Annotated in this window: 51 protein-coding genes, 1 tRNA gene and 1 pseudogene (1 of these 53 only partly in view); 20 read left to right on the top strand and 33 right to left on the bottom strand. The window is 67.5% G+C overall.

Annotated elements, in window-relative coordinates:
* Positions 1–3: 3 nt before the first annotated feature.
* The 13 genes from TBIF_RS19020 to TBIF_RS19080 all read right to left on the bottom strand — a co-directional run bounded on the left by TBIF_RS19020 (position 4) and on the right by TBIF_RS19080 (position 15,326).
* Entirely contained in the window at positions 4–1,041 is a 1,038-nt protein-coding gene (locus tag TBIF_RS19020; protein WP_024796334.1) for a DUF4333 domain-containing protein, read from the bottom strand.
* A 128-nt stretch (positions 1,042–1,169) separates the two neighbouring features.
* Positions 1,170–3,932 carry a DEAD/DEAH box helicase gene (locus TBIF_RS19025; RefSeq protein ID WP_024796335.1) on the bottom strand — a complete coding sequence of 921 codons (2,763 nt, stop codon included), beginning with the start codon at positions 3,930–3,932 and terminating at the stop codon, positions 1,170–1,172.
* Between the two features lie 10 nt (positions 3,933–3,942).
* On the bottom strand, positions 3,943–4,914 hold the full coding sequence (tatC, locus tag TBIF_RS19030; RefSeq protein ID WP_024796336.1) for a twin-arginine translocase subunit TatC: 972 nt from the start codon (positions 4,912–4,914) through the stop codon (positions 3,943–3,945).
* A gap of 76 nt (positions 4,915–4,990) precedes the next feature.
* A complete protein-coding gene (gene tatA / locus TBIF_RS19035; RefSeq protein WP_024796337.1) occupies positions 4,991–5,308 on the bottom strand; it encodes a Sec-independent protein translocase subunit TatA in 318 nt (105 codons plus the stop codon).
* A gap of 90 nt (positions 5,309–5,398) precedes the next feature.
* Entirely contained in the window at positions 5,399–6,388 is a 990-nt protein-coding gene (locus TBIF_RS19040) for a helix-turn-helix transcriptional regulator (protein WP_024796338.1), read from the bottom strand.
* A complete protein-coding gene (locus TBIF_RS19045) occupies positions 6,385–7,386 on the bottom strand; it encodes a helix-turn-helix transcriptional regulator (RefSeq protein WP_024796339.1) in 1,002 nt (333 codons plus the stop codon). The genes TBIF_RS19040 and TBIF_RS19045 overlap by 4 nt, the downstream gene beginning before the upstream one ends.
* 71 nt (positions 7,387–7,457) lie before the next feature.
* Entirely contained in the window at positions 7,458–8,816 is a 1,359-nt protein-coding gene (gene pafA, locus TBIF_RS19050; RefSeq protein ID WP_148302334.1) for a Pup--protein ligase, read from the bottom strand.
* A gap of 80 nt (positions 8,817–8,896) precedes the next feature.
* The gene (gene prcA, locus TBIF_RS19055) at positions 8,897–9,652 is read right to left on the bottom strand and encodes a proteasome subunit alpha (RefSeq protein ID WP_024796341.1); all 756 of its coding nucleotides are present in this window, start codon (positions 9,650–9,652) and stop codon (positions 8,897–8,899) included.
* 6 nt (positions 9,653–9,658) lie between these two features.
* Entirely contained in the window at positions 9,659–10,564 is a 906-nt protein-coding gene (gene prcB / locus TBIF_RS19060; RefSeq protein WP_051461651.1) for a proteasome subunit beta, read from the bottom strand.
* On the bottom strand, positions 10,561–10,755 hold the full coding sequence (locus TBIF_RS19065; RefSeq protein WP_024796343.1) for a ubiquitin-like protein Pup: 195 nt from the start codon (positions 10,753–10,755) through the stop codon (positions 10,561–10,563). Before TBIF_RS19065 ends, prcB begins: the two co-directional genes overlap by 4 nt.
* Before the next feature lie 55 nt (positions 10,756–10,810).
* Positions 10,811–12,310 carry a depupylase/deamidase Dop gene (gene dop / locus TBIF_RS19070; protein ID WP_024796344.1) on the bottom strand — a complete coding sequence of 500 codons (1,500 nt, stop codon included), beginning with the start codon at positions 12,308–12,310 and terminating at the stop codon, positions 10,811–10,813.
* 159 nt (positions 12,311–12,469) lie between these two features.
* Complete coding sequence (gene arc, locus TBIF_RS19075) at positions 12,470–14,245, bottom strand: proteasome ATPase (RefSeq protein WP_051461652.1); 1,776 nt, start codon at positions 14,243–14,245, stop codon at positions 12,470–12,472.
* A gap of 106 nt (positions 14,246–14,351) precedes the next feature.
* On the bottom strand, positions 14,352–15,326 hold the full coding sequence (locus TBIF_RS19080) for a tRNA (adenine-N1)-methyltransferase (protein WP_024796346.1): 975 nt from the start codon (positions 15,324–15,326) through the stop codon (positions 14,352–14,354).
* Between the two features lie 81 nt (positions 15,327–15,407).
* Here TBIF_RS19080 and TBIF_RS23995 point away from each other — a divergent pair, with 81 nt between their 5' ends.
* Both TBIF_RS23995 and TBIF_RS19090 read left to right on the top strand, forming a co-directional pair.
* Complete coding sequence (locus TBIF_RS23995) at positions 15,408–16,241, top strand: RecB family exonuclease (protein ID WP_235174876.1); 834 nt, start codon at positions 15,408–15,410, stop codon at positions 16,239–16,241.
* 49 nt (positions 16,242–16,290) lie between these two features.
* Positions 16,291–17,115 carry a thioesterase family protein gene (locus TBIF_RS19090; protein WP_024796347.1) on the top strand — a complete coding sequence of 275 codons (825 nt, stop codon included), beginning with the start codon at positions 16,291–16,293 and terminating at the stop codon, positions 17,113–17,115.
* 98 nt (positions 17,116–17,213) lie between these two features.
* Here the strand turns inward: TBIF_RS19090 and hisG are convergent, their stop codons facing one another.
* Both hisG and TBIF_RS19100 read right to left on the bottom strand, forming a co-directional pair.
* The gene (gene hisG / locus TBIF_RS19095) at positions 17,214–18,065 is read right to left on the bottom strand and encodes an ATP phosphoribosyltransferase (RefSeq protein ID WP_024796348.1); all 852 of its coding nucleotides are present in this window, start codon (positions 18,063–18,065) and stop codon (positions 17,214–17,216) included.
* A 79-nt stretch (positions 18,066–18,144) separates the two neighbouring features.
* Positions 18,145–18,408 carry a phosphoribosyl-ATP diphosphatase gene (locus TBIF_RS19100; RefSeq protein WP_024796349.1) on the bottom strand — a complete coding sequence of 88 codons (264 nt, stop codon included), beginning with the start codon at positions 18,406–18,408 and terminating at the stop codon, positions 18,145–18,147.
* A gap of 82 nt (positions 18,409–18,490) precedes the next feature.
* Between TBIF_RS19100 and TBIF_RS19105 the strand changes: the two genes are divergently transcribed.
* Entirely contained in the window at positions 18,491–19,171 is a 681-nt protein-coding gene (locus TBIF_RS19105) for a GNAT family N-acetyltransferase (RefSeq protein ID WP_051461654.1), read from the top strand.
* A 103-nt stretch (positions 19,172–19,274) separates the two neighbouring features.
* On the opposite strand, the gene metH is transcribed toward TBIF_RS19105, so the two are convergent.
* Positions 19,275–22,844, bottom strand: coding sequence for a methionine synthase (gene metH / locus TBIF_RS19110; protein ID WP_024796351.1), 3,570 nt, complete (start codon positions 22,842–22,844; stop codon positions 19,275–19,277).
* Positions 22,845–22,943: 99 nt separating this feature from the next.
* Between metH and TBIF_RS19115 the strand changes: the two genes are divergently transcribed.
* Positions 22,944–23,777, top strand: a complete 834-nt coding sequence (locus TBIF_RS19115) for a PAC2 family protein (RefSeq protein ID WP_084611795.1) — start codon at positions 22,944–22,946, stop codon at positions 23,775–23,777.
* On the opposite strand, the gene mshC is transcribed toward TBIF_RS19115, so the two are convergent.
* The 4 genes from mshC to TBIF_RS19135 form a co-directional block, all read right to left on the bottom strand.
* Positions 23,774–25,012, bottom strand: coding sequence for a cysteine--1-D-myo-inosityl 2-amino-2-deoxy-alpha-D-glucopyranoside ligase (gene mshC, locus TBIF_RS19120; RefSeq protein ID WP_024796353.1), 1,239 nt, complete (start codon positions 25,010–25,012; stop codon positions 23,774–23,776). The genes TBIF_RS19115 and mshC overlap by 4 nt on opposite strands.
* 24 nt (positions 25,013–25,036) lie before the next feature.
* On the bottom strand, positions 25,037–25,843 hold the full coding sequence (locus TBIF_RS19125) for an SCO1664 family protein (protein WP_024796354.1): 807 nt from the start codon (positions 25,841–25,843) through the stop codon (positions 25,037–25,039).
* Positions 25,836–26,429: a DUF3090 domain-containing protein gene (locus tag TBIF_RS19130; RefSeq protein WP_024796355.1), complete on the bottom strand. Its 594-nt coding sequence runs from the start codon at positions 26,427–26,429 to the stop codon at positions 25,836–25,838. Before TBIF_RS19130 ends, TBIF_RS19125 begins: the two co-directional genes overlap by 8 nt.
* A gap of 66 nt (positions 26,430–26,495) precedes the next feature.
* The gene (locus TBIF_RS19135; protein WP_024796356.1) at positions 26,496–27,179 is read right to left on the bottom strand and encodes a histidine phosphatase family protein; all 684 of its coding nucleotides are present in this window, start codon (positions 27,177–27,179) and stop codon (positions 26,496–26,498) included.
* Between the two features lie 114 nt (positions 27,180–27,293).
* Between TBIF_RS19135 and TBIF_RS19140 the strand changes: the two genes are divergently transcribed.
* A complete protein-coding gene (locus TBIF_RS19140) occupies positions 27,294–28,250 on the top strand; it encodes an aldo/keto reductase (protein WP_024796357.1) in 957 nt (318 codons plus the stop codon).
* Positions 28,251–28,356: 106 nt separating this feature from the next.
* Here TBIF_RS19140 and TBIF_RS24630 read toward each other — a convergent pair whose 3' ends face one another.
* The gene (locus tag TBIF_RS24630; protein ID WP_024796358.1) at positions 28,357–29,007 is read right to left on the bottom strand and encodes a neocarzinostatin apoprotein domain-containing protein; all 651 of its coding nucleotides are present in this window, start codon (positions 29,005–29,007) and stop codon (positions 28,357–28,359) included.
* Positions 29,008–29,136: 129 nt separating this feature from the next.
* Between TBIF_RS24630 and TBIF_RS19150 the strand changes: the two genes are divergently transcribed.
* Genes TBIF_RS19150 through TBIF_RS19165 form a run of 4 tightly spaced genes read left to right on the top strand, consistent with a single transcriptional unit; the run spans position 29,137 to position 32,781 of the window.
* Positions 29,137–29,802 (top strand): biliverdin-producing heme oxygenase, encoded by a 666-nt coding sequence (locus TBIF_RS19150; protein ID WP_024796359.1) that lies wholly within the window; start codon positions 29,137–29,139, stop codon positions 29,800–29,802.
* The gene (locus TBIF_RS19155) at positions 29,799–30,836 is read left to right on the top strand and encodes a heme/hemin ABC transporter substrate-binding protein (RefSeq protein ID WP_024796360.1); all 1,038 of its coding nucleotides are present in this window, start codon (positions 29,799–29,801) and stop codon (positions 30,834–30,836) included. The genes TBIF_RS19150 and TBIF_RS19155 overlap by 4 nt, the downstream gene beginning before the upstream one ends.
* A gap of 14 nt (positions 30,837–30,850) precedes the next feature.
* Complete coding sequence (locus tag TBIF_RS19160) at positions 30,851–31,942, top strand: FecCD family ABC transporter permease (protein ID WP_051461665.1); 1,092 nt, start codon at positions 30,851–30,853, stop codon at positions 31,940–31,942.
* Positions 31,939–32,781 carry a heme ABC transporter ATP-binding protein gene (locus TBIF_RS19165; protein WP_024796362.1) on the top strand — a complete coding sequence of 281 codons (843 nt, stop codon included), beginning with the start codon at positions 31,939–31,941 and terminating at the stop codon, positions 32,779–32,781. The genes TBIF_RS19160 and TBIF_RS19165 overlap by 4 nt, the downstream gene beginning before the upstream one ends.
* 60 nt (positions 32,782–32,841) lie before the next feature.
* On the opposite strand, the gene TBIF_RS25070 is transcribed toward TBIF_RS19165, so the two are convergent.
* Positions 32,842–33,690 (bottom strand): HNH endonuclease signature motif containing protein, encoded by an 849-nt coding sequence (locus tag TBIF_RS25070; RefSeq protein WP_369385468.1) that lies wholly within the window; start codon positions 33,688–33,690, stop codon positions 32,842–32,844.
* A gap of 237 nt (positions 33,691–33,927) precedes the next feature.
* On the opposite strand from TBIF_RS25070, the gene TBIF_RS25795 reads away from it, so the two are divergent.
* Both TBIF_RS25795 and TBIF_RS19180 read left to right on the top strand, forming a co-directional pair.
* Positions 33,928–34,068: a hypothetical protein gene (locus TBIF_RS25795; protein ID WP_158506370.1), complete on the top strand. Its 141-nt coding sequence runs from the start codon at positions 33,928–33,930 to the stop codon at positions 34,066–34,068.
* A gap of 46 nt (positions 34,069–34,114) precedes the next feature.
* Positions 34,115–34,366: pseudogene (locus tag TBIF_RS19180) on the top strand (ATP-binding protein); the annotation flags it as partial.
* 39 nt (positions 34,367–34,405) lie between these two features.
* On the opposite strand, the gene TBIF_RS19185 reads toward TBIF_RS19180, so the two are convergent.
* The 4 genes from TBIF_RS19185 to TBIF_RS19200 form a co-directional block, all read right to left on the bottom strand.
* Positions 34,406–35,044 carry a hypothetical protein gene (locus TBIF_RS19185; RefSeq protein WP_148302335.1) on the bottom strand — a complete coding sequence of 213 codons (639 nt, stop codon included), beginning with the start codon at positions 35,042–35,044 and terminating at the stop codon, positions 34,406–34,408.
* 154 nt (positions 35,045–35,198) lie between these two features.
* Positions 35,199–37,124, bottom strand: a complete 1,926-nt coding sequence (locus tag TBIF_RS19190; protein ID WP_024796366.1) for an ABC transporter ATP-binding protein — start codon at positions 37,122–37,124, stop codon at positions 35,199–35,201.
* Positions 37,121–38,794, bottom strand: a complete 1,674-nt coding sequence (locus tag TBIF_RS19195; protein WP_051461666.1) for an ABC transporter ATP-binding protein — start codon at positions 38,792–38,794, stop codon at positions 37,121–37,123. The genes TBIF_RS19190 and TBIF_RS19195 overlap by 4 nt, the downstream gene beginning before the upstream one ends.
* Positions 38,795–38,906: 112 nt before the next feature.
* A complete protein-coding gene (locus TBIF_RS19200; protein WP_024796368.1) occupies positions 38,907–39,293 on the bottom strand; it encodes a hypothetical protein in 387 nt (128 codons plus the stop codon).
* A 299-nt stretch (positions 39,294–39,592) separates the two neighbouring features.
* Between TBIF_RS19200 and TBIF_RS19205 the strand changes: the two genes are divergently transcribed.
* From TBIF_RS19205 to TBIF_RS19220, 4 genes are all read left to right on the top strand, one after another.
* The gene (locus TBIF_RS19205; RefSeq protein ID WP_024796369.1) at positions 39,593–40,600 is read left to right on the top strand and encodes a YncE family protein; all 1,008 of its coding nucleotides are present in this window, start codon (positions 39,593–39,595) and stop codon (positions 40,598–40,600) included.
* Complete coding sequence (locus TBIF_RS19210) at positions 40,600–41,685, top strand: quinone-dependent dihydroorotate dehydrogenase (RefSeq protein ID WP_024796370.1); 1,086 nt, start codon at positions 40,600–40,602, stop codon at positions 41,683–41,685. Before TBIF_RS19205 ends, TBIF_RS19210 begins: the two co-directional genes overlap by 1 nt.
* Positions 41,686–41,690: 5 nt before the next feature.
* Positions 41,691–42,077: a DUF8021 domain-containing protein gene (locus tag TBIF_RS19215; protein WP_024796371.1), complete on the top strand. Its 387-nt coding sequence runs from the start codon at positions 41,691–41,693 to the stop codon at positions 42,075–42,077.
* Positions 42,078–42,199: 122 nt separating this feature from the next.
* Positions 42,200–43,819 carry a transposase gene (locus tag TBIF_RS19220; protein ID WP_084611798.1) on the top strand — a complete coding sequence of 540 codons (1,620 nt, stop codon included), beginning with the start codon at positions 42,200–42,202 and terminating at the stop codon, positions 43,817–43,819.
* A 218-nt stretch (positions 43,820–44,037) separates the two neighbouring features.
* Here TBIF_RS19220 and TBIF_RS19225 read toward each other — a convergent pair whose 3' ends face one another.
* On the bottom strand, positions 44,038–44,568 hold the full coding sequence (locus TBIF_RS19225; protein ID WP_024796373.1) for a YbhB/YbcL family Raf kinase inhibitor-like protein: 531 nt from the start codon (positions 44,566–44,568) through the stop codon (positions 44,038–44,040).
* 17 nt (positions 44,569–44,585) lie between these two features.
* Positions 44,586–45,938 (bottom strand): M20/M25/M40 family metallo-hydrolase, encoded by a 1,353-nt coding sequence (locus TBIF_RS19230; protein ID WP_024796374.1) that lies wholly within the window; start codon positions 45,936–45,938, stop codon positions 44,586–44,588.
* A gap of 143 nt (positions 45,939–46,081) precedes the next feature.
* On the opposite strand from TBIF_RS19230, the gene TBIF_RS19235 reads away from it, so the two are divergent.
* From TBIF_RS19235 to TBIF_RS25800, 3 genes are all read left to right on the top strand, one after another.
* A tRNA-Leu gene (locus TBIF_RS19235) sits at positions 46,082–46,164 on the top strand.
* A 166-nt stretch (positions 46,165–46,330) separates the two neighbouring features.
* A complete protein-coding gene (locus TBIF_RS19240) occupies positions 46,331–47,779 on the top strand; it encodes an SDR family oxidoreductase (protein WP_235174880.1) in 1,449 nt (482 codons plus the stop codon).
* Positions 47,780–47,919: 140 nt separating this feature from the next.
* Positions 47,920–48,084 (top strand): hypothetical protein, encoded by a 165-nt coding sequence (locus TBIF_RS25800; protein WP_158506371.1) that lies wholly within the window; start codon positions 47,920–47,922, stop codon positions 48,082–48,084.
* 117 nt (positions 48,085–48,201) lie between these two features.
* On the opposite strand, the gene TBIF_RS24010 is transcribed toward TBIF_RS25800, so the two are convergent.
* Positions 48,202–48,627, bottom strand: coding sequence for a MarR family winged helix-turn-helix transcriptional regulator (locus tag TBIF_RS24010; protein WP_051461655.1), 426 nt, complete (start codon positions 48,625–48,627; stop codon positions 48,202–48,204).
* An 842-nt stretch (positions 48,628–49,469) separates the two neighbouring features.
* On the opposite strand from TBIF_RS24010, the gene TBIF_RS24015 reads away from it, so the two are divergent.
* Positions 49,470–50,276, top strand: a complete 807-nt coding sequence (locus tag TBIF_RS24015; RefSeq protein WP_158506372.1) for a transglycosylase domain-containing protein — start codon at positions 49,470–49,472, stop codon at positions 50,274–50,276.
* Positions 50,277–50,298: 22 nt separating this feature from the next.
* Here the strand turns inward: TBIF_RS24015 and TBIF_RS19265 are convergent, their stop codons facing one another.
* Positions 50,299–50,721 (bottom strand): hypothetical protein, encoded by a 423-nt coding sequence (locus TBIF_RS19265; RefSeq protein ID WP_024796378.1) that lies wholly within the window; start codon positions 50,719–50,721, stop codon positions 50,299–50,301.
* A 361-nt stretch (positions 50,722–51,082) separates the two neighbouring features.
* Here TBIF_RS19265 and TBIF_RS24020 point away from each other — a divergent pair, with 361 nt between their 5' ends.
* The gene (locus tag TBIF_RS24020; RefSeq protein WP_038171984.1) at positions 51,083–52,009 is read left to right on the top strand and encodes an aldo/keto reductase; all 927 of its coding nucleotides are present in this window, start codon (positions 51,083–51,085) and stop codon (positions 52,007–52,009) included.
* Positions 52,010–52,058: 49 nt separating this feature from the next.
* Here TBIF_RS24020 and meaB read toward each other — a convergent pair whose 3' ends face one another.
* The 3 genes in view from meaB to mutA are tightly spaced (at most 5 nt apart) and all read right to left on the bottom strand, a layout consistent with a single transcriptional unit that may run on beyond the window.
* A complete protein-coding gene (gene meaB / locus TBIF_RS19275; protein WP_038172035.1) occupies positions 52,059–53,060 on the bottom strand; it encodes a methylmalonyl Co-A mutase-associated GTPase MeaB in 1,002 nt (333 codons plus the stop codon).
* Between the two features lie 5 nt (positions 53,061–53,065).
* Entirely contained in the window at positions 53,066–55,333 is a 2,268-nt protein-coding gene (gene scpA, locus TBIF_RS19280; protein WP_024796380.1) for a methylmalonyl-CoA mutase, read from the bottom strand.
* Positions 55,334–55,335: 2 nt separating this feature from the next.
* Positions 55,336–56,397, bottom strand: the 3' portion of a protein-coding gene (gene mutA, locus TBIF_RS19285; protein WP_084611799.1) for a methylmalonyl-CoA mutase small subunit. It continues 855 nt past the right edge of the window; 1,062 of the gene's 1,917 nt are visible here — the last part of the coding sequence; its start codon lies off the right edge, out of view; it ends in the stop codon at positions 55,336–55,338.

The raw sequence follows: 56,397 nt of genomic DNA on the forward strand, positions 1-56,397 counted from the left end.
CGCTTAGCTGCCGCTGGGCAGGGAGACGTCGTAGTTTCCTTCGGCGCTCGTGATTTTCGACTCGATCTGCTTGACCTCGCCGCTTATCGTCGCGTCGCAGGTGAATATGGCGTCCACCTCGACCTTGATGCCGGACGGGCAGGCCACGGTGCTGACATTCACGCCGGCCTTGTCCAACACGCCCATGACACCGTTCTGGACTGACTCTTGGTCCAGCACCGTCGTGGTGAAATACGTCGGGATCAACCACAGCACGATGACCGCGACGATGGCCGCCACCGCGACGACGCCGCCGATGACACTGGCCCACAGCGTCGTCGACGGGGACTTCCTCGAGTCATCCCCGTCGGCCGCGGCGCTGGTCTCGGCCGCGGGGGCCCACTGGCTCTGCCCCTGGTACTGGTCGCCGTACTGCTGCTGGCCGTACTGCGGCTGCTGGCCGTACTGCGGTTGCTGACCGTACTGCTGCTGGCCGTACTGCGCTGCGGCCGGCTGGCTCTCGGGCTGTGCCGGCACATCAGCGACCGCCGGCATCACGGACGTGGCCGGTGTCTGCTCGGCGGGCGCCTGCTCCTGCCCGTAGGACTGTTGCTGATAGTCGGGCTGCCCGTACTGAGGCTGCTGGTAGGGCTGGGCCTGCTGCCCATACTGCGCCTGCTGATACTGCTGATGCTGCGGATCCTGGTACTGGGGCTGCGGTGGCTGCTGGTATTGCGGCTGCTGATACTGCTGCTGATACCGGGGATCCTGGTATTGCGGCTGCTGATACTGCGGATTCTGGTACTGGGGATCCTGGTACTGGGGCTGCTGCGGAGCCTGCTGTCCATACGCGGGCTGCCCGTATTGCGGCTGCCCGTACGGCTGTTGCTGATACTGGGGCTGCTGGTATTGCGGCGCTGCAGGCTGCTGGCTGGCGGCGGGGTCGGCGGGGCCCGGTGCGTCGTCGATCTCTGCCGGGGTCTCCGCGGCCGCGATGGGCTCGCCAGCGGCGGGCGGGATCCACTGCTGCTGCGGATCGTGCGGCTCGTTCGGACTGCCCATTTCTTCTCCCCATCAACTTTGTGCATTGCGGCGCCGACTAATCCTGCGTCACTACGCCTACCTTTGCTGAACAACCTAGCGGGCGGGCCCACCAGCGCCGCGTCGACACCGCCGATACCGGGTCACGATCACACCGCGTCGATGGCGACCACGCCTCGGCGGATCGCGGCGATCGCCGCGCTGGCATTGCGCTTGAGCGTCTTATCTGCGGAGATCGTGTGAATCTGGTCGAGCAGGTCGATCACCTGACGGCACCAGCGGACGAAGTCGCCCGCAGAAAGGGCTTTGCCCTCGTCGCCGGCGGCGTAGAGCACGTCCACCAGCGGCTCGTCTGTGGCCCACCGGTAGATCGCCGAGGCGAATCCCGCGTCGGGCTCCCGGGTGTGCGACAGGCGATGTCGGGTCTCCGCCGAGCGGACCTGCAGCCAGAGCCGGTTGATCTCCCCCAGCCCCCGCCGGATCCCATCGGTGTCCGCCACCGAGGGGGCGCTCGTCGCGCGCCGGGACTCGTAGACCAGCGCGGACACCACCGCGGCCAACTCGGCGGGTGGCAGGCCCTCGAATGCGCCCAGGCGCAGCGACTCCGCCACCACTAGCGCGCTCTCGGAGTACAGCCCACCGAGCATCAGGCCGGCGTCGGTCACCGTCTCTGTGCCCTCGACCACTTCGAGGTATTCGAGCTCGGTGAGCAGCGCCAGGATGCGGTCGAACCCGCGGACCAGGGAATGGGAGGTGGCAGAGCGCTTCTGCCGCAGATTGTCCGTCTCGCGGTAGAGCCGGAAGTAGCGCTCGCCCCACCGACTGTGGTCGTGGAGCTCGGGGCAGCTGTGGCAGGGGTGGGCTGTGAGCTCCCGGCGCAGGCCAGCCAGCTCGGAGTCCTTGCGCGCAGGTGACTTCGTCTTGTGCGGGGCCTTCCGCGGCGGCTTGAGACCGGAACTGCGCAGTGTCTCCGCGAGCTCGCGGCGCGTGTGCGGCGAGCGGTGGTCGAGTCGGCGGGGCAGGCGGATGGAGCCCAAGACCTTGACGGAACCGCGGAAGTCGTCTGCGGCGACCTGGCCGGCCCACCGATCCTCGTTGAGGACCAGTGGCCGGGGATCCGAGCGATCCAGATCGGGTTCCAGCACCACAGCGAGGCCGGACCTGCGCCCGGAGGTGACGGCGATGACATCCCCATGCCGCAACCGCGACAGGGCCTGGACGGTCTCCGCGCGACGCTCCTCGCGAGTCTGGCGCTCCAGTGCCCGCTCCCGGGTCTTGATGCGGTCCCGCAGCTCGGCGTACTCCACAAAATCGCCGAGATGGCAGTCCAGATGCTCCCGATAGCCCTCGAGAGCTTCAGTGTTGCGATCGATCTTCTGGGCCAGCCCCACCACGGAGCGGTCCGACTGGAATTGCGCGAACGACCTCTCGATTAGAGTGCGCGCGGCGTCCGAGCCGAGTCGGCGGACCAGGTTGATACTCATGTTGTAGGCGGGCTGGAACGAGCTGCGCAGCGGATAGGTCCGCGTCGAGGCCAGCCCGGCCACCGCGGTGATATCCATGGCGGGCTGCCACAGCACGACGGCGTGGCCCTCCACGTCGATCCCACGACGTCCAGCCCGCCCGGTGAGCTGGGTGTACTCCCCCGGCGTCAGGTCCGCGTGGGTCTCGCCGTTGTACTTGACCAGGCGCTCCAGCACGACGGTGCGCGCCGGCATATTGATACCCAGCGCGAGCGTCTCGGTGGCGAACACGGCGCGGACGAGGCCCTTGAGGAAAAGCTCCTCGACCGTGTGCCGGAACAGCGGGAGCATGCCGGCGTGGTGCGCCGCGAATCCTCGCTCCAGCGATTCGCGCCAGCTGTCATAGCCCAGCACCGGCCGGTCCGCCTTGGGCAGATCCGCGGTGTGGCGGTGGATGACCTCGCGGATCTCCTCGACCTGCGCAGGCGTCGTCAACCGCAGGCCCGAGCGCAGGCACTGGTTGAGGGCGCCGTCGCAGCCCGCGCGGCTGAAGATGAACGTGATCGCCGGCAGCAGACCCGCGTCGTCGAGGTTGGCGATGACCTGTGGGCGGGGCAGCGGCCGGAAGCTGCCACCGCCGCCGTGATAGCCCCCATGGCTGCCGCCACCGCGACCCCCGCCGCGGCCGCCGCGTTCGAACTCCGACCAGCTCTCGTCGGCCAGCTTCTTCTTCACATAGTGCTGCAGATCTTGGGCGACGACGGCCCCGCGCCCTGACCGCCCCGGGGTGTCGGCGAACATCCCGAAGATGCGGGGGCCCACCATCACGTGTTGGTACAGCGGCACAGGACGATGCTCGTCGACGACAATCGTCGTGTCGCCGCGCACGGTCTGCATCCACGCGCCGAACTCCTCGGCGTTGCTGACCGTCGCGGACAGGCTCGCCACCCGCACCTCCTGGGGGAGGTTGAGGATGACTTCCTCCCACACGGCGCCGCGCGAGCGGTCGGCCAGGTAGTGCACCTCGTCCATCACGACGTGGGACAGACCTCGCAGCGCCGGCGAGTCCGCGTACAGCATGTTGCGCAGGACCTCGGTGGTCATCACGAGGATCGGTGCATGCGAGTTCACGCTCTGATCGCCGGTGAGCAGGCCAACGGCATCCGTCCCGTGCCGATCACACAGGTCCGAGTACTTCTGGTTGCTCAGGGCCTTGATCGGGGTGGTGTAGAAGCACTTCCCCCCGGATTCCAGTGCGAGGTGCACAGCGAACTCCCCCACCACCGTCTTGCCGGATCCGGTGGGCGCGCATACCAACACACCTGATCCCGCGGCCAGGGCGTTGCACGCCCGGATCTGGAAGGGGTCGAGTGTGAAATCCAAGCCCGTTGCGAAGGCCAGCAGCGTGTCCGCCTGCTCCGGTGTGGCTTCAGCGGTCGCATCCACCATGTTTATGGCCTCAGATCGTGTCGGTGTAGTCGGTACCGCGGTTAGGCGCAGCGACTGGGTTGGGGCTCTCCACCTGGGTGACCTGGTGGAACTCGTGCAACGGTTGGGGTGCGGAGATGGGGGCGGCGTGCTCGTCATCGACCTCCGCGGCGGCTTCCTTGCGGACCTTGGCGGCCTTGCGCTTATCGTGCAGCCGGGCCACCTGATTCGCGACCTCGCAGAGCACAGTCAAGGCCAGCGCGAGGGCCAGCATCGAGAACGGGTCCTGGCCTGGCGTCGCGATGGCGGCGAAGACGAACAGCGCGAAGATCATGCCGCGCCGCCAGCTCTTGATCTTCGCGTAGGGCAGCACGCCGGTCATGTTGAGCGCGACGATAAGCAGGGGGATCTCGAAGCTCACCCCGAAGATGATGAGCAGTTGGATGATGAAGCCGAAGTATTGGTCGCCGCTCAGTGCGGTGACCTGCACATTATCGCCAACAGTCATCAGGAAGTGGAGGGCCTTGGTCACCACCAAGTAGGCCAGCACCGCGCCCGCGATGAACAGGAAGGAGGCGGCCAGCACGAAGGCGACGGCGAACCTGCGCTCCTGCTTGCGCAGGCCCGGGGTGATGAAACCCCACACTTGATAGAGCCACACAGGGCAGGCGAGAATCACGCCAGCGGTGAACGCGACCTTGAACCGCAGCAGGAACTGGTCGAACGGGCCGGTGGCGAGCAGCCGGCAGGCCTGGTCGTACGAGATATCGGCTCGGGAGCTCTCCGGCAATGCGCAGTACGGGCCGCGGAGCAGCTCGCCGAGGCTTTCCAGCCCAAGAATGCGCTGCGAGTACCAGATGAACCCGACGATGGTGGTCAGCAAGATGGCGGCCACTGCGATAAGCAGCCGGGTTCGCAGTTCGTACAGATGCTCCGTCAGAGACATCGTGCCGTCGGGATTGGTGCGGCTTCTGCGTTTCCGAGGGTCCAGGGGTATGCGCACGGTCAGACTCTAGTCAAACTCAACACGCCTCGACCCAGGCCCTGCCGATAGCAGGCCCGAATCTTGGCGTATGAGTTCAGCTGCCGGAGGTCTCGTTGGTCGACGGCACTGCCGGAGGAGCTACCACCTGGGGCGTCACAGCTTGGGGCGTCACAGCCTGGGGTGCGACGACCGGAGGAGTCACGGCGGCTGCAGGGAGCTGCGCCGGGGTCGCCGGTGCAGCGGCCTCCGGGGCGACCGGATTGTCGTCGCCGGACATCTCCTTGATCTCGCTCTTGAAGATGCGCAGCGAGCGGCCCACACCCCGGGCCGCGTCGGGCAGACGCTTGGAACCGAACAGCAGAATCAACGCAATCAGGACGATTGCCCAATGCCAGATACTCAACGCACCCATAACTACCCATCCTCCGAAGTCGAGTCGCGGCCCATACTACCGGAGATGCGCCGGGCCGAGTACAACCCGCGGGATTCGCAAGAGTTCACGCTAAGTGAGCAAAGATTCAGAGTCGGCATATGCCGCGCGGGCTGCCGCCGCGGCGTCCGTCAGGCGCGCAGACAACTCCGTGTCGCCGACAATGCTGACCTGCGATCCGAAGCCCAGCAGCAATCGCAGCAACCACTCCGGCGAGGCATACCGCAACGTGGCCTCGACGCCACCATCGTCGAACTCCGCATCGACCTCAAGAGCGTAGTACTCGAGGAGCCACGTGGACTCAGCTTCGATGCGCAGGCGCACGGTGGGCAGGTCCGCGTCGGGCTCGAAGATGCCACCATGGTCCGGGCTGGCCTCTGGGACGTCGACATGCGCCACGGCGGGCTCGGATAACTCCTCCGCGCTATAGATGCGGTCGAAGCGGAACAGTCGTAGACCCTCGGATTGGCGGCACCAGGCCTCCAGATAGCTCTGTCCGTCGACCAGCCGTACCCGGATGGGGTCGGCCACCCTGTCGGTCAGGGCGTCACGGGTGGCCGAGTAGTAGTGCAGCCGCAGCGCATGGCGGTTCGACACCGCCGAGCGGACCGTCTCAGCAGCGGGATTGGCAGCCGCGGCGACCGCCTCGGCGGGGTCTGGGCTCGGCAAGTGCGCCGCAGCGGCCACACCCGTGGCCTGCTCGATCTTCGCGATGGCGCTCAGCGCGGCCGTGGGCTCGATGCTCGACGGCTGGTCCACGAGGATGCGCAGCGCCAACACCAGCGAGGTCGCCTCGAGAGAGGTCAGCCGCAGAGGCCGGTCGAATCCCGCCGTGAAGCTGACCTCGACGGAGTTCTCGGAGACAGACAGGTCGATCAGGTCGCCACCCCGGTGCCCCGGCAGCCCACACATCCACAACAGGTCCAGGTCCTTGGTCAGCGCGTCGGTGCTAATGCCCATCTCCGCGGCGGCCTCAGTCAGGCTGATCCCGGGGTTGGCCTTGAAATACGGGACGAGGTTGAGCAATCGCAGCAGTCGCTGGGGGTGCCGAGGGCTGGTCATGGGCGCTCCTCGGTGGCGATAGTGGTGGTGGGCTCGAGGCGGTCGAGGACCGCGGCGCGCAGTCTGGACGGCGCCAGCGCGATAGCGTCGACGCCGTAGCTGGCGATGGTGCGGGTCGCTTGCTCCCACGAGTCGACGGGCACCTCCAGGATTGAACCGGGCCGGCCGCCCATGTCCAGCTCCACCTTCACCGCGCCGATCCTGCGCAGCTCATGGACGCGGCCCGCCGCGACCCACACCGTGGCCAAGGCATTGACCGAGGGCGCGACTGCCGCCGCCTCGGCGACAATGGCGCGGGGGTCCACGCCGGCGGGCACCTTCACCGCGCCGGCGCGGCCCGTGGATGTGACGGGGCCGACGATGCGCGAGAGGCGGAACGTGCGCGTCGCCTCACGGTCGCGGTCATGGCCCACCACATACCACCGGCCCGAGTGCGTGACGACGGCCCACGGCTCTAGTCGGCGCACTTGCGCGGCGCCGCGGCCCGAGGCCCGGTGGGAGAAGGTGACGACGCGACCAGACTCCACGGCGGTGAGCATCCCCGCCAGCGCGGGCTCCGAGCCACGAGACCCGGTCCCGCCGGAGTAGATGGAGGTCAGCGCGTCCTCGCCGTCGACCTGGATACCGGCGGCGCGCAGCTTGAGCAGTGCGGACTGGGTGGAGGTGGTGAACTCCGGGGACTCCCACAACTGAGCGGCGACGGCCACCGCGGCGGACTCGGCCGGGGTGAAATCGATCTCCGGCAGCTCATACGCGTCCGGCGAGATGCGGTACCCCTCGACCTCCGAGGTCCAGGACGGCTTGCTGGTCTCCAGCGGGATGCCGAGATCCCGCAAGTCGTTCTTGTCGCGCTCGAACATCCGGCTGAACGCGCCGTCCGACTTGGAGTCCTGGTAGCCGGTCACCGTCGCCCGAATTTTGGACGCCGGCACAAACTGTCGACTGGCCAGGAGGCAAATCACCAGGTTCACCAGCCGTTCCGCTCTGTTCACCGTCACGGCAGCAGCCTAGTGGAGCGCACCCCGCGGGCAGGCCATGACGCGCCCAGCGCGTCGGCACTCCCCCACAGTCACATGGACTGGATGAGCCGCTCGACCCGCTCGTCCACGGCGAGGAACGGGTCCTTGCAGAGCACGGTGCGTTGAGCTTGGTCGTTGATCTTCAGATGCACCCAGTCCACCGTGAAATCGCGGCCCGCCTCTTGGGCCGCGGTGATGAACTCGCCGCGGAGGCGGGCCCGTGTCGTCTGCGGTGGCGTCTCCACGGCCGTGGCCACGTCGACGGGGTCGGTCAGCCGCAGCGCCAAGCCCTTACGCTCGAGCAGGTCGAAGACTCCGCGTCCGCGTTTGATGTCGTGATAGGCCAAGTCCAGCTGCGCGATCTTCGGATCGGATAACTCCAGGCTCTGGCGGTCCTGATAACGCTGGAACAGCTTGCGCTTGATCACCCAGTCGATCTCGGTGTCTACGGCGGAGAAGTCGTCGGACTCCACCGCGTCGAGCATCCGGCCCCACAGGTCTACCACCTCGTCCAGCTCGGCGCTGGGCTCGCGCTGGGCCAGGTGCTGGACGGCCCTCTCGTAGTAATGCCGCTGCACGTCGAGGGCGCTCGCCTGCTTGCCGCCGGCCAGCCGGACCTGGTGCTTGCCGGTGGGGTCGTGGCTGATCTCGCGGATTGCGCGGATGGGGTTGTCGAGGGAGAAATCCCGGAACGGGGTGCCCGCCTCGATCATCTCCAGCACGAGCATCGCGCTGCCGACCTTGAGCCGGGTCGTCGCCTCGGACATATTCGAGTCGCCGACGATCACGTGCAGGCGCCGGTACTTCTCGGCGTCGGCGTGCGGCTCGTCGCGGGTGTTGATGATCGGCCGGGACCTGGTGGTGGCCGAGGAGACGCCCTCCCAGATGTGCTCGGCCCGCTGGCTCAGACAGAAGGACGCGGACTTCGGCGTCTGCAGGATCTTGCCCGCGCCGCAGATCAGTTGCCGGGTGACGAGGAACGGCAGCAACACGTCAGAGATCCGGGAGAACTCCCCCGCCCTCGCGACCAGGAAATTCTCATGGCAGCCGTAGGAGTTGCCCGCCGAGTCGGTGTTGTTCTTGAACAGGTAGACGTCGCCGCCGATACCCTCGGCCTCGAGCCGCTCCTCCGCGTCGACGAGCAACTGCTCCAGGATAAGCTCCCCCGCGCGATCGTGGGTGATCAACTGGTTGAGGCTGTCGCATTCCGCCGTCGCGTACTCGGGGTGGGAGCCAACGTCGAGATAGAGACGGGAGCCGTTGCGCAGGAACACGTTAGAGCTCCTGCCCCACGACACCACCCGCCGGAACAGATACCTCGCGACCTCGTCGGGGCTCAGCCGACGATGGCCTTGGAACGTACAGGTGACCCCGTACTCGGTCTCGATACCCATGATCCGTCGCTGCACGGTTTCGACACTACCGCGAGTGCGCGGCACCGGCGTGCTTTCGCGTCGGTCAGACTCGTGAAATGCCCGCTGCCGGTGGGTTATTCCTCGGCCGGCACCGGGTCTGTGGCGGCGGGAGCCGTGGGGGGCTCAGGCATAATCCCCGCCAACTCCGCGCCGGCGATCCGGCGGAACGCGCGCCGCGGCCGGCCCTGCTCGAGCACCGCGACCTCGATCATGTCGACGTCCAACACCCGGGGGTCGGGTTTGGCGGTGTCCACCGTCCCTTTCTCCAATGCCTGCACCGCGGTGCCGAGCGCATCTCCCAGCGCCATGTCCGCGCGATAGGTGTCACGCAGCAGCACAGAGATCGGCTCGGTGGCGCCGCCCATGACGATGAAGGTGGACTCGTCGATGATCGAGCCGTCATAGGTGATCCGGTAGAGCTGGGCTGGTGCCGCGCTGCCCGGCTGCGCCACCTCGGCCACACAGATCTCCACCTCATAGGGTTTGGGCTGCTCGGTGAAGAACGTGCCGAGGGTTTGCGCGTAGGCGTTCGCCAGCGACCGGCCCGTCACATCCCGCCGGTCATAGGAGTATCCGCGCATATCCGCGTGCATGATGCCGGCGCGACGCAGGTTCTCGAACTCGTTGTACTTGCCCACGGCGGCGAAGCCGAGCCGGTCATAGAGCTCGCTCACCTTGTGCAGCGCCTTGGAGTGGTTCTCCGCGACCAAGAGCACGCCGTCGGCGTACGTCAGGGCGACCACGCTGCGGCCCCGGGCAATGCCCTTGCGGGCCAACTCCGAGCGGTCCCGCATGATCTGCTCGGCAGAGGCGTAGTACGGCATCGTCATCGGTGATCACCTGTCATTGTCTGAGGAGGGGCCGTCTGAGGAGGGGCCGCCGACCGCGCGCCCATCGGCCGCGGCGCGCGCCGCGAGGACCGCTCGGGCGATGCTCTCGATCGTGGCCGTCGGCACGCTCTGCGCCCCCGCCGCGGTGATGTTGATCGCGGAGGGGAAAAGCCCGCGGGCGACGTCGGGGCCGCCCGTGGCCGAATCGTCGTCGGCCGCATCATAAAGGGACTCGACGGCGTTGCGCAGCGCTGTCGCCCCATCGTCGGCAGGCCGGGCCAGGCGTTTGAGCGCGGACTTGGCGAACAGCGAGCCTGAGCCCACCGCGTGGTAGCCCGCGTGCTCCTCATAGCGCCCGCCGGTCAGGTCGTACGAGATGATCCGGCCCGCGCTCGAGGGCTCCGCGGCGGCCGTGTCGAAGCCGACGAAGAGCGGTACCACGGCCAGGCCCTGCATCGCCGCGCCGAGGTTGCCGCGGACCATCGTGGACAGGCGGTTCGCCTTGCCGTCAAGGGTCAGCGAAACGCCCTCGATCTTCTCGTAGTGCTCAAGCTCCACGGTGAACAGCCGCACTAGCTCGATCGCGATCCCCGCCGTGCCGGCGATGCCGACGGCCGAGGTGTGGTCGGTGACGAAGACCTTCTCGATGTCGCGGCTCGCAATGAGGTTGCCCATCGTGGCGCGCCGGTCGCCGGCGATCAAGACGCCCTCCGAGTGGGTCAGCGCGACGATAGTGGTGCCATGCGGGGCCACATGGCTGAGGTCTCTCGAGCCGTGTGACCCGGGCCCAGAGCCCTGCGCGCCCGCCCCGGGCAGCAGCTCGGGGGCGTGGCTGCGAAGGTGGTCGGAGAACGACGAGAGTCCGGCGCCGGTGCTAGGCAGTGGCAACCCGTGGGAGGGGGGCACTCTCACTGGCCGCCCTTCTGGACGTACGCGCGGACGAAGTCCTCCGCGTTCTCCTCCAACACGTCGTCGATCTCGTCGAGCAGGTCGTCAGTCTCGTTCGCGAGCTGCTCTCGGCGCTCTTGTCCGGCACCGCCGCTGCCCGTGACATCCTCGCCGTCGTCCCCGCCGCCGGTGCGTGTGGTTTGTTCCTGGGCCATGACCGCCTCCTCTGACTTGTGTTGTCTGCCTTCACCCTACCGAGCCGACGGCGCGTTACGACGTCAAAGCGTCGACCAGTTCTCGTGCCGTGCGGGCCGCGTCGAGAATCTCGCCGACATGTGCCTTGGTGCCGCGGAGTGGCTCCATCGTCGGGATCCGCACGAGCGACTCGCCGCCGACGTCGAAGATCACCGAATCCCAGCTTGCCGCGGCGATGTCGGCCCCGAATCGGCGCAGGCACTCGCCCCGGAAGTACGCCCTCGTGTCGGTGGGCGGATTGTCCACGGCATGCATCACCTGCTCCTCGGTGACGAGTCGCCTCATCGATCCGCGCGCCACGAGCCGGTTGTAGAGGCCCTTGTCCAGGCGCACATCCGAGTACTGCAGATCTACCAGGTGCAGGCGCGGCGCGGACCAGCTGAGGCCCTCCCGCTTGCGGAAGCCCTCCAGCAGTCGCAGCTTCGCCGGCCAGTCGAGCACGTCGGCGCACAGCATCGGGTCCTCCTCCAAGAGGCCGAGGACCCGCTCCCAGGTCGCCATGACGTCATCGGCGCGATCGTCTGGCTCCGCCCGTTGCGCCTGGAAGCGCTGCACGCGCTCTAGGTACTCGCGCTGGATCTGCAGGCCAGTCAGCAAACGCCCGTCGGCGAGCTCCACCTTCGCCTTCAGGGTCGGATCGTGGCTGATCTCGTGGATCGCGGCGACGGGGCGGGCCAGCTCGAGGTCGGACAGCGGCACCCCCGCCTCGATCAGATCCATCACCAGGGCGGCGGTGCCCACCTTGAGGTAGGTCGAGGTCTCTGCCAGGTTCGCATCGCCCACGATCACGTGCAGCCGGCGGTACTTGTCCGAATCGGAGTGCGGCTCGTCGCGCGTGTTGATGATGCCGCGCTTGAGCGTGGTCTCGAGACCGATCTCGACCTCTATGTAGTCCGCGCGTTGGGAGAGCTGGAAGCCCGGCTTCTCCCCCGACTGCCCCAGCCCCACGCGCCCGGAGCCGCAGACGACCTGGCGGGAGACGAAGAATGGAATCAGGCCCGACGCGATATCGGCGAACGGCGTCGACCGCTTCATCAGGTAGTTCTCATGGCTGCCGTACGAGGCGCCCTTGCCGTCCACGTTGTTCTTGTACAGCTGCAGGCGCGGGTTGCCGGGCACACTCGACGCGAACCGTGCGGCCGCCTCCATGATCCGCTCCCCCGCCTTGTCCCAGATGACGGCATCGAGTGGGTCGACAACCTCCGGGCTGGCGAACTCGGGGTGGGCGTGGTCGACGTAGAGCCGGGCGCCGTTGGTGAGGATCATATTTGCCGCGCCAATCTCGTCGGCGTCGATGATGGGCGCCGGCCCCCGGTTACGGCCCAGGTCGAAACCGCGCGCATCCCGCAGCGGCGACTCCACCTCGTAATCCCATCGGGTGCGCTTGGTGCGCGGCACTCCGGCCGCCGCCGCATAGGCGAGCACCGCCTGCGTGGACGTGACGATCGGATTGGTGGTGTGGTCCTGCGGCGAGGAGATGCCGTACTCGACCTCGGTGCCCATGATGCGCTGCATACCGCCGAGCCTAGCCGTGGGCGCCGACACACTCGCGTGTCATCACGTGATTGCCAGGTCCGCACACGAGTTCGCTCCAGTTGTTCGAGGACGCGCACCCAGCAGGGGCGGCGGATTCGAACAACTGGAGCGTCTCGCCTTAGGGCGCCGCAGCCGGGACTACAGGTACTGGCCGGTGCTCGCCTCGGTGTCTATCGCGCGGCTGGCGCTGGCGGACTTGCCGGTGACCAGCGTGCGGATGTAGACGATCCGCTCGCCCTTCTTGCCGGAGATCCGCGCCCAGTCGTCGGGATTCGTGGTGTTGGGCAGGTCCTCGTTCTCACTGAACTCGTCCACGACGGAATCGAACAGATGCTGAACCCGCAGACCGGGCGCACCCGTCTCCAGAACCTCCTTGATCGCATACTTCTTCGCGCGGTCCACGATGTTCTGGATCATTGCCCCGGAGTTGAAGTCCTTGAAAAACAGGATCTCCTTGTCACCGTTGGCGTAGGTGACCTCGAGGAAGCGGTTGTCGTCGCTCTCGGCGTACATGCGGTCGACCACCTTGGTGATCATCGCCGCCACGCAGGCGGCACGATCCCCTCCGAACTCAGCAAGGTCCTCAGCGTGAATGGGCAAGGTCTCGACCAGATACTTGGAGAAGATGTCCTGCGCGGACTCCGCGTCGGGCCGCTCGATCTTGATCTTCACGTCGAGACGGCCGGGCCGCAGGATCGCGGGGTCGATCATGTCCTCGCGGTTGGAGGCGCCGATGACGATGACGTTCTCCAGGCCCTCGACGCCGTCGATCTCGCTGAGCAACTGCGGGACGACCGTCGTCTCCACGTCCGAGGACACGCCCGAGCCGCGGGTGCGGAAGATCGAGTCCATCTCGTCGAAGAACACGATCACCGGGGTGCCGTCGGACGCCTTCTCGCGGGCCCGCTGGAAGATCAAGCGGATATGCCGCTCGGTCTCGCCAACGAACTTGTTGAGCAGCTCGGGGCCCTTGATGTTGAGGAAGAAGGACTTGACGTCCTTGGAGTCCTCGCCGCGCGCCTCCGCGATCTTCTTCGCCAGGGAGTTCGCGACAGCCTTGGCGATGAGCGTCTTACCGCAGCCGGGAGGGCCGTAGAGCAGGACGCCCTTCGGCGGGCGCAGCGAGTACTCCCGAAAGAGGTCCTCGTGCAGGAACGGCAGCTCTACGGCGTCGCGGATCTGCTCGATCTGTCGGGTGAGGCCGCCGATATCGCTGTAGTCGACGTCCGGCACCTCCTCCAACACCAGGTCCTCGACCTCGGCCTTGGGAATACGCTCAAACGCGTACCCCGCCTTGGTGTCCACGATCAGCGAGTCGCCGACGCGGAGCTTGCGTCGCTCCGGGTCCGCCTCGGCGTAAGCGAGCGTGAGCGGCTCAGCGAGCCACACGACGCGCTCCTCGTCGGCGTGGCCGATCACCAGTGCGCGCTGATCGTCGTCCAGCAGCTCGCGCAGGGCGCAGATCTCCCCCACCCGGTCGAAATCGCCGACCTCGACGATGGTCAGGGCCTCATTCAGACGCACGCTCTGACCGCGCTTGATCGACTCCACCAGGATATTCGGCGAGCAGGTCAGCCGCATGCGGCGGCCCGAGGTGAACACGTCTGCGGTCTGGTCGTCGTGGGCCGCGATGAAGACGCCGTATCCACTGGGCGGCTGGCCGAGTCGATCGACCTCTTCACGGAGGGCGAGCAGCTGCGTGCGCGCCTCTTTCAGGGTGTCCATCAGTTTGGCGTTGCGGGTGGTCAGCGACTCGATCCGAGCTTGCTGGTCCGCGGACAGCGTGCCGGAGTCGCCGCGCCGCAGCGGCCCCACCTGCTCGCGTGCCGCGTGCCCCCGCCGGTCACTTGCGCTCTGCCCCAGCTCTTTTCCGCTGGCACCCTGGTCATCTGCGGAACCTTGTGGTCCTGACATGGCACTCCTCCCGATCTGCTGACAACGCTACCTCTGCGAGGACGATTGCCCCTGGCATTCGGCAGCGGCGAGCCGCTCATGGCCTCAGCGGCGAGCCGCCTGCGGGCTATTCCGGAGTTTCTGCGGCGGCTGCGTCCAGGATTGCGGTGACTGCGGCCGCGGCTGCGATGGCCTCCGACTTGGCCACGGCCTCCGCCAATGCGGCGGCCTGGGAGGCGGCTTTCGCGGGCCGCCGCTCGGGCCGTGGGGCGACGGCGCCGTCGGCGAGACGGCGCACGCTCACGAGGAACGCGGTGTGGGCCTGCATTCGGTGCATCGGGCGGACCGCGAGCCCGACGACGTGCCACTCGCGCACCAGAGACTCCCACGAGCGCGGCTCGGTCCAGCACGTCTGCTCGCGTAGCGCCTCGACGACCTTGGACAGCTGGGTGGTGGTGGCGACGTAGACCATCAGCACACCGCCGGGCACGATGGCGTCCTTCATCGTCTCGAGCACATCCCACGGCGCGAGCATGTCGAGGACCACGCGGTCCACCTTGCCGCCATGGCGTTCGGGGTCGAACGTGTTGAGGTCGGCGATCGTCAAGTCCCAGTTCGCGGGCCGCGCGCCGAAGAACGTCTCCACGTTGCGGACGGCGTGCTCGGCGTGGTCGTCGCGCACCTCGTAGGAGATGACCTGGCCCTGGGGGCCCACCGCACGCAGCAACGAGCAGGTCAGCGCTCCGGAACCCGCGCCGGCCTCGAGGACTCGCGCGCCCGGGAAGATGTCGCCCTCCGCCACGATCTGGGCGGCGTCCTTCGGGTAGATCACCTGGGCGCCGCGCGGCATCGACAGGACGTAGTCCACGAGGAGCGGGCGCAGAGACAGGTAGGGGGTGCCGTTCGTCGAGGTCACGACGCTGCCCTCGGGGGTGCCAATCAGCTCGTCGTGCGCGATGCCGCCGCGGTGGGTGTGGAACTCCCGGCCCGCCTCGAGCACGATGGTGTACTTGCGCGCTTTGCCATCGGTGAGCTGGACGCGGTCTCCCGGCTGGAACGGACCGCCGGGTACGCGATCGGGGAATCCGGGATTGGTGACCATGTCGGGTTTGCCTTTCGTAAGGGGCGCGGCTGGCAGTTGCCGTAGTAGAAGATGTCAGAGCCAGGGAATAGCCTGCCAGGTGTGAGCCCAATAGATTCGTCAGACCCCACGATCGCCCGCGGGCGACGCAGCCTCGCGTTATCCCCGTCACGGGCCTCGGACTTCCGGCAGTGCCCGCTGCTCTACCGGTTCCGGGCGGTGGATCGGATACCGGAGACGCCTTCCGTCGCGCAGGTGCGGGGCACACTGGTGCACTCGGTGCTCGAGGAACTCTATGGCCTGGATGCGCCAGAGCGGGAGCGGGCGCGGGCCGAGGCGATGGTGGGGCCCGCGTGGGCCGCAATGGCGGCGGCGGACCCGACGCTCGACGCGCTTGTCGGGGATGGTGAGCGTGCGGGCTTCCTATCGGACGCGATGGCACTGGTCGCGAACTACTACACGATGGAGGACCCGACGCGATTCGAGCCGGAGTCATGCGAGCTGCGGGTCGAGGCGGTGCTACCGGACGGGACGAAGCTGCGTGGTTTTGTCGATCGCATCGATATCGCGCCAACGGGGCAGATGCGCGTGGTCGACTATAAGACCGGGAAGTCGCCGCACGAGCGGTATCAGGCCCAGGCCCTGTTCCAGATGAAGTTCTACGCACTGCTGATCTTCCGCACCCGGGGCGTGATCCCGGACCAGCTGAAGTTGATGTATCTGGCGGATGCGCAGAATCTGACCTTGGCGCCGCAGGAGGAGGAGCTGCTGAGCTTCGAGCGCACGTTGTCGGCGATCTGGCAGACGATCCTCGCCGCCGGCGTGACAGGCGACTTCCAGCCGACCCCGAGCAAGCTGTGCGATTGGTGCGACCACAAGCAGCGCTGCCCGTCCTTCGGCGGCACGCCACCGCCGTATCCCGGGTGGCCGGAGTAGGGGTTGACCCCGGCGTTCGGGGCGCGGAACGGCAAGCCAGACTGGTGCCATGACGGATTCAACGACCACGCCCGAGGCTTTCTACCTCCCGCTCGGCGCCGACGACGACGGCGCCGAGATCTTCACCCCCACCGACGCGACGCGCAGCGTGTGGTCCACCGAGATGCAGCACGGTTCCCCGCCCGCGGCGCTGATGGTGCGCGCGATGGAGAACCACGGCGCTCGCGACGGTGCGCGATTGAGCAGCATCGTTGTCGACCTCTTGGGGCCGGTGGCTGTCACCCAGACCCGCGTGGAGACCAAGGTGCTGCGGCCGGGCCGGAACATCGAGCTCCTCGGCGCGTCGTTGTCCACGATGACGGAGACTGGCGAGTACCTGCTCGCCGCCACCGCCACGGCCTGGCGGATGGCGACGGCGGACACGTTTGCGGCCATCCAGACACGGGACCCGATGATCCCGGTCCGCGAGATCGACGAGAGCCTCGGGTTCAACTGGGGCCAGACGGGCTATACCTACGTGGACGCGCTCGAGTGGCGTTGGCTGGCCGGGGCCAGCGCGGACGGTCCGGGCCTGGTGTGGGCCCGTCCAAGGCTGCCGCTGGTCCTCGGCGAGGAGCCCAGCGCCATGCAGAACATGTTCAACGTGGTGGACGCGGCCAACGGCGTCGGCGCCACCCTGGACCCGACGAAGTGGACCTTCCTCAACACCGACCTCTCTGTGCACCTGCACCGGGCGCCGCAGGGCGAGTGGATCGGCATCGCCGCCGAGAGCTCCATCGGCCCGGACGGGATCGGGATGAGCTCGGCGGTCATCCATGACCAGGCGGGTCCGGTGGGCCGGGCGGCGCAGTCACTGCTGGTGCGGCCCCGGTAGGAGCTGCCGGATACGAGCAGCTGGCCTCGCATGCGCGCGTGCGCACCTCATCGGGAGATTCGCGAGGAATCCTCGATCAGGTGCGCACGGGGGCGAAATCACATACGGCAGGCGCGGATGTCCGAGGCGAGGATGGCGCGGGCACCGATCTCAGACAGCTCGTCCATCACGTTGTTCATGCCCTTACGCGGGACCATCGCGCGCACGGCGACCCAGCCGGGCTCTGCAAGATCGGACACCGTCGGGGATTCCACGCCCGGCGTGACCTCGGCCGCGGCCGCAAGCAGTTCGCGCTGGCAGTTGTAGTCGAGCATCACGTACTGCTGGGCGAACACGACGCCCTGCACACGGGCGACCAGCTGGTCGCGAGCCCGCGCGCTGGCGGGATCCGGGCTCTGGCGCTCCACGAGCACGCCCTCGGAGGTGCACAGCACGTCGCCGAATGCCACGAGATCATGCTGGCGCAGCGTCCGGCCGGAGCCGACGACGTCCGCGATCGCGTCGGCCACACCGAGTTGGATCGAGATCTCCACGGCCCCGTCGAGCGGGATGAGCGTGGCGTCGATGCCGCGGCGCGTGAGATCCGCGCGCACGATGTTCGGGTAGGCGCTGGCGACGCGGAGCCCGCGCAGGTCCTCCACCGTCCATTCGCGATCCTTGGTGCCCGCATAGCGGAAGGTGGAGCGGCCGAAGCCGAGCGAGAGCCGCTCGTTGAGTGCGGCCCCCGACTCGTGCGCGAGGTCCCGGCCGGTGATGCCCAGGTCCAGCTCGCCGGAGCCGACATAGGTGGCGATGTCCTTGGGGCGGAGGAAGAAGAACTCCACGCCGTGCGCATCGTCGAGGACGGTGAGGTCCTTGGGATCGGAGCGGCGTCGATAGCCGGCCTCGGAGAGCATGTCCTGCGCGGCTTCGGAGAGCGCGCCCTTATTCGGTACTGCGACCCGCAACATGTGTTGAGTCCTTAGAGATCGTGGGTGAGATTCAGGGGAAGGGAGGTGTGGCCGTCGGCCGGGGGGTGGGGATTACGGCTCACAGATGTCGGTACACGTCCGCGGGGGTCAGGCCGCGTTTGATCATCATCACTTGGAGCCAGTACAGCAGCTGGGAGATCTCCCCCGACAGCTCCTCGTCGCTCTCGTACTCTGCGGCGATCCAGACCTCGCCCGCCTCCTCGATCACCTTCTTGCCGATGTGATGCACACCAGCGTCCAGGGCGGCGACGGTGCCGCTGCCCTCGGGTCGGGAGGCGGCACGCTCGGACAGCTCGGCAAATAGCGAATCGAAGGTCTTCACAGTGCGTAATCTTTCCACACCGGCTTTGGGCGGCGTGCCGAGAGTTGCCGGGATCGCCCGCGGCGGCAAGATTATAGGCAAAATGGACGTTGTGTCACACCCACATGACGAGCCCGAACGCTTCACCCCCATCCCCGATCCGCGCCCTGCAGACGGGCCCTGGCCACAGCTGACATGGCCGGTGCCGCCGCGCACCCGGCTGGCCGGGCGGTCCGTCATCGCGACTGCGACCGACCCCGACGCCGACGCGCTCGCACTGTTCACGGCACTGGACCACCATTCGGTGTGGGCCGCGGTGGACGGCCGCCCGCGCGATCCCGAGCAGTTTGCGGATGACCTCCACGCGCTGGGTGCGCGGCCGGACTGGCAGGTGTGGACCGTGCGGCTGGCCGGCAGCGGCGAGGTGGTCGGCATGACGTCCTTCCTCGACGCCGCCCCCCAGGATGCCCGCCTGGAGATCGGCCGCACGCTCTACGCGCCGCAGCACTGGGCCACCGCGGTCAACCCCGAGACCAAGCTCCTGCTGCTCGGCTACGCTTTCGACACGCTGCGGGCGGGCCGCGTGCAGCTCAAGACTGACGCCCGCAATGCCCGCTCACAGCAGGCGATCGCGCGGCTGGGCGCACGCTACGAGGGCACGATGCGCCGCCACCACCGGCGGGCCGACGGCACCGTCCGGGACACCGTGTTGTTCTCGATCACCGTGGAAGACTGGCCCGAGGCCCGACGTGGCCTCATCAAGCGCCTGGGCCGCCTGCGCTGAGGCCCGCTAGAGCCAGAACGCCGCGGCTTCCTCGATCCGCTGCAGTTGCAAGCGCAGTCGATCGAGGAAGCCGCGGCGTTTTCGGTTCCGGCCCAGCGGCGGTTTAGGTGTTGAAGTACTTCGCCTCCGGGTGGTGCAGCACGAACGCGTCCGTGGACTGCTCCGGGTGCAGCTGGAACTCCTCGGACAGCTCGACGCCGATCCGGCCGGGCTCGAGCAGCTCGACGAGCTTGGCGCGGTCCTCCAGGTTGGGGCAGGCCCCGTAGCCGAAGGCGTAGCGGGCGCCGCGGTACGCCAGCTTGAAGTAGCCCTCGATGTCCTCGGGGTCCTCGGCGGCCAGGTTCGCGCCGCTGGTGAGGGTGAGCTCCTCGCGGATGCGGCGGTGCCAGTACTCGGCGAGCGCCTCCGTCAGCTGCACGCCGAGGCCATGGACCTCCATGTAGTCGCGGTACTCGTTGGCCGCGAACAGCCTGTTGGCGAAGTCCGCGATGGGCTGACCCATCGTGACCAGCTGGAACGGCATCACATCAACCCGGCCCTGAGCCCGAGCCTCCTCGCGGGAGAGCACGAAATCCGGGACCGATAAGAAGCGGCCGCGCTCCTGGCGAGGGAACTCGAACTCGTAGCGCACCGGCGCGTCGGGCTCCGGAGACTCGAGGATGAAGACCTTGTTCTTCTCTGAGACCGCCGGGAAGTAGCCATAGACCACGGCCGAGTGCGCCAGGATGCCCTCTGCGGTGAGCCGGTCCATCCAGTAGCGCAGCCGGGGCTTGCCCTCGGTCTCGACGAGGTCCTCGTAGCTGGGCCCCTCGCCCTTCTTGGCGCCGCGCAGGCCCCACTGGCCCAGGAACGTGGCGCGCTGGTCGAGCAGCCCGGCGAAGTCCTTTACCGCCAGGCCCTTGACGATGCGGGTGCCCCAGAACGGCGGGGTGGGCACCTCGTCGACGATGGCCACGTCGGAACGCTCAGGCACGACGACGGGAACCTCGTCCGCCTTGCGCTGGGCCGCGATCCGCTTGGAGCGCTCATGGCGCTCCTTGCGCTCGAGCACCTTCTGCGCCGCGGCGAGCGCCTCGGGGCTGTCGGGGGCCGGGCCCTCGCCGCGCTTGATGGCCATGATCTCGTCCATCAGGCGCAGGCCCTCGAACGCGTCACGGGCGTAGCTGACCTCGCCCTGGTAGACCTCGGCAAGATCGTTCTCGACATAGGTGCGGGTCAGTGCCGCGCCGCCGAGCATGACGGGGAAATCGGTGGCGACGCCGCGGGCGTTGAGCTCCTCCAGGTTCTCCTTCATCACCACGGTGGACTTCACGAGCAGGCCGGACATGCCGATCGCGTCCGCCTTCTGCGCCACAGCCGCGTCATAGATGGTCGCGATGGGCTGCTTGATGCCCAGGTTGACCACGTCGTAGCCGTTGTTGCTCAAGATGATGTCGACGAGGTTCTTGCCGATATCGTGCACGTCGCCCTTGACGGTGGCGATCACGAGCCGGCCCTTGCCATCGTCGTCGCTCGCCTCCATGTGGGGCTCGAGGTGCGCGACGGACGCCTTCATCGTCTCGGCGGACTGCAGCACGAAGGGCAGCTGCATCTGGCCGGAGCCGAACAGCTCGCCGACGGTCTTCATGCCGTCGAGCAGGGTGCCGTTGATGATCTCGAGGGGCTTCTTGACCTGCATCGCCTCATCGAGGTCTTCCTCGAGGCCGTTGCGCTCGCCGTCCACGATGCGGCGCTCGAGGCGCTCGAACAGCGGCAGCCCGGCGAGCTCCTGCGCGCGGGTCTCGCGGGCCGACGCGGCAGAGACGCCCTCGAAGAGCGCCATGAGCTTCTGCAGCGGGTCGTAGTCGTCGGAGCGGCGGTTATAGACGACGTCGAGGGCCACGTCGCGCTGCTCGTCGGGGATCCGCGCCATGGGCAGGATCTTCGACGCGTGCACGATGGCGGAGTCCAGACCGGCCTGAACGCACTCGTGCAGGAACACGGAGTTGAGCACCTGGCGGGCGGCCGGGTTGAGGCCGAATGAGATGTTCGACAGCCCCAGCGTGGTGTACACATCCGGATGCCGCTTCTTGATCTCGCGGATGGCCTCGATGGTCTCGATGCCGTCGCGCTGGACCTCGACCTGGCCGGTGGAGATCGGGAAGGTCAGGCAGTCAATGATGATGTCGGACTTCTCGAGGCCCCAGGTCTCGGTGATGTCCTTGATCAGCCGCTCCGCGATCTCGACCTTGTGCGCCGCGGTGCGGGCCTGGCCCTGCTCGTCGATGGTCAGCGCCACGACGGCCGCGCCGTGCTCCTTCACCAGCGCCATGATGCGCTGGTAGCGGGAAGTGGGGCCGTCGCCGTCCTCGAAGTTCACCGAGTTGACGACGCTGCGCCCACCCAGCAGCTCCAGGCCCGCGCGCAGGACGTCGGGCTCGGTGGAGTCGAGCATGATCGGCAGCGTCGAGGCTGTCGAGAGCTTGCCGGCGAGGACCGCCATGTCGGCGGCGCCGTCCCGGCCCACGTAATCGATGTTCAAGTCGAGGATATGCGCGCCGTCGCGGATCTGCTCCTTCGCGATGTCGAGGCACTTGTCGATGTCGCCGCCGAGCATCGCGTCGCGGAACGCCCTAGAGCCGTTGGAGTTGGTGCGCTCGCCGACCACCAAGAACGAGGCGTCTTGCTGAAACGGCACCGCGGAGTAGATCGAGGACACACCCGGCTCGCGCACCACGTTCCGCGTCCCCTGCTCGGTCTTGGAGACGGCCTCGACGACCTTGCGCAGGTGCTCAGGGGTGGTGCCGCAGCAGCCGCCGACCATGGACAGGCCGTACTGGCTCACGAAGCCGCTGAGGGCATCGGCGAGTTCGTCGGCGCTGAGCGGGTACTCCGCGCCGTTCTTGCCCAGCACCGGCAGGCCGGCGTTCGGCATGACCGAGACAGGCAGCTTCGAGTGCTTGGACAGGTAGCGCAGGTGCTCGCTCATCTCGGCGGGGCCGGTGGCGCAGTTCAGGCCGATCATGTCGATGCCGAGGGGCTCGAGGGCCGTGAGGGCCGCGCCGATCTCGGAGCCGATGAGCATGGTGCCCTGCATCTCGACGGTCACGTGGGTGATGATCGGGATCTGGCGCCCCGCGATATCCATCGCACGCTGGCTGCCGATGATCGCGGCCTTGGCCTGCAGCAGGTCCTGGCACGTTTCGATGAGGATGGCGTCGGCGCCGCCGTCGAGCATGCCGAGGGCGGACTCGACGTACGCGTCGCGCAGGACCGCGAAGGGCGCGTGGCCGAGGGTGGGGAGCTTGGTGCCGGGGCCCATTGAGCCGAGGACCATGCGCGCCATGCCGTCGCGCCCTGGGCCGGCCTCGTCGACGGCGGCGCGGGCGATGGCGGTGCCCCGCTGGGCGAGGTCGCGGATGCGGTCCTGGATGTCGTAGTCGGCGAGGTTGGAGAGGTTGCAGCCGAAGGTGTTGGTCTCGATGGCGTCGACGCCGACGTCGAGGAACGCGCCGTGGATGGCTTTGAGCACGTCGGGACGGGTCTCGTTCAGAATCTCATTACAACCCTCGAGTTGCAGGAAGTCATCTAATGTGAGGTCCTCGGCCTGCAGCATTGTCCCCATAGCGCCGTCGCCAATGATCACACGTTGGGTCAGGGCGCGGGAGAATACTGAATCAGCGAAGGCAGACATGAGGACCAGCGTAGAGGTTCCGGCAAATCGCATTCACCGTAGGCTGCTCCTGTGAGCAGTACAAGTGGTACACCCGAGTCCCCCGACAGTTCGCGACCCATGGTGGTGGCGGCCTTCGAGGGGTGGAATGACGCCAGCGACGCGGCGAGCGGAGTGGTCGAGCACCTGGCCCTGATCTGGGATGCGACGCCCCTGGCCGAGATCGAGTCCGAGGGCTATTACGACTACCAGATCAACCGGCCCACCATCCGGCAGGTGGACGGGGTGACGCGGCGCATCGAATGGCCCAGCACTCGGCTCTCGCGTTGCCGCCCGCCGGGCAGCGACCGGGACGTGATCTTGGTGCACGGCATCGAGCCGAACATGCGCTGGCGCAGCTTCTGCGCCGAGCTTCTCGATATCTTCACCCAGCTCGACGTGGACACCGTCGTGGTGCTCGGCGCGCTCCTCGCTGATACCCCGCACACCCGGCCCGTGCCGGTGACCGGCAGCGCCTATAGCGCTGCGGCCGCCAAGCGCTTCCGCATCGAGCAGACCGACTACGAGGGGCCGACGGGCATCACCGGCGTGCTCCAGGACGCGGCGGTGCGCGAGGGCATGCCGGCGATCAACCTGTGGGCGGGGGTGCCGCACTACTTCTCCCAGTCCCCCAACCCGAAGGTCATGGTGGCGCTGCTCCAGCGCGTCGAGGAGGTCCTCGACATCGAGGTGCCGCTTGGCGACCTGCCGCAGCAGGCGCAGGAGTGGGAGGCCACCGTCACGGCCATCACCGAGGATGACGGCGACATCGCCGAATATGTGCAGACCCTCGAGGAGCGCGGGGATGCCGAGGAGGACGCCGCAGAGTTGCTCGGCACCATCGACGGCGACGCGCTCGCCGCCGACTTCGAGCGGTACTTGCGCCGGCGCGACGAGGGTCAGGCGGGCAGCTAGAGCCGCACGCCCAGCAGCGCGTCGACGGCGTCCGAGATCAGCTGCGGCGCGGCGGCATCCGAGCCGCGGCCCGCGGCCGCCTCGGCCGCCCAGCCGTCGATCGCGGTGAGCGCCTTCTGGGTGGACAGGTCGTCGGAGAGGTGCTGGCGCACCCGCGCGAGCACCTCGGCGCCGTCAGGCCCCTGCGTCAGCGCAATGGCGTGCCGCCACGTGGCCAGCCGCGCCTGGGCGGTCGCGAGCAGCTCGTCGGTCCAGAACCGGTCTTGCCGGTAGTGCCCGTCCAGCAGCGCGAGGCGAATCGCCATCGGGTCGACCCCGTCGGCGGTCAGCTTGGACACAAGCACCAGGTTGCCGAGGCTCTTCGACATCTTCACGCCGTCGAGGCCGATCATGCCTGCATGCACGTAGTGGCGGGCGAAACGGCGGTCGCCCGTGACCGCCTCCGCGTGCGCCGCGGAGTACTCGTGGTGCGGGAAGATCAGGTCGGTGCCGCCGCCCTGCACGTCGAAGCCCGAGCCGATGCGGTTCAGGGCGATGGCCGAGCACTCGATGTGCCAGCCGGGTCGGCCGGCGCCGAACGGCGAGGGCCAGGACGGCTCGCCCTCGCGTTCGACCCGCCACAGCAGCGCGTCGAGAGGGTCGCGCTTGCCCACACGGTCCGGGTCTCCCCCGCGCTCGGCGAAGAACTGATCCATCGTGGCGCGGTCGTAGCCGGACTCGTAGCCGAACTGCTCGGTCGCGTCGTGCCGGAAGTACACGTCCGGGTAGTCGGCGTCGTCCACCACGTAGGCGGCGCCGGAGGCGAGGAGCTTCTCGACCATCGCGATGACCTCGTCGATGGACTCGATCGCGCCGATGTAGTCCCGCGGCGGCAGCACGCGCAGCGCGATCATGTCGGAGCGGAACAGCTCCACCTGGCTCTCGCCCAGATCCATCCAGTTGATGCCGTCGCGCGCGGCGCGCTCGAACAGCGGATCGTCCACGTCCGTCACGTTCTGCACGTAGTGGACCTCGTGCCCGGCGTCGAGCCAGAGGCGGTTGATCATGTCGAATGCGAGGTACGTCGCGGCGTGCCCCATGTGCGTGGCGTCGTACGGGGTGATCCCGCAGACGTACATGGTGGCGACCTTGCCCGGGCTAACCGGGCGCACGGCGCGGTCGGCGGTGTCGAACAGGCGCAGCGGGAGGCCAGTTCCAGGCAGGGAGGGGACGGCGACGTCGGACCAGGAGAGCATGACCGCCAGCCTAGGTGGTCGGGTTCAGAACGGCGGCCACGGGATCATGCGACCATGGCCCGGGTGCGGCATGACGGGGTGGTCCTGCAGGTCTTGGAGGCGCCCCAGCAGCGCCTCCACCTCGGCGATCGTCAACAACTCGTCCAATTCCTCGGCGAGCGGACCGGGCCGGCCCACCTTCTCGGCAAGTCCCGCGAGGTCGACCAGCAGACTCGGCTCGATGTCCCGGCCCGCCCAGCCCCAGAGGACCGTCCGCAGTTTGGGGTCCGCATGCAGGCAAATCCCGTGGTCGACGCCGTACAACCGGCCGTCCGTCCCGGGCAGGACATGGCCGCCCTTGCGGTCGGGGTTGTTGAGCACCAGGTCCAGCACCGCCATGCGGCGCAGGCGGGGATCGTCGGCGTGCGCGAGTAGGACATCGTTGCCCCGGCCGTCCTGCGCAGCGAAAATCGGCAGATAACCCGCCGGCACCGCGTCCACCGCGAAGACGTCCACCAACTCGGGCGTCTCGTCCGTCGTGTCGATCCAACGCTGCACAATGCCCGGCCCATACGGGCCATCCCGCAGCACTGTGGTGGGGACCATCCCCCATCCCAGCGCGTCGCACAGCAGGTAGGACGCCCGCTCACGGCCGGCGAGGGTGCCGTCGGGGAAGTCCCACAGGGGCTGCTCGCCCCGCACCGGCTTATAAACGCACCCGGCGCTCGGGCCACCCGCGTCGTCGCCGGGCGGGGTGGCATCGCACACGAAGGTCGCGTTGCTCGCCGTGGTGATCCGTCCCCGGATGGTCAGTTCGCCGGACAGCAGAAGATCCGCCTCGAGCTCAGTCATCCTCGTGCGGCTCCACCAGCAGCCGCAGGTCGACATCGCGGTGATATCCATTGGTGCGCACGCAGATATGGCCCAGAGCGTCGAGCGGCTCCCCACACAGGGGGCACGGCGCGCGACCGGACTCGACAATCAGGGCCGTGCGCGCCGAGAACTTCCGCGCCTGCTCGGGGCTGAGAAAGACGCGGACCGCGTCGGGGCCTTCGGTCGCGTCGTCCAGGACCACGGACTCGTCGAGGGGCGTCTCGGTCACGGCGAGCAATTCGACAACGACAACGCCGGTGTCGGCCTCCCAGCCCAGCCCCATCGTCCCGACGCGGAACTCCGAGTCGACGGGCATCTGCAGGGGATCCATGTCATCAACGGACACGTCCGCGGTGGGCACTTCCGTGCCGAACCGACGGCTGACCTCCGTGAGCAGGGTCCCAATGCGGTCGGCGAGGATGTTGACCTGCTGCTTTTCCAGCAGGACGGAGATGAGTCGTTTCCCCTCCCTGGCTTGCAGGTAGAAGGTGCGGTCGCCTGGCTCACCGACGGTTCCGGCGACGAAGCGGTCAGGGCTGCGGAAAATATGAATGGCGCGTGGCATGGCACCTCCAATCTATTGAAAAATACTGGCGTGGCAAACCTGCGCCGTGGTCGTGCGCGCGCGCCGTCACACCTCGCCTCCGGGGACGCCGGTCTTTGCCTCCTGCTGGGGGGCGCCATGCTTCGCGGCCAACCCCGACAGATCCGAGCCGGTGTCGTTCATGTGGAACACGAACGGCCGCTGCTCTGTGTATCGGATGACGCTCACCGCGGCGGGCACAGTCATGATGCGTTGGAAGCCGTCCAGGTGCGTGCCGAGGGCGTCGGCCAGCACCGACTTGATGATGTCGCCATGCGTGCACGCGATCCAAAGGCAGTCCTGGCCCGCCGCCGCCGAGAGCTCTCGATCATGCTCCCGGATCGCGGCGACGGCCCGCGACTGGACGCTCGCCAGCCCCTCCCCGCCCGGGAAGATCGCCGCGGACGGGTGCTGCTGGACCACCTTCCACATCGGCTCCTTCAGCAATTCCGCGATGGGGCGCCCCGTCCACTCGCCGTAGTCCACCTCGATGAGCCGCTCCTCCAACACCGGCTCGAGGTTCAAGGTCTTTGCCAGCGGGGCCACCGTCTGCTGACAGCGCTGTAGCGGGGAGGTCACGATGGCCGCGATGGGCAGCTCGCCGAGCCTGTCCACCAGCGCCAAAGCCTGCGCGATTCCCGTCTCATCCAATTCCACGCCGGGCGTCCGGCCGGCCAGGGTCGCTGCCGTGTTCGCGGTCGAGCGGCCGTGGCGGAGCAATATCACCGTCATGGCACAAAGCCTATGTCGGCCGGGGCCCGCACAGTGTCGTGTTCGCTAGCGGCGCGGCGCGGCGCAGCCCGTACCGGCGGCAGACTAGGGTTCCAGAACTGTGGAGCACATCCGATGAGAATCAGCACAGTGGGAAATAGCGGCCTACGGGTCTCCGGTCTGGGCCTGGGCACGTTGTCCTGGGGCCGGGGCACGCCCGGCGACGAGGCGGCCGCCCAACTGGTCGCCTTCGTGGAGGCGGGCGGCACCCTGGTGGACACGTCCCCCGCCTACTCCGACGGTGCCTCCGAGCAGGTGCTCGCCGAGCTTATGGGCGACGTGATGCCCCGAGAGGACCTCGTAATCAGCGGGTCCGCCGGCATCGCCCCCGCAGCGCCATTGGGCCGCCGGGTCGATTGCTCGCGGCGCGCGCTGCTGGCGCAGCTCGACAACACGTTGACCGCCCTCGGGACCGATTATTTGGACGTGTGGCAGGTGGCCACCTGGGACCGGCAGACGCCGGTGGCGGAGATCGCTGCGACACTCGACTACGCGGTGCGCTCCGGCAAGGTGCGGTACACCGGCGTGCGTGGGCACCTCGGCTGGCAGCTGGCCACGGTGGCGGCCGCGACTGGGGCGTCTGGGGCGTCTGAGTCGTCTTCGATGATCGCCACCCAGGCCGAGTACTCGCTGCTCGCACGAGAGGTGGAGGACGAGCTGATCCCGGCCGCCCAGCACCACGGCATCGGGCTGTTCGCCGCAGTGCCCCTGGCCGGCGGCGTCCTCACCGGCAAGTACCGGGACGGCATCCCCAGCGACTCGCGCGGCGCAGACGAGTTCCGGGGGGCGATGATCCAGGCCTACCTCGGCACGGATTCGCTGCGGGTGATCGAGGCGGTGGTCACGGCTGCGGACGGGCTGGGCACCTCCCCACTTGCGGTCGCACTGGCCTGGGTGCGGGACCGGCCGGGGGTCGCCTCCGCGATCGTCGGCACCAGAGACCTTGCCCAATTGACCGGTGCGCTGGCGGCAGCGGAGATCACCCTGCCGCCCGCCATCACAGCGGCCTTGGACGACGTCAGCAGCACCTAGGGCGGCGGGCGCCCCCGAACGTGCAGAAGGTCCACTGAAACCGCGATGCGATTCAGTGGACCTTCTGCACGTTATCGAGGCTGTTGGCCCCTCGACAGTGCCCGGATTAGGACTTCTTGCGAAGCGCGACCGCGCCGCCGCCCGCGATGGCGGCCACGACGATGACGCCGCCAACGATCCACCAGACGGTGTTCGAGCTGGCCTCGTCGCTGGCCTCGTCGCTGGCCTCGGCGGTGGTGGCAGGCGCGGCGGCCGCGGCGGGGGCCGCGCCGAACGTCACCGGCGTGCCGGCCGTGTAGCCGAAGCCGTTGCGGTGATCGCCGAAGAGCGTCACGGCGCAGGGCGTCTCATCGCAGTCGATGGCGACCTTGTTCATGGTCTCCCCGGTCTGGGTCACATTCAGATCTGTGGTGAACGTGCCGTCCGGGTTGATCGGGGCATTCGCGCTCGGGTTATTGGACACCCAGATCGAGGCGCCCACGATGCCGGGGCCACCTGCACAGTCAGGTCCGGTGGGGCCCTCGGTGCCAATGACACACGTGGACAAGTAGTAGCCCACCTCCGGGTCCAGTCCGGTGCCCGTGACGGTGACCGCCTGGCCGTTGTCCAGGCCCGAGTCCTGCGACACGATCAGCTCGACACTGTCGCCGGGTGCAGCAGACGCGCCGGTGCCCAGCGCCAGTGCGGAACCGAACGCGAGTGCGCCAATCGCCAGAGTGGACGCCGCACGGCGGACGAGAAGGCCGGACCTGTTCATTGTTACTCCTAAGTTCGGTAAGTATTGAGGCTAGGCTAACCTAGTGCACCAGTGGTCACACTGCCAGATCAAGCGCTGAAGCTCGAACGTCCAGAGGCCTGGATGTAACTCATCGAACAGGAATTTGACATGCAGACGAAGGCACCCGAGGGCTTCGCCGCCCAGGTCAAGATTGCGACCGATCCCGCCCACCGTGACGCCGAGGGCTCACAGTTTATGTCTCAGCTGCTGGCAGGCGAACTGCCAGCCGAGGCGTATGTGGCGCTGCTCGCGCAGAACTGGTTCATCTACCGCGATCTCGAGGCCGGCGGCCGAGCGCTAGCCGGCGACGCCGTCGCGGAGCCCTTCCTGCATGACAGCCTGCTGCGCGAGTCCGCACTCGAACAGGATCTCGCCTTCCACCTCGGAGAGGACTGGCAGGACAAGGTGTCAGCGCTGCCCGCCACTGAGCGCTACGCCGCTCGCCTGCGAGAGGTCTCCCCCAGTTGGCCCGCCGGCTTCGTGGCGCACCACTACCTGCGCTACCTGGGCGACCTGTCCGGCGGCCAGATCATCCGCCGCATCATGGAGCGCACCTACGGCTACGAGACCGACGGCGTCCGCTTCTACATCTTCGACGAGATCGCCAAGCCCAAGCCGTTCAAGGACGACTACCGCGCGGCCATGGACGCCCTCGACCTGAGCGAGGAGGACAAGCTCCGGTTCATCGACGAGGTCAGTGCCGCATTCCAGTTCAACAAAGACCTTTTCGTCGAGCTGGACGGCGTGGTTGCGCAGATGCAGGCCGCGGAATGAGCGCGGGGACCCGACTTGGCAGGCTGGGCAAGGCGATGGCTGCAGGGACGTTGACGCTCGCTCTGGGCGCTGGGATCGCATCATGCGGCTCGGCGGCACAGGGGTCTGCAGGCGCCACCGGTCCGGCCACCGCAGTGCTTGCGGATCTGAATCCCACGCCTATCGGCGGCACCCCGACGCCCACTTTGCCGGTCACCGTCGACTCACGCGACGGGGTCCCCGTAACCATCACCGATGTCAGCCGGATCGTGGCGGTGGACCAGAACGGCACCATCGGGGAGACCATCTTCGCGCTCGGCCTCGGCGGCAACGTCGTCGGCCGGGACATCGCGACGAGCTTCCCAGCCGCCGCCGACATCCCCAACGTCACTCCCGGCGGGCATTCGCTGAACGCCGAGGCGATCCTGGCCCTCTCCCCCACGGTCGTGCTGACCGACGCGAGCATCGGCCCGAGGGCGGTGCAGATACAGCTACGCGATGCCGGCATCCCCGTGGTCTTCCTCGACCCGGAGCGCAAGCTCGCGACCGTGGGCGAGCAAATCGAGGCAGTCGCCGCCGCTCTCGGCGTCTCCGAGGCGGGGCGCGCGCTAGCCGAGCGCACCCAAACCGAGATCGATGAGGCGATCGCGGCGGTGCCCAGGCAGGACACCCCGCCGAAAATCGCCTTCCTCTATCAGCGGGGCTCGACAGTCTCGCTGCTCGGCGGTCCCGGCGGCGGCTCCGATGAGCTGATCACTGCCATCGGGGGGATCGACGCCGGCACCGCGTCCGGTCTGACCAAGCCATACACCCAGGTCACCAGCGAGGCGCTGATCGTCGCGGCCCCGGACGCGATCTTGATGATGACCGGTGGGCTCGAGTCGGTCGACGGCGTCGACGGACTGGTGACCCTTCCCGGTATCGCGCAGACCCCCGCGGGGCAGAATCGCCGCGTCATCGACATGGACGACAGCGTGCTCCTCAGCTTCGGCCCCTCGACAGGCACCGTGATCCGGTCGCTGACCGCCGCCTACTACGGGAGCCCGACAGGATGACCCAGATCAAGCCCATGCAGGCCAAGCCTGGGCGGACTCCTCACGCCCGCCGTGGGCAGGGGGCCAGCCAACGTCGGCTCTCTGGCCGGTGGGTGCTTGGCGGCTCGCTGGTCCTGCTGCTGATCCTCGCGGTCATCGCTGCGGGCCTCGGCCAGGTGCCGATCTCCCCGATGGAGATCTTGGGCTCGATCAGCCACCGCATCGGTCTGGGCCTTGGCCCGCTACCCGCACACGAGCAGGGCGACGCCGCCCTATGGCAGGTGCGTTTCCCCCGTGTCGTGATGGCTCTGCTAGTGGGTGCCAGCCTCGGCTGCGCGGGCGCCGTGCTCCAGGGCGTGTTCGCCAATCCCCTGGCAGAGGCCGGCGTTATCGGTGTGTCCGGTGGCGCGGCCGTCGGCGCCGCATCGGTGATCCTGCTGGGTGGCGTGTTCGCCTCCAATTGGCTCGTCGCGGGTGCCGCATTCCTGGGCGGCCTCGGCACCACGATCCTGGTGTACGCGCTGGCAAGATCGGACGGCCGCACGGAGGTGGTCACTGTGATCCTCACCGGCGTCGCCGTCAATGCCCTGGCCGGTGGCATCCTCGCCTACCTCATCTTTGCCGCGACCCCCGCGGCTCGCGAGCAGATCGTGTTCTGGCAGCTCGGCTCGCTGGGCGGATCCACGTGGTCGGCGGTCACCGTCGTCGCCCCGCTCGCGGTGATAGGCGTGGTGGGCGCACAGATGTTGGCGCCCAAACTCGACCTGCTGGCTTTGGGCGAGGGACCGGCCCGCCACCTGGGCGTCGACGTCGAGAGTGTCCGCCGCCGCGCCGTTGTCCTCGTCGGCATACTCGTCGCCGCGGGGGTCGCCTTCACCGGGATCATCGCGTTCGTCGGGCTGATCGTCCCCCACGCCTTCCGCATGCTCGTCGGGCCCGGGCATCGGCTTCTCATCCCGGCCAGCACCATCGGCGGCGCTGTCGTCCTGCTGGCGGCTGACATCGGCGCCCGCACCCTCGTCGCGAACGCGGACCTGCCCCTCGGAATGCTCACCTCCATCGTCGGCGGCCCCTTCTTCTTCTGGCTGCTCTACCGCACCCGCCGCACACAGGGAGGGTGGGCATGATTCGCAAGTTTCGGTTCTCCGCCACGCACACCGAGCCGGCTGCGCCGAGCGCCGGCGACGTCACGCTGCGGGCCCGAGAATTGACGGTCCTGCGGGACAAACGCCCCATCCTCGACGGAGTAGAGCTCGAGGTGGTGGCCGGTGAGGTGCTGGCCCTCGTCGGGCCGAACGGCGCCGGGAAATCCACCCTGCTCGCGGCGCTGGCTGGCGACCTCCCCGCACACACTGGCCGCGTCGAACTCGACGGACTACCGCTCGCCGATTGGTCCACCTCCGAGATGTCCCGCCGACGTGCGGTGCTCCCTCAGCAGCACAGGCTGGGCTTCGGCTTCACGGTCCACGAGGTGGTTCAGATGGGCCGTGCGCCCTGGGCACGGACTGACCGCGGCCGCGACGATGAGCGGGCGGTCGCCGAGGCCATGAAGATCTGCGATATCGAGGGCTTCACGCAGCGCTCCTTCGCCACTCTCTCCGGAGGGGAGCAGGCGCGCGTCGCACTGGCCCGGGTCCTGGCTCAGGACACTCCGACGATAATGCTGGATGAGCCCACAGCGGCCCTGGATCTGCATCATCAGGAGACAGTCATGCAGATCGCCGCCGAACGTGCTGCCTCGGGCGTCGGTGTGGTGGTGGTGCTTCATGACCTGGGCCTTGCCGCCGCCTACGCCGACAAGATCGCCGTGCTAAGCGGCGGCCGGATCGCCACCTATGGCCGCCCGGACGAGGTCCTCACCGCTGAGCTCCTCACAGACGTTTACCGGCATCCGGTTGAGGTGCTCCAGCACCCGGAGACCGGCCGGCAGCTGATCTTGCCCCTTAGGCCCGGGTCCATCTTCTAGTACGTGCTTGCGCCCCCGTCAGCTGGACTTAGGTGCTGGCGGGGGTTCCGCATCGGTGGGTTAAGCGCCTTCCGCGAAGAACGTTTCCGGAGTGGGTGGGTCATCGGTGAAGTTCCCATTGCTATCGCGCCATCGGCGGAGCGGATCAATCTTGGTCGGTGGCCGAAACACCGGATATCGGGTGGCCCCCAGAGCCACCTCCCAGCCTTGGTGGTGGACCGCGACATGATGCGCGGTGCACAGCAAACACAATCCATCGATCTGCGTCTCATGCCGGGTTTCCCACGGAATCATATGATGGGCTTGGGTCCAATCCGCCGGCCGATCACAATTCGGGAACGCGCACCCTTTATCCCGGCCCTCTAACGCGATGCGATGCTTCTTGGACGCGAACCTCTTCGCCGTGTCCACGGTCAGCGGGGCCCCGTGCATGTCCGCGCCGATCATCGTCAACTCGCAATCACACGCCAAGCGCTGCGCCGCGGCCATGGAGATCGAGTTCAGATGAGACATCCACCCCCGCCCGGTCCGCTCGAAAACGTCCTTGATGCGGCCGTCCTTGATCATCTCGATGGCCTCGGCATGGGTGGGGATATCCCCGAACAACATCTCGATGGGGATGTAGATGCTGATCCGCGGTTGCACTGCCGCCCCGCGCTGCGCTGCAGCCGCGTCAGGACTGGGAACGTCGGCAGGGCTGGATGAGCCAGGAGCCTCAGCATCAGCATCAGGGGCCGAACCATCAGTGGAGTCAGGAGTCGCAGTGGCCGCAGCGGCGGCGGGAGTGTGCCGGCGCACCAACTCCGACAACGCATCCGCCCGAACCCGGCTGGGACTACGCCGATCCGGGCTCCCATCGAATTCGGGCCGCGAATCCATAAACGGCTGGAGCGCCGCCCGCAGATTCATGCCCGTCTCGGTGTCGACATCCCCGCGGATCCGCACCCGGCCAGTGCCGTAGTCCGCGATATCGACGGTGTTGCGATCAATTGAATATTCGCTTCACTGGGGTCCATCGGTCGCGTGCGCGGGGGCCGGCGCGTTGATTGGGTAATAGCGGGCGCGGGGGCCTGTAGTGGCCTGCTCGGGGGCCACCGGGCTGGGGCTCCCTCCACCGTGTGCCTATGGCAGAAAAGATAGCTATCAATGGCACGGAAGATCATGGCGAAGCTGGTGTTGCGGTTACACGCAGGGGGCTTGTCCGGGCGGGCGATCTCGGCATCACAGGGGATGTTCCGAAAGGGCATCACGGCGGCGCTGGAGGCCGCCGATGCGGCGGCGCAGTAGCGGACGATGTCGTCAGCCGGGGTAAGCGGTGAATAAGTCCGCTGCATTGCTGGTGATCGCTGAGAGGTTGCGCGACTACCCCGACGAGGCGATGCGGAGCATGCTGCAGGGACTGCTCGAGCGCCGGTATGGCACCGGCTCGACGGTGTTCTGCACCCAGTACGCGAAAAAGGATTGGCATCAGCGGCTCGGCTCCGGGGTGCATGTTGACGCGATCATGGATCGCATCGTGCACAACACCGTCTGGTTCGATACCTGCAGCTGCAACATGCGTGAACATGCCAGCATGTGCCAGTGAGAAGCTAGCCGGTGGGGTCGGTGGCCCCCGAAGCCATAGTCACCGGCTCCCACCGGCAATATCGCTGGCCCCCGAAGGCAATATTGGGTGGCCTCCAAGCCTACAAATACTCACAATATCATCGCCGGGGCTGATCTCGCCGGAGAGGGCGTCGCGGGTGTATTCGCCGTGGGCGCGCAGCACCCGCATATCCCGTGATCCGGCGGCCACGAGCAGACCGTCGATCACCTCACCGCGCAACCGATCCCGACCCGCCGCATCCCTGGGCTGGCCGGTGGCGGGGTCGGTATTCATGTACTTCGGCGGGTAGGCGAGGAAGTCGACAATATATTTCGCCTCCCGCTCCCCAAGATCCCCGCCGGCGAAGGCGTGCAGGACGGCAGGGTCCGCGCACATCCGCACGGCCATGATCACCAGCGCCCGGGTATCGCGCAGCAGCAGTGCGGAGTGCGCGTGCAGCCAGTCGGCGGTGATGTCGACGGCGCGTCGGGTGCCCTCGCGGGTGACCATCTCATCAATTTCCCGCCACTGCGCGACCGTCACGGCGCGTTGGAGGCGCATCAACTCTTCGGTGATCTCGCAGACCTGCCGATTATGGTGGGCGGTCAGATCGGGGGTGGGCGGGTGCGCGAGCAGGTCCACAACCTGTTCGTCGATGACCATCCCGGGTAGTTCCATACTCTGATTTTAATCGCACACAACTACGCAAGATGGTGTTTTCGTTATCCTCAACCAGCACTTATGTCACTTCTGCACCACTGGTCAACACCAGCCACAAAGGCCCGGACACCGGCTGACGAGTGAGATCAGTCAGCCGGTGTCCGGGCCGGAACTACGCGCTGGGCGCGCCGATGAACTGCGCGTTGTGGAGCTCGGCATAGACGCCGCCCGCCGCGAGCAACTGCTCGTGCGAGCCCTGCTCCACGATGGCGCCGGACTCCATGACCAGGATGACGTCGGCATCGCGGATCGTGGACAGCCGGTGGGCGATGATGAAGCTGGTCCGGTTGGTGCGCAGGGCACGCATCGCATCCTGCAGCAGCAGTTCGGTGCGGGTGTCCACGGAGCTGGTCGCCTCATCGAGGATGAGAATCGACGGCTGCGCCAGGAAGGCCCGGGCAATGGTGATCAACTGCATCTGGCCGGCGCTCACGCTGCCGCCGTCCGCGCCGAGAACGGTCTGATAGCCGTCGGGCAGGTGCTGGACGAAGCTGTCCACAAAGGTGGCGCTGGCCGCAGTCCGGATCTGCTCGTCAGTGGCCCCAGGCAGGCCGTAGGCGATGTTGTCCCAGATGGTGCCCTCGAACAGCCAGGTGTCCTGGAGGACCATGCCGATCCGGCTGCGGAGGAGGTGGCGGGGCACATCGGCGATATTCACCCCATCGATGGTGATGGCTCCGGAATTCACCTCGTAGAAGCGCAGGATGAGGTTGACCAGGGTGGTCTTGCCAGCGCCTGTCGGGCCCACGATCGCGACCGTCTGCCCTGGACTCACCTGCAGGCTCAGGCCTTCGATGAGGGGGACGTCCTCGTCGTAGCGGAAGACGACGTCGTTGAAGTCCACCTGACCGAGGATTCCGTCGACGTGCATTTTGTACGCCGGGGAGTGCCGGCCGCCGATCTCCTCATCGGGGGTGAACTCCTCGGTGTCGAGCAACTCGTACACCCGCTCGGCCGACGCGATGCCGGACTGCATGCGGTTTGCCATCGCGGCGATCTGTGTGAGCGGCTGGCTGAACTGGCGCGAGTACTGGATGAACGCCTGCAGATCACCCAGGGTGAGGGTGCCGCTGGTGATGCGGATGCCACCGACCACGGCCAGCAGAACGTAGTTGAGGTTGCCGACCATACCCATGATCGGTGTGATCATGCCGGAGAGGAATTGCGAGCCGAAGCTGCTCTTGACCAACTCGTCGTTGACCTTGCCGAAGTGCTCCTCGACCTGACGCTGGTGGCCATACACGCGCACAAGATCGTGGCCGCTGAAGGTCTCCTCGATGTGTGCGTTGAGCAGGCCGGTCTGTACCCACTGCTGCTTGAACAGCGGCTGTGCCTTCTTGGCGATCCGCGACACCGCGAACAACGAGACTGGAATCAGGGCGATGGAGATCAGCGTCAGCAGGGGCGAGAGGTACAGCATGAGCACGAGCACACCGATCAGCGTCAAGAAGGACGTGACGAGCTGATTGATGGTTTGTCCCAGGACCGTCTGCATGTTGTCGACATCGTTGGTCACTCGGCTGAGCACCTCGCCGCGGGGCGTTTTATCGAAGTACCGCAGGGGCAGGCGATGGAATTTCGCCTCCACCTGCTTGCGCAGGCGATACACGGTGTTCTGCACGACGATGTTGAGCAGGTATGCCTGCAGCCAGCTCAGCGCGCTGGCGACCACGAAGATCGCCAGGATCAGGAAGATGACGCGAGAGAGCTCGGGGAAGTCGATGCCGGTGCCGGGCACCACGTTCATGCTCGCAACCATGTCGGCGAAGGTGTTCTGCCCCTCGCCGCGCAAAGCCTCCACGGCCTGCGCGTTGGTTATGCCCTCAGGTAGTTGCCGGCCGATAAATCCGCTGAACAGGAGGTCGGTCGCGTGGCCCATGACCAGAGGGGCCACCAGGCCCATTCCGACGGCGATCACGGAAATCGTGAGCACCACTGCGAACCTGCGCGCCTCGTGGCCCATCTCCAGCACGAGCCTGCGCATCGACTTCAGGAACTGCTGGGGCTTCTCACCCGGGGGCAAGGTGGGAGTGGTCATCGGCTTCCCTCCTCAGTGAGCTGGGACTGCACAATCTCCCAGTAAGTCCGACACGTGGTCACGAGCTCCGCATGCGTGCCGATCCCGACCACTCGACCGTCCTCTAGGACGACGATCTGGTCAGCCAACGCGATGCGGCTGACGCGCTGGCTGACAGTTAGCACTGTGGCACCCGGCCGGTGCTCCATCAGCGCCCGGTGCAGGGCCGCCTCGGTGCCAAGATCCAGGGCTGAGAAGCAATCGTCGAAGAGGTAGACCTGGGGCGTGCGGATGACGGCGCGTGCGATAGTCAGGCGTTGGCGTTGGCCGCCGGAGAAGTTGGCCCCGCCCTGCGCGACAGGCGCCATCAGCCCGCCCTGGAGCTTCGCGACGAACTCCTCCGCCTGGCTGATCCGCAGCGCCTCCCACATCTCCTCCTCGGAGGCGTCGGGCTTGCCGAACTGCAGATTGCTGGCGATCGTCCCAGTGAACAGGTATGCCTTCTGCGGCACGAGGCCGATCCCCTGGCACATCTGGTCCAGGTCCTGGTCCCGCACGTCGACGCCGTCGATCACCACCGCGCCAGCATTCACGTCGACCAATCGTGGCACCAGGGACAGCAGGGTCGATTTCCCACTGCCGGTGCTGCCGACGATCGCGGTGCTCGTGCCCGGCTGGCAGTCCAGCGTGATGCCGGACAGGACGGGGGCCTCCGCGCCGGGGTAGCCGAACTCGACGTCGTGCAGCTGGATCCGGCCGGCAGCTGTCCCTGGCCGCAGCGGATTGTCCGGCGGTCGCACAGTCGGCTCCGAGTTCAGGACCTCGCTGATCCGCTCGGCGCTCACCGCGGCGCGGGGCACCAGCACTGCCATCACGACGACCATCATCACGGACGAGAGGATCTGCATCACGTACGCGAGGAAGGCGGTCATCTGGCCCACCTGCATTTGGCCGGTGTCGATCAATTGTGCGGAGAACCACAGCACGGACACGCTGGTCAGGTTCGAGATCAGCATGATGGCCGGCATCATCAGGGCGTTGAGCCGGCCGGCACGCAGCGCTACATCCGTCAGGCCGCGGTTCGCGACGTCGAACTTCTCGATCTCAAGGCTCTCGCGGACGAAGGCGCGCACGACGCGCATCCCAGTCAACTGCTCGCGCATCACGCGGTTGACGCCGTCGATGCGGGTTTGCATCTGGCGGTAGAGCGGGATCATCAGCGACATGACGACGGAGACGACGATTAGGAGCAGCGGCACGGTCACCACCAGCACCAGGGACAGCTTCGCGTTCTCGCGGAGCGCCATGATCACGCCGCCGACGGCCATGATGGGCGCGGTGACCAGGATGGTCGCGGCGATCATCACGAGCATCTGCACTTGCTGTACATCGTTGGTGGTGCGGGTGATCAGCGACGGGGTGCCGAACTGCGCGAACTCCCGATCAGAGAAAGCATTGATCCGGTGGTAGATGGCGGTGCGGATATCTCGGCCGAGACCGGTGGCAGCCTTGGCTCCGGCGTACACAATCGCAACCGCGCACAGGGCCTGCGCCAGCGTGACGAGCAGCATGATGCCACCGGCCCGCATGATGAATCCGGTGTCGCCGACGGCGACGCCGTCGTCGATGATCCGGGCATTGAGCGTCGGCAGGAACAGCGCCAGGCCGGAGCTGATCATGGTCAAGACCATCACCGCGATGATGGCGATGGTGTGCGGGCGCAGATACACCCGCAGGAGGCTTAGCAGGCTCGCGCGCTCTTGCTGGCCCTTCGGGATGGCGGCAGGCTGCGGCGCCCGGTATTCAGATTCCATCGATGACTGAGCCAAGTCTGGTGAGGAACGCGTGGATAGTGGTGGCCTGATCGGGGCGTCGCTCGGTCTTGACGGCCTCGTCCGCGGCGTCGCGCACCAGAGCGCTGACACTGCGCTCGTCGCTGAGGTCCACATCCTTCACTGACAACTCCGCGACGGACACGACGTCCTCCGGCCCGGGGACCTCATTGAGCAGTCCGGCCCGGTAGACCTCTAGCCGCATACCCGCACGCTTGACCTGGAACGCGAAGGTTCGGCCGTCCTCGGTGCGACCAAAGCCATGCGCCTGGGCGCCGCAGGTCAGATCCTCGATGGCGAACCCGGGCGCGGTGGGCTCGGTTCCATCCTTCGAGGTCTCGTCTTCGTCCAAGCTCATTGCTCTCCAAGCGTTGTCGGCTGTGGGGCGTCGGCGGCGCGCCACGAACTCGTCCGTATCCTCATCGAGACAGGCGTACAGCAGTGTGCCAATCACCTTCCGGAGGAAATCCTAGGGGATAGCCCCCGGAGTGGTGGGCGGTCCACCCGTTGGGGCAGTGGCATTTTCGGCAGGTGCCCGCGGCGGACTGCGATGGCAATATTCAAGGAGAGCAGGCGGTGACGGACATTATGTCCAAGATCTCAACAAGGGCGCGGACGGGCAAGCGTCGTTCCCACCGCGTTGGCCGAGGGGCCGGCATGGCGGTCTCAGCCGTCGCGGTTGCACTGGTGCTGGCAAGCTGCGGCAGCGCCGCCGAGGGTCCGGCGAGCGTGCCGACGCGCGATCCCGCAACGCCGGTCGCCTCCCCTCCCACGGCGTCGCCCATCGGATCGGTGACGATGCTGGACTCGCCCACCACCGTTGTGGGCGTAGCGGCCGAGGCCCAGACGCTGCTGGTCCAGGCCACGGGCCCAGACAAGCTCATTGCCTGGAATCTGGGTGGCCCGGACTCCACAGTCAACCTGGGCTCGGTCGCGCAGGAGTTCGACCTGCCCGAGGGCGCCGGCACCGCCGTGTTGACCGCGGATGGGGAAGCTCTCATCCCCAGCCCCAGCGGCCTGACGGTCGTCTCGCTCGCCGACGGCGGCACCCGCACCGCAGAGGTCACCGGCACCGCACTTTCCGCGGCCAAGACCACGGACGGCCGCTACGCGGTGGGCACCGATAATGGCTCGGTCGTGATCCTGGGCAGCGATCTGACGCCGGAGCGCACGGTCACCGGGTTCGTCAGCGTGGACGGGCTCGCCGCGGCCAACGGCGTTCTGGTGGCTCTCGACACCCACCAGACCTCGGCGACCGAGATAAACGTCGACGACGGCTCGCTCAGCGGCGCGCTGCGCGTGGGCATCGGCGCCACCGGCATCATCGCCGATCACTACGGCCGGATAATCGCCGCGGACACCGACGGTGGACAAATCGTCGTGTTCAGCGTCGACCCGCTGCTGAACCGCCAGATGGGACCGGCGGGCGAGTCTCCGTTCGGCCTCGCCGACGACGCCACCCGCAACCTCGTGTGGGTCACGCTGACCGGCACCAACGAGGTCGCCGCGTTCGACCTGTCCAGTGGCGCCCCCGACGAGAAGTTCCGTCTCCCCACCATCCAAGACCCCCAGTCGGTGGCTGTCGACGAGCAGAGCGGCGACCTGTACATCGGCTCCAGCACCACCGGCGCAGTGCAGCGCATCCCCTCCGCGGAGATCCGCTGATGGCCGCCGGCAGGGTCTACGGCTGGGTTCTCAAGGTGCTGTTCCGCATCCCCCCGGAGCGCATCCACCACCTCACCTTCAGTGTCATGTTGCTGGTCACCCGCGTGCCGGGCGTGCGCTGGTGCGTGCGCAAGCTGCTCACCACCCAGGACCCGATCCTGCGCAGCACCGTCTTTGGCATTGACTTCCCCGCACCGCTCGGCCTGGCCGCAGGCTTCGACAAGGACGCGTCGGGTGTGAACGCATGGGGCGAGGTCGGCTTCGGCTTCGCGGAGGTCGGCACCGTCACCGGGCAGCCGCAGCCAGGCAATCCGTACCCGCGACTGTTCCGTCTGCCCGCCGACCGTGCCCTGATCAACCGGATGGGCTTCAACAACTTCGGCTCCGACGTGGCGGCCGGCAAGCTCGCCCGGCGTCGCAGCACAGTGCCCGTGGGCATCAATATCGGCAAGACGAAGGTCGTGCCGGTCGAGGCCGCGGTCGACGACTACCTCTACAGCGCCACCCGCCTCGCGCCGCTAGCCGATTTCCTCGTCGTCAACGTCAGCTCGCCCAACACACCCGGCCTGCGCGACCTGCAGGCCGTGGACTCGCTCCGCCCCCTGCTCTCCGCGGTGGTCGCGGCGGTCGAGATCCCAGTGCTGGTCAAGATTGCGCCGGACCTCGCCGACACCGACATCGACGCTGTCGCGGACCTCGCCGTGGAACTGGGACTCGCCGGGATCGTGTCGACCAATACCACCATCTCGCGGGCGGGCCTGGCCACCCCAGCGGCCGAGGTCGAGGCCATCGGCGCGGGCGGGCTCTCCGGCGCGCCCGTGGCCGCGCGCTCCCTCGAGGTCCTCGAACGGCTCTACGCCCGCGTCGGCGACTCGATAGCGCTGATCTCCGTGGGCGGGGTGGAGACGCCAGATCAGGCCTATGAGCGGATCTGCGCTGGCGCCTCCCTAGTCCAGGGCTACACCGGACTGATCTACGGCGGTCCGTTCTGGATGCGCAATATCCACCGGGGCATCGCGGCGCGGCTGCGTGCGGACGGTTTCGGGTCGATCGCAGACGCCGTCGGCTCCAACAACAGGGGGTAACACAGATGACAGAGAACGCCACGGACGAGCAGCGGATCGATGCCGCTCGCGCCTACCTCGACGCATTGGTCAGCCACGACGGCACCGCGGTGCCACTGGCCGAGAAGGCCGTGCGTATCGAGGCCGGTCTCAAGACTGGCTTCTCCGGCAACCACATCCGGCGCAGTCTGACCCGCGGCCCGCAGTTCAGGGTTATCGGCGGCATCCGCGAACTCGAGTGTGTGGCCAAGCCTGGCGTGATCGAGACGCACTACCTGCTGGATACGAACGTGTTCGGGCTCAACCTGGTGGTCGCTGAGATCTCGGAGCTGTTCTTCATCCCCGAGGACGGGTTGATCCACCGCATCGAGGCGAAGATCAAGCCGCGGCTCGGGCCATCGCTGCGGCGCTGACCCCTAGACGCCACCTCGCCCCCGTTCCTTGACCTCGCTGACGTTGCAGAGCCTGTTGCCGAATCGAAGTTTTACCAGGTCAACACCCCTAAAAATGGGTGTTGACCTGGTAAAATAGGCGAATGGCAGTGAACTATCGACCCATAAACCGCGACCAAGGCACCCTGATGCCCGTCGACATGCGCGAGTGGCTCCCCACAGACCATCTCGTCTGGTGGATCCTGGCGGCGGTCGAGCAGATGGACACCTCCGCGTTCACCCACCGGCCTGCCCGCCGTAAAACGCAGCACTCACGTGCCGGGCAACCCGGCTATGACCCCGACATGCTCCTTGGCCTGCTCATCTACGCCTATGCGGTGGGACAACGATCCTCCCGGGGCATCGAGCGAGACTGCCATATCGACGTCGCCTACCGGGTTCTGTGCGCCCAAGACGTCCCTGACCACACGGTGATCGCCCGGTTCCGCAGCGAACACAAAGCCGCGCTCGTCGACTTCTTCTCCCAGGTGCTGCTGCTCTGCGCGAGGGCCGGAATGGTGAAAGTCGGGGCCGTCGCGTTGGACGGGACGAAGATCGCCGCCAACGCCTCCCACTCCCGATCGCTGAAAGAGGGCACGCTGCGAAAAATGGCGACTGCACTCGCGGCCGAGCAGCCTCCGCGGCCGCAGGGCGTTGAGCCTGGCGGGCAGAGAGTCTTCACCGCCGCCGATGCTCGAGCGATCGCGGACGAGGCAATCTGCGAATCAGTAGCCGCCGACCAACGCGAGGACCATGAGCCAGCGGCCCATGATAATCGCCGCGGACCCCTAGACCCGGGCGGTAGTGCAGGTCACAGTGCTCTTGCCGCCCAGGTTCGCGAGGCATTAGCGCAGATCGACGACGAGCTCGAGCAGTCCCCATCCCAGGACATGCAGTACTCCCTCAACCGGCTCGCCGCCGCTCAGGCCCGGTATGACCGGGAGTTGGCCGCGGCGAAGGCGATGCACGAACGGTGGGCAGCCAAGACCGCCGCCGGCAACGTGGTGGGGCGTGGTGCTCTCAAGCCACTCGGCCAGACCCTGGCAGTGCGCAACGCGTGGGACCGGGTGCTCGCTGCGCGGGAGGCGATGGCGGTGAAAAAGGCCAAGCAGAACCCGGCGCGACGCAATCTCACGGATATGGACTCGCGGGTGATGCGGATGGGTAGCGGGTGGGGCCAGTGCTACAACAACCAGCTCGTCGCGAGCACCGACCACATCATCCTCGCGGCTGCCGCGTCCAACGCGACAAGTGATGTTCGCCAGTATCAGCACATGATCGCCAAGACGGTCGCCGCGCTGGACGCTCTCGCCGCGGCAGGTGCTGATCGCGGCCGGATTGGGGTGGTTCTCGCCGATGCTGGCTATTCGTCCACGGACAATCTTGCTGCGGATGGGCCGGATCGGCTGATTCCATCAGCTGCTGGGCAGAACGTGCAACGGAAGACAAAATCTGTTGTGCGGCAACAGTTTCCAGATGAGGATGCGGATCTGTTGACGGTGATGGACTACTGTCTGTCGACTCCGGGTGGGACGCAGTCGTATCGTCGGCGGCGGTGGATGATCGAGCCGATCAATGCGCATCTGAAGGATCGTCGGGGGTTGCGGCGGTTCTCGATGCGCGGGCTCGATGCGGTCAACAGTGAGTTGCATTTCGCGGCGGCGGTGACGAACTTGCTGCGGGTGTTCACGGTGAAGGGGTTCGGCGGGTTGGTCACCGTATAGGCGGGTAGGGCGGGATTGTATTCCCCGGACCTGCCCGTCTATGCAGCTTTATTGGCCGCTGTCGCATCCCGGCATCGCGGGTGATGATCGAATCCGAGGACGAATTGTGCCCTGCCATCTCTGGCAGGGCACAATTCGTCTTCACGTCCAGTCATTCGGCAACAGGCTCTGCAGCGGGGGCCAGATCCAGGAACGGGGGCGAGGCGCTGGAATAGCTGCTAGCTCTGCTCGTACGTGCCCATGATGTGGGCGCGGGCGATCGAGTGGAAGAACAGGTTGAAGCCGAGCACCGTGGGCGTCGCGCCGTCGGGCAAGCCCAGCGACTCCACGTCCACCGCGTGCACGGTGAAGAAGTAGCGGTGCGGCCCATGTCCGACGGGCGGCGCCGCGCCGAGGTAGCGGGCCAGGCCGGTGTCCGTGTTCAGCTGCACGGCGCCGGCGGGCAGGCCGGATCCCTTCTCATCCCCCGCTCCGGTGGGCAGCGAGGTGGTGGTCGCAGGAATGTCGGCGACCGCCCAGTGCCAGAAGCCGGCGCCGGTGGGCGCGTCGGGGTCGTACATCGTGACGGCGAAGCTCTTGGTCTCGGGCGGGAATCCGGACCAGCTCAGCTGCGGCGAAATGTCCTTGCCGCCCGCCTCCATGATCCCGCTCACCTGGTCGTTGCCCAGGGACTCGCCGTTCGCGAGCTCGGTAGACGTGAGGGTGAACTCCGGGAGTACCGGCATTTCCGCATAGGGGTCGCGGCTCATAGTGGTCCTTTCGTGATCTAGCTGTTGCGTAGGAAATGGTCGAGGACCCGGGTGCCGAACAGCAGCGCGTCCACGGGCACACGCTCGTCGATGCCGTGAAACAGCGCGGCGAAGTCGAGCTCCGGGGGCAGCTGCAGTGGGGCGAAACCGAAGCAGCGGATCCCCAGCTTGGAGAACGCCTTCGCGTCGGTTCCGCCTGAGAGCATGTACGGCACCGTCTTGCCCTGCGGGTCATGAGCCAGGATAGCCGCGTTCATCGCGTCGACAAGATGGCCGTCGAACGTGGTCTCGTAGGGTTCGAGCTTGGTGATCCACTCGCGCTCGATTCCCGGCCCCAGCAACTCGTCCAGCTCCCGCTCGAACGCGGCCTGGCGGCCTGGCAGCACCCGGCAGTCCAGGACCGCGTGCGCCGTCTGCGGGATGACGTTGGCTTTGTAGCCGGCGTCGAGCATCGTCGGGTTCGCCGTGTCCCGCAGGGTGGCGCCGATGATCCGCGAGATTGTGCCCAGCTTCGCGAGATGCCCGGACAGATCCGGGCCCTCGGGGTCCAGGTCCAGGCCGGTCTCGTCGGTGACGGCGCCGAGGAACTCGCGCACCGCATCCGTCAGGACGAGGGGGAAGGTGTGCGCGCCCACCCGCGCGACGGCCCCCGCCAGCCGGGTGACGGCGTTGTCCTCGGGTAGGAACGAGCCGTGCCCGGCCGTCCCCCGAGCGGTAAGACGGATCCAGCCCATGCCCTTCTCCGCGGTCTCCACCAGATACAGCCGACGCTCCTCCCCCTCTTTATTGGTCACCGACAGGGAGAAGCCGCCCACCTCCCCGACGGCCTCCGTGACGCCCTCGAACAAGTCGGGCCGGTGCTCCACCAGCCACTGCGAGCCGTACTTGCCGCCCGCCTCCTCATCCGCGACGAAGGCGAACACCAGATCCCGTGGGGGGACGGTCCCCTCCCTCTTGTACTGACGGGCCAGCGCGAGCAGCATCCCGACCATGTCCTTCATATCGATGGCGCCGCGTCCCCACACATAGCCGTCTACGACCGCGCCGGAGAAGGGGTGCACGCTCCAGTCCTCGGGCTCCGCGGGGACGACGTCGAGGTGTCCGTGCAGCAGCAGCGCGCCGCGCGAGGGGTCCGCGCCGGGCAGCCGGGCAAAGACGTTCCCCCGGCCGGGACCGCCGGACTCCACATAGGTGGTGTCGTAACCCGCTTCCTCGAGCCTGGCGGCAACCCATTCGGCGGCCTCTCGCTCGCCCTTGGTGGTGGCGGGCTCGCCCGTGTTGGAGGTGTCGAACTGGATGAGCTTGCTGACCAGATCCACCACCTCTGATTCGGCGGCGGACGACGGGGCTGAGTGCGAGGTTGATTCCACGCCCTCTTTACTACCATCGACACGCCCACTGCAGTGTCAGACGCGGCCAATACCGCCACTGACCTGACGATTTGGGATTGGAAGCGGGGATCAGTTAGTCTTACCAGGCACCAAGAACGCGGGTGCAAATAAAGAGTGTGCAAGCGCGAGTGGCGGAATGGCAGACGCGCTAGCTTGAGGGGCTAGTGTCCTTAGGGACGTGGGGGTTCAAGTCCCCCTTCGCGCACACTGAGACAGGAAGACCCCGGACCAATTGGTCCGGGGTCTTCCTGTTTATGCGCCTTCGCTTCTACCGTGACGGGGCGGATCGGACCCGTGGCCTCGGCTCGGTAGAATTCCCCCCAACTAGCACCCCGAGATCAGAACTGAGCACCAAATAGATGGCACACGCAATGACCAGTATCGATCCCGCGGATCTCGAGATTTGCCTGAGAGTGCTGGCCGAGGCCGGGGACATCGACTCCGAACACCCCGACTCAATCGCCCTGCAGCGCGCCAGCGGCAAGATGTTCAAGGAACTCAAGAAGCGACGCCGCACCGAGGCCCGGGACAAGATCTCCGACGCAGACCGTCAGGTGGTCGCCGCCACCGCGACCGGCTCCCCCGACCGTATCGACGACGAGACCGCGGGCGTCCTCATCTCCTCGCCCACCGCTGGCGAGGTGGCGGGCACGCTGATCCGCCCACGCCCCTGCTATATCTGCAAGGACCGCTACACCCAGGTCGACGCGTTCTACCACCAGCTCTGCCCCACCTGCGCGGCGTTCAGCCACAGCAAGCGGGACGCGAGCACCGACCTGACCGGGCGCCGCGCACTGCTCACTGGCGGGCGGGCGAAGATCGGAATGTATATCGCCCTCCGACTGCTCCGCGATGGCGCGCACCTGACCATCACGACCCGCTTCCCCAACGACGCCATCCGGCGCTTCAAGGCGATGGAGGATAGCGGGGACTGGATCCACCGCCTGCGGATCGTCGGCATCGACCTGCGTGATCCGGCCCAGGTCGTGGCTCTCGCCGACTCCGTCGCCGAGCAGGGTCCCCTCGACATCCTCATCAACAACGCCGCGCAGACCATTCGCCGCACGCCCGGCTCCTATGCCGCACTGGCTGGCGCCGAGATCGGCGAACTGCCGTCCGGCGAGCTGCCCGACGTCGTCACCTTCGGGATCACCAGCGACGCGCACCCGGCCTCGCTGGCGAGCGCGCTGCCCGCGGCCGCGGACTCGATCGTGCACACCATGGGCACGCAGGATGTCAGCGCACTCGCCATGATCGCCGGCTCGGCCTCGCTCGAGCGCGTCGCGCAGGGCATCGCGATCGACGCCGGCGGCCTGGTGCCGGACCTGGTGCACTCCAACAGCTGGGTGCAGACGGTCAGCGAGGTGGACCCCATCGAGATGCTCGAGGTCCAGCTCTGCAACTCCGTCGCCCCGTTCATCCTCGTCTCACGGCTGCGCCCATCGATGGCGGCCTCGAAGTTCCGCCGCAAGTACGTCGTGAACGTCTCCGCCATGGAGGGCCAGTTCTCGCGCGCCTATAAGGGTGCCGGGCACCCGCACACCAACATGGCCAAGGCCGCCCTGAACATGCTCACCCGGACCAGCGCCGGCGAGATGCTCGAGGAGGACGGGATCCTGATGAGCGCCGTCGACACCGGCTGGATCACCGACGAGCGCCCGCACTTCACCAAGCTCCGGATGGCCGAGGACGAGGGCTTCCACGCGCCCCTGGACCTGGTCGACGGCGCGGCCCGCGTGTACGACCCCATCGTGCAGGGCGAGGCCGGCGTCGACCTCTACGGCTGCTTCCTCAAGGACTTCCGGCCGTCCCCCTGGTGAGGTAGCTCAGAAGGTGGGCAGGAGCTTCGCGCCGCGGCGGGCGTATCCCTCTCTATAGCCATTTCGGCTCGAAAGATGGCGTTGTCGTCGACTACCTGACGCGCCGACGGACCGCCTGGATTGGCCCGCTGCGACGCGCGGTGGCTGCCGAATCGGAGCCCCGGGCGCGACTCGACGCACTGTCCGCATGGCTCGGGGATTGGTTCTCGGAGCTGGGATTCAACGGCTGCGCCTTCATCAACGCACGGGCGGAGTGGGGCGTGCTCAGGTCTGCCGGTCATGTCGCGGTGGATGGCCACGCGTAGGACTTGCGGACACTGCTCGGCGAGATCGGCTGCGGCCGACTGGATCCCGACGTGCTCTTCATCTTGGTCGAGGGCGCAATCGTCGCGGCGCAGTCCGGCCGCGTCGCCGCCTGACCGCTAGTCGCTCGCCGCCTCCACGCTCCCGTCTCTGAGCAACTCCGACACCGGTCCTGAAGCTGCCTCCGCCTGCTTGAGCACCTCGACCAGTGTCGCGGCTGCCGCGCCATGCACCCGTCGCCCCTTCCTTGTGAGGCGGACCTGGAACGCCCGGCCGTCGACCTCGACCCGCTCCCGCTCAACTAACACTTCGTCGGCGAGCTGCGCGACCAGACGGGACAGGCGCGGCTGTGAAAGATCTACCGCCTCGCAGATGTCCACCATCAGCGTCCAGCCGTGCCGCGCGGCCAACACCGACAGCACCTCGTAGCCACTCAGGCTCACTGCATGCCGCTGGGCGAGCGCCGCCTCAAGCCGGCTTGCTATCGCCTGCACCGGCCGAGAGATCCCCAGCCAGCGCTCCAGCGCTCGCACCGCCTCCGTCATCGCAATTCCTCATCCCTGACAATTACATGCGGACGCATGGATTTATACATCACTAAATGTATGCAGCCGCATGTACATTACACCTCAGGTTGCGAGTACGCCCAGGCCACAGGTGGAAAGTGGCCCAGGTTCGTGTGGGATGGGTGCGAACTAAAGCGATATCGCGACCACTGAGTTCGCCTAGAAGTCCAACTTGCGGCGAGGCACGGAGCGGGGAGCGGCCGGTTGGCATTTCTCGGGTACCGTCGGCGTGATGGGCGCCATGAAGTGAGCAGTCCCACCCGTACGGGCCGACACAGCTCCCCAACCTTCGCTAGGTTGGATCGGGTGGCGACTTCGCCCAGACCCATCGACGGGGCCGTGCGCTGGCCAACGGAGGCACGGTGACCGCAGGACCCGACGATAGTCAGAACCGACGCGCCCGCAGGCCCACGACTCGCCGTCCCGAGCCGCATCCGCAAGATCCGCGTCGCGCGGGGCAAGCGCCGCAGCGTCAGGCCGCCCCGCGTCGCGCCCCCCAGCATCCGGCCGTTCCCCCACGACAGCCACCCCCGGCCCGCCAGAACCCCCAGCCCCGCCAACCCAGGGCGTGGGAGGACATCGACTGGGAGCGGCGGACCGGACATCGCCACGGCGGGCCGCAACAGGACCGGCAGGCCGGGCTGTATGGGCCGCCCGACACTCCCCCGCTGCCGCCGCGGGGCCAGCCGCCGCTGGTTCGGCCCCCGCTCGGTCCGCAGAGCGTCCCACCGGCGATCCCGGGACCACCCAGCGCACCGTCCAAGAAGTCTCGCTGGCGGTGGGTCTGGCGAGCGCTGGCCGTGGTCATGGTGTGGCTATTGGTGACCCCGCTCGTCTACCGCGTCTGGACTCCCCCGCGCACGATGTTCATGCTGTCGGATTCGGGTAGTGGCCCCACGGTCTACCAAAACGTGGATATCGACTACATCAGCCGCAACATCATCGCGGCTGTCATCTCGCACGAGGACGCCCAACTCGGCTCCCGCGCGGGCCCCTACCATTTGGGCGATTACGCCAGCCGGACGTGGACGTATGTCACCGCAGGCGAGGACGAGTCCGGCTCGACAATCCCCCAGCAGCTCGTGAAGAACGTCTTTCTGCTGCGCGGCGACAGCTTCGGCCAAGAGGGCTCGATGATTGGCGTCCGGCAGGCCGGCCAGATCTTCCGCGTCATGCTCAAGGGCGGCGACGCGGTCCTATCGTGGCCGTTCAACCTGATGGGCGACAAGCGCCAAGTCGAGTTGTACCTGAACTACGCCCAGTTCGGGCCCAACCTCTACGGCGTCTGCGCGGCCAGCTGGTACTACTTCAACAGCGCACCGTCGGATGTGACCATGACGCAGGCCGCGACCCTCGCCGGGATGCTTCCAGCTGGCGAGAACGGCAAACGGCTGCCCGGCGGAGGCGTGGACCGGACGAGCGATGGTCAGTGGGTGCTGAACTCCACCATCGAGCGGGCGCAGAACCGGATGCCCGCGGCGATCGAGCGATCCGGCGGGGCAGAGGCTGTCGCGGCGACGGTCGGCATCACGGGCGCAGCGGCGGACCCTGCAGGAGAGAAGAACAGCTGCGGGGCGATGCCCGCCAGCGTCGCGGAGCGCATCGACGCTGAGGGCGGCTGGCACTAGCCCCCGCCTCCGGGCGAGACGGCTACGGCTGTATCCAGGCGTAGATCTGGTTCGCGTAGCCATCCCCGGCCAGGTCCTGGAACTCCTCGACGAAGTACCCCAGATCCTCCAAGCTCGAGTCTCGGAGGGACTCGTCGGCGGCCACCCACTTCGCGAGTAGGTCTGCGGACTTCTCAACCTTGATCTTGGCGATCGCGTCGACGACCGCTCGGGAGACGGTGATGACCACGGTGTCGCCGTCCTGCGCGACGAGGCCGCAGAAATCATCCTCCTCGAGGTAATCGTCGAAGCTGATGCCGCTGGCCAGGGTGGCCAACGCGGTCAGTGCCACGGACGGGTCGGGGCCGGGGACGCCGCGCCATCCGGAGCCGCCGGGGCCCTCCGAGACGAGAGCCTCCGCCGACTCTTCGCTATCGGCGATGAAGTACTCCACCACGGTGCTCATCGAGATTTCTCCACTCTCAGTCGTGTCGCCGAGTCAGAAACGGCGGGAACCGCTTCAAGTCGGCCGGTCCTGGAAAGTTGGACCACCCGCAAAATCTTCCCATGCGTCGTCATCACCCTGGCCGAGAGCTATCTCTCAGCCAGCGGCCACCGGCAACGTCTAGCCGCACTGCAGCGTCGCGAACACCATTTCCGCGTAGCCCCCACGCCCTGATCAGCGGGAAATCGGCCTCCCAAACGTTGGGAGGACCTGAACACCCCATCGGTCGAGATGACAAGGTGGAGCGACCACGTCCGAAATATGCACCCCAGAATCGATACCTGTCTGCTGGTCATCGAATAGCGAGAGTTTGAGGATTGTTATGGAATCACGTCGGTTGGGCGCGCACGGACCACTGCTGTCGGAGATCGGACTGGGTTGCAACAACTTTGGTATGCGCATTGATGCGGACGAGACCGCTGCGGTGGTCAAGGCCGCCCTCGATGCCGGGATCACGCATTTCGACACCGCGGAGATGTACGGCAACGGCGTGTCCGAACAATATTTAGGAGCCGCGCTCGGGTCGAGGCGAGACGAGGTCGTCGTGGCGACCAAGTTCATGCCGCGCCCGAAGGACCAGCCCTACACGCCAGGAGTGGTCGCGGCTCGGATCCGCGAGTCCGCCGAGGGCAGCCTCCGTCGGCTCAACACGGATTACATCGACGTCTATTACGAGCACTACCCCGATGCCGAGGCTCCCCTCGAAGAGACCCTGGAGGCACTCGACGAGCTTGTTCGATCGGGAAAGGTCCGACACCTCGCCAACTCGAATAACGACGCTGAGCGGTTGACTGCGGCGGCCGCCACAGCAAGCGCGTTGGGCTCAGCGGCGTTCGTCGGCACCCAACTGGAGTGGAACCTCCTTTCCCGCGACGTTGAGGAGGCGACGGTGCCTGCCGCGACAGCGCTGGGACTCGGTGTGGTGCCCTACTACCCGCTGGCCTCGGGATTGTTGACCGGAAAGTACGTGCGGGGCGAGGCCTTCCCCAGCGGCACGCGATTCGCGGCGATCTCGTTCTTCGCCGAGATCGCGACCGAGGCCAACTTTGACAAGGTGGAGGCCTACGCGAAGTACGCCGCCGACCATGGGCGCACGATCGGCGAGCTAGCCATCAGCTGGCTCCTCGGCCAGCCCGCTGTCACCTCTGTCATCGCCGGGGCCACCCGACCCGACCAGATCGCCGCCAACAGCACGGCGAGCGAATGGGTCATGACCGACGAGATGGTCGCGGAGATCGCGGCGCTATAAGCTCAGCGCGCGTGCGCCAGGAAGGCACACGCGCGCTGACTGGTTCTAGCTAGTTGTCGAACGCCTCGATGATCGACTGCGCGGCGAGGGCCGCCGTCAAGGTGCCCTCGCGGACCCGGCCCTCGACGTCGCCGCGGATCTCGCGCACCTTGGCATCGCGCATGAGCCGGTCGATGAGCTGTTCATGCACCATCGTCCACGTCCAGTCCACCTGTTGCTGTCGGCGGTTGGCCTCGAAGTCCCCGGCCTCGGTGAGCACCTCGCGGTGCTTGACCACGGCGTCCCAGAACTTGTCGAGCCCCTCCCCCTCGAGCCCGCTCATCGTGATGACGGGCGGCTGCCACAACGCGTCGTGCGGGTGGATCAGCTGCATCGCGCCGGACATCTCCCGCGCCGCCCGCTTGGCCTCCATCACGTGCTTGCCGTCGGCCTTGTTCACCGCGATCAGGTCCGCCAGCTCCAGGATCCCCTTCTTGATGCCCTGCAGCTGGTCACCGGTGCGGGCGAGCGTGAGGAAGCAGAACACGTCGGTCATGTTCGCGACCGTCACCTCGGACTGGCCGACGCCGACGGTCTCGACCAGCACGATGTCGAAGCCTGCGGCCTCGAGCACCACGATGGCCTCGCGCGTCGCCTTCGCCACGCCGCCGAGGGTGCCGGCGGACGGCGAGGGCCGGATGAACGCGTTAGGTTCGGCGGAGAGCCGCGCCATCCGCGTCTTGTCGCCGAGGATGGAGCCGCCGGTGCGGGTGGACGACGGGTCGACCGCGACGACGGCCACCCGGTGCCCGCGCTCGATCAGATGCATCCCGAACGCGTCGATGAACGTCGACTTGCCGACCCCCGGCACGCCCGTGATGCCGATCCGGTGGGCGCCGCCCGCGTGCGGCAACAGCTCCATGAGCAGCTGTTGGGCCTGCGCGCGGTGGTCGGGCCTCGTGGACTCGACGAGCGTGATCGCACGGGCGAGGTCGGCCCGGCTGTTGGCCAGGACCTTCCCCGCCAGTGCGGGCACGTCGATCGGTGGGCGGGCCGGGGTCTTAGGGGCCACCGCGATCACTCGCGTACCGCGGCGCCGGCCTCACCGAGGTCGTGGCCGAGACGCGCTGCCAGCTTGCGGAGGAGGTCGCTGGCGGCGTCCGCGATGACCGTCCCCGGGGGGAAGATCGCCGAGGCGCCGGCGGCGTACAGCTCGTCGAAGTCGCCGGGCGGGATGACGCCGCCGACGATGATCATGATGTCGGGACGGCCGACCTCCTTCAGCGCCTCGCGGAGCGCGGGCACCAGGGTGAGGTGCCCGGCCGCCAACGAGGAGACGCCGATGACGTGGACGTCGTTGTCTGCCGCCTGCTGCGCAACCTCGTCGGGGGTCTGGAACAGCGGCCCGACGTCCACGTCGAAGCCGAGGTCGGCGAAGGCCGTGGCGATCACCTTTTGGCCGCGGTCGTGCCCGTCCTGGCCCATCTTCGCGATGAGGACGCGGGGGCGTCGGCCTTCTGCCTCCGCGAACGCGTCGACGACCTCGATCGCGTCGTCGATGTTGCGCACGGCGCCTGCTTCCTGTCGGTAGACGCCGGAGATCGTCCGGATCTCGGCCTGGTGGCGCCCATAGACCTTCTCGAGGGCGTCGGAGATCTCGCCGCCGGTGGCCATCGCGCGGGCGGCCTTGATGGCGAGGGCGAGGAGGTTGTTGTCCATGCCATCCTCGCCGGCCTGGCCGACCGCGCTGGCCGCCCGGGTGAGCTCGTCGAGCGCGGCCTGCACGGCCGTCTCGTCGCGCTCGGCGCGCAGCGTCACGAGCTTCTCGAGCTGCTCCTTGCGGACCTTCGAGTTCTCGACCTTGAGGACCTCGATCTCCTGGTCCTCGGTGACCTGGTATTTGTTGACGCCGATCACCGGCTGGCGGCCGGAGTCGATGCGCGCTTGGGTGCGGGCCGCGGCCTCCTCGATGCGGAGCTTGGGGATGCCCTCGCTGATGGCCTGGGCCATGCCGCCGGCCTCCTCCACCTCGCGGATGTGCGCGCGGGCGCGCTCGGCGAGCTGGTGCGTGAGCGTCTCGACGTAGTGCGAGCCGCCCCACGGGTCGATCGGGCGAACCGTGTTCGACTCCTGCTGGATCACCAACTGCGTGTTGCGGGCGATGCGCGCGGAGAAGTCCGTGGGCAGGGCCAGGGCCTCGTCGAGCGCGTTGGTGTGCAGCGACTGGGTGTGGCCCTGGGTTGCGGCCATCGCCTCGACGCAGGTGCGCGCCACGTTGTTGTAGACATCCTGGGCGGTCAGCGACCAGCCCGAGGTCTGCGAGTGGGTGCGCAGCGACAGCGACTTCGGGTTCTTCGGGTTGAACTCGGCGACGAGCTCGCTCCACAGCAGGCGGGCCGCGCGGAGCTTGGCCACCTCCATGAAGAAGTTCATACCGATGCCCCAGAAGAAGGACAGGCGCGGGGCGAAGGCATCGATGTCCATGCCGGCCGCGAGGCCCGCGCGGATGTACTCGACGCCGTCGGCCAGGGTGTAGGCCAGCTCCAGGTCGGCCGTCGCGCCGGCCTCCTGGATGTGGTAGCCCGAGATCGAGATGGAGTTGTACTTCGGCATCTTCGCGCTGGTGTACGCGAAGATGTCGGAGATGATCCGCATCGACGGCTTGGGCGGGTAGATGTAGGTGTTGCGGACCATGAACTCTTTGAGGATGTCGTTCTGAATGGTCCCCGCGAGCTGCTCCGAGCTGACGCCCTGCTCCTCCGCGGCGGCGACGTAGAGCGCCAGGATCGGCAGCACGGCGCCGTTCATCGTCATCGAGACCGACACCTGCGAGAGGTCGATGCCGTCGAACAGCTGGCGCATGTCGAGGATCGAGTCGATGGCCACGCCGGCCATGCCGACGTCGCCCTGCACGCGCGGGTGGTCCGAGTCGTAGCCGCGGTGGGTCGCGAGGTCGAACGCGACCGACAGGCCCTTCTGGCCGGCCGCGAGGTTGCGGCGATAGAAGGCGTTGGACTCGGCGGCGGTGGAGAAGCCCGCGTACTGGCGGATGGTCCACGGCTGGTTGACGTACATCGTCGGGTACGGCCCGCGCAGGAACGGGGCCTTGCCCGGGAAGCTGTCGATCGGGTAGCCCGCGTCGACGGCCGCGTCGCGGTCGCCCTTGACGTAGACGGGCTTGACGTCGATGCCCTCGGGCGTGTTCCAGACGACCTGGTCGGCCGTGAGGTTGTTGGCTGCCGCCGCGCTGTCGATCAGGGCGGCGACGTCGGCCTGCGTCGGGTTGGCGGCCTCGGCCGTGTCGTCCACCAGGGGGACGTCGGCAAAACTGGCAATTTCACTCATGGTCAGTTCACTCCCAGGGTGTCGAGGAGGCCGGTGAGGGTCTCGACAGCATCGATCTTCATCGTCAGGAAACCGTCGGGCCGGGTGTCACCCTCGCCCGGGAATGCCTTCTCGGGCCCGGCAAGCAGGACCTGCGAGGCGCCGGCGGCGCGGATCGCGGCCACTGCGGCCACGGCCTCGGTGCCGTAGCGCCGGTCGGTGCCGCAGACCACGACGACGGTGTTGGCGTCGGCCAGCTTCGTCAGTGCCGCGGCGATGTCGTCGGCGGCCACGGTGCCCGTCGAGACGGCCTCGATGCCGCCGGAGGCCAGCAGGTTGGACGCGAACGAGGTGCGGACGTTGTACTCGGACAGCGGTCCCAGGGCCACGAGGGCGACGCGTGGGCGGCTGCCGGTGGCGGCCAGGTGCGCGTCGGAGCGGTCCCGCAAGCCCTCGAAGGCTGCGGCGTAGCGGCGAACGTCCGCCAGGCGCGGTGCGCTGTCGGCGTCCGGCGCGGTCTCCGCGAGGTTCGGGAACTCGTTGATGCCGGTCAGGGCGCTCACTCGATGCGCGATGTCCGAGTAGCGGCGCTGTCCGGTCTCCTCGACCCGGTTGGCGATGATGCCCGTGGCCAACGCGGCGGTGTAGCCGCCGGCCGCCTCAATCTCCTGGAAGAACTTCCAGCCGATGGCCGCGAGGTCCCCGGTGAGCGACTCGACGTACCAGGAGCCGCCTGCGGGGTCGAGGACCCTGCCCAGGTGCGACTCCTCGAGGAGCAGCAGTTGGGTGTTGCGGGCGATGCGCTGGGCGAACGCGGCGGAGGTGCCGAGCGCTCCGGCCGGCAGCGCGGCGTCGAAGGGCAGCACGGTCACGCTATCCGCGCCGCCGACTCCGGCGCCGAAGGCCGCGAGGGTGGTGCGGAGCATGTTCACCCAGGGGTCGCGCTGGGTCATCATGGCCGATGAGGTGACCGCGTGCTGCGGCGCGGCGCCGGCCTCGGCGTGGCCGAGGACCTGCGCGACGCGGGCCCACAGCTGGCGGCCGGCACGGAACTTCGCGATGGTCTGGAACTGGTCGTCGGTGGC

It is taken from the genome of Tomitella biformata AHU 1821 (assembly GCF_000524475.1).
Classification (GTDB): domain Bacteria; phylum Actinomycetota; class Actinomycetes; order Mycobacteriales; family Mycobacteriaceae; genus Tomitella; species Tomitella biformata.

What these genes read in the sequence shown, in the direction of transcription:
- TBIF_RS19155 (WP_024796360.1), top strand. Translation starts at nt 29,799, where the DNA reads ATGAGCGCGGGGACCCGACTTGGCAGGCTGGGCAAGGCGATGGCTGCA.
- dop (WP_024796344.1), bottom strand. Translation starts at nt 12,310, where the DNA reads ATGCAGCGCATCATGGGCACCGAGGTCGAGTACGGCATCTCCTCGCCG.
- mshC (WP_024796353.1), bottom strand. Translation starts at nt 25,012, where the DNA reads ATGCTCTCCTGGTCCGACGTCGCCGTCCCCTCCCTGCCTGGAACTGGC.
- TBIF_RS19125 (WP_024796354.1), bottom strand. Translation starts at nt 25,843, where the DNA reads ATGACTGAGCTCGAGGCGGATCTTCTGCTGTCCGGCGAACTGACCATC.
- TBIF_RS19150 (WP_024796359.1), top strand. Translation starts at nt 29,137, where the DNA reads ATGCAGACGAAGGCACCCGAGGGCTTCGCCGCCCAGGTCAAGATTGCG.
- TBIF_RS25795 (WP_158506370.1), top strand. Translation starts at nt 33,928, where the DNA reads ATGGCACGGAAGATCATGGCGAAGCTGGTGTTGCGGTTACACGCAGGG.
- scpA (WP_024796380.1), bottom strand. Translation starts at nt 55,333, where the DNA reads ATGAGTGAAATTGCCAGTTTTGCCGACGTCCCCCTGGTGGACGACACG.
- TBIF_RS19160 (WP_051461665.1), top strand. Translation starts at nt 30,851, where the DNA reads ATGCAGGCCAAGCCTGGGCGGACTCCTCACGCCCGCCGTGGGCAGGGG.
- TBIF_RS19140 (WP_024796357.1), top strand. Translation starts at nt 27,294, where the DNA reads ATGAGAATCAGCACAGTGGGAAATAGCGGCCTACGGGTCTCCGGTCTG.
- TBIF_RS19205 (WP_024796369.1), top strand. Translation starts at nt 39,593, where the DNA reads ATGGCGGTCTCAGCCGTCGCGGTTGCACTGGTGCTGGCAAGCTGCGGC.
- metH (WP_024796351.1), bottom strand. Translation starts at nt 22,844, where the DNA reads ATGTCTGCCTTCGCTGATTCAGTATTCTCCCGCGCCCTGACCCAACGT.
- TBIF_RS19090 (WP_024796347.1), top strand. Translation starts at nt 16,291, where the DNA reads ATGACGGATTCAACGACCACGCCCGAGGCTTTCTACCTCCCGCTCGGC.
- tatA (WP_024796337.1), bottom strand. Translation starts at nt 5,308, where the DNA reads ATGGGTGCGTTGAGTATCTGGCATTGGGCAATCGTCCTGATTGCGTTG.
- TBIF_RS19220 (WP_084611798.1), top strand. Translation starts at nt 42,200, where the DNA reads ATGGCAGTGAACTATCGACCCATAAACCGCGACCAAGGCACCCTGATG.
- TBIF_RS19040 (WP_024796338.1), bottom strand. Translation starts at nt 6,388, where the DNA reads ATGACCAGCCCTCGGCACCCCCAGCGACTGCTGCGATTGCTCAACCTC.
- TBIF_RS19195 (WP_051461666.1), bottom strand. Translation starts at nt 38,794, where the DNA reads ATGGTCTTGACCATGATCAGCTCCGGCCTGGCGCTGTTCCTGCCGACG.
- TBIF_RS19225 (WP_024796373.1), bottom strand. Translation starts at nt 44,568, where the DNA reads ATGAGCCGCGACCCCTATGCGGAAATGCCGGTACTCCCGGAGTTCACC.
- TBIF_RS25070 (WP_369385468.1), bottom strand. Translation starts at nt 33,690, where the DNA reads ATGAATCTGCGGGCGGCGCTCCAGCCGTTTATGGATTCGCGGCCCGAA.
- TBIF_RS24630 (WP_024796358.1), bottom strand. Translation starts at nt 29,007, where the DNA reads ATGAACAGGTCCGGCCTTCTCGTCCGCCGTGCGGCGTCCACTCTGGCG.
- TBIF_RS19165 (WP_024796362.1), top strand. Translation starts at nt 31,939, where the DNA reads ATGATTCGCAAGTTTCGGTTCTCCGCCACGCACACCGAGCCGGCTGCG.
- TBIF_RS19210 (WP_024796370.1), top strand. Translation starts at nt 40,600, where the DNA reads ATGGCCGCCGGCAGGGTCTACGGCTGGGTTCTCAAGGTGCTGTTCCGC.
- TBIF_RS19065 (WP_024796343.1), bottom strand. Translation starts at nt 10,755, where the DNA reads ATGGCCCAGGAACAAACCACACGCACCGGCGGCGGGGACGACGGCGAG.
- TBIF_RS19135 (WP_024796356.1), bottom strand. Translation starts at nt 27,179, where the DNA reads ATGACGGTGATATTGCTCCGCCACGGCCGCTCGACCGCGAACACGGCA.
- TBIF_RS19185 (WP_148302335.1), bottom strand. Translation starts at nt 35,044, where the DNA reads ATGGAACTACCCGGGATGGTCATCGACGAACAGGTTGTGGACCTGCTC.
- prcA (WP_024796341.1), bottom strand. Translation starts at nt 9,652, where the DNA reads ATGACGATGCCGTACTACGCCTCTGCCGAGCAGATCATGCGGGACCGC.
- TBIF_RS19025 (WP_024796335.1), bottom strand. Translation starts at nt 3,932, where the DNA reads ATGGTGGATGCGACCGCTGAAGCCACACCGGAGCAGGCGGACACGCTG.
- TBIF_RS19190 (WP_024796366.1), bottom strand. Translation starts at nt 37,124, where the DNA reads ATGACCACTCCCACCTTGCCCCCGGGTGAGAAGCCCCAGCAGTTCCTG.
- TBIF_RS19200 (WP_024796368.1), bottom strand. Translation starts at nt 39,293, where the DNA reads ATGAGCTTGGACGAAGACGAGACCTCGAAGGATGGAACCGAGCCCACC.
- TBIF_RS19020 (WP_024796334.1), bottom strand. Translation starts at nt 1,041, where the DNA reads ATGGGCAGTCCGAACGAGCCGCACGATCCGCAGCAGCAGTGGATCCCG.
- TBIF_RS19115 (WP_084611795.1), top strand. Translation starts at nt 22,944, where the DNA reads ATGGTGGTGGCGGCCTTCGAGGGGTGGAATGACGCCAGCGACGCGGCG.
- TBIF_RS19080 (WP_024796346.1), bottom strand. Translation starts at nt 15,326, where the DNA reads ATGGTCACCAATCCCGGATTCCCCGATCGCGTACCCGGCGGTCCGTTC.
- arc (WP_051461652.1), bottom strand. Translation starts at nt 14,245, where the DNA reads ATGTCAGGACCACAAGGTTCCGCAGATGACCAGGGTGCCAGCGGAAAA.
- TBIF_RS19240 (WP_235174880.1), top strand. Translation starts at nt 46,331, where the DNA reads ATGACCAGTATCGATCCCGCGGATCTCGAGATTTGCCTGAGAGTGCTG.
- TBIF_RS19265 (WP_024796378.1), bottom strand. Translation starts at nt 50,721, where the DNA reads ATGAGCACCGTGGTGGAGTACTTCATCGCCGATAGCGAAGAGTCGGCG.
- hisG (WP_024796348.1), bottom strand. Translation starts at nt 18,065, where the DNA reads ATGTTGCGGGTCGCAGTACCGAATAAGGGCGCGCTCTCCGAAGCCGCG.
- TBIF_RS19215 (WP_024796371.1), top strand. Translation starts at nt 41,691, where the DNA reads ATGACAGAGAACGCCACGGACGAGCAGCGGATCGATGCCGCTCGCGCC.
- TBIF_RS19130 (WP_024796355.1), bottom strand. Translation starts at nt 26,429, where the DNA reads ATGCCACGCGCCATTCATATTTTCCGCAGCCCTGACCGCTTCGTCGCC.
- TBIF_RS19105 (WP_051461654.1), top strand. Translation starts at nt 18,491, where the DNA reads ATGGACGTTGTGTCACACCCACATGACGAGCCCGAACGCTTCACCCCC.
- TBIF_RS24020 (WP_038171984.1), top strand. Translation starts at nt 51,083, where the DNA reads ATGGAATCACGTCGGTTGGGCGCGCACGGACCACTGCTGTCGGAGATC.
- TBIF_RS24010 (WP_051461655.1), bottom strand. Translation starts at nt 48,627, where the DNA reads ATGACGGAGGCGGTGCGAGCGCTGGAGCGCTGGCTGGGGATCTCTCGG.